Raw genomic sequence first — 57,671 nt, 5'->3', positions numbered from 1 at the left:
ATCAAGCTTGTAAATCCAGTCACCGTTATATTTTGTTTTTAGCGTTAACTGTGTTGGAGTAGCTATAACAGAAAAACTTGTAAAAGCACTATCCTGAGTACTTATGATATTTTTAATATTATTCTTTTCATCATAATTTACAACTGCCGATCCTCTATAATATGCTACATCTGCTTTTTTACCGGGATTAAAAACCATATTGGCAGAAACGATTTTACATTTTTTATTCGGAGTCTCTGTTTCCTGGAGATTTTCTTTATTACAAGATGATAATACTAAACACGCAAATAATAGAGTATAGATAAGTTTCATTTTAGAGCATTAAGATTTAAATTGATGGCTAAAATATTATTTTATTTAAAATTTACTACCATATAGATTCATTATTTTAGATTAAAGTGCTAATAGTATTAAATCCTCGAGCTACAAATTGCGACCTCAAAAACCGACTTAGAAAATCGGCTATTAACCATCAATAGTACTATACTACCTTCGTTTAATAAACGGGATTGCAGCGATATCCTTTTTTGTTTTTTGCTTTGACAAATTAATAGCACTCTAGCAAGAAATTTGTCAAAGCAAAAAACAAAAAAGATTTAGCGTAAAGCCCGACTGAACCAACCGAAGAACTGCAGGTTCTGCTTTACAAAAAATCATGAAGCAGGTTACCACATCGCTGCGCACTAAGCAATGACAATAATTTTATATCAAAAATTTTCTATTCAACTATTTGATAATAAAAGTTTTCTATCTATCTTTGCAGTCCCAAATTTAATGGGAATAATAAATTGTTTAATAAATTAAATACAAGCAAGTGAATACGTTAAGTTACAAAACTGTCTCGGCCAATGCGAAAACTGTTAACAAACAGTGGATTGTTGTTGATGCGCAAGGCGAGATTTTGGGGCGCTTGTCATCGAAGATCGCTATGATCATCCGTGGTAAAAACAAGCCTGAGTACACCCCACACGTAGACTGCGGTGATAATGTAATTGTTATCAATGCAGACAAGGTTAAATTGACAGGAAACAAATTCAGCGAAAAGCAATATGTTTCTTATACTGGTTATCCAGGTGGTCAGCGTTTTATTTCTCCTAAGGAGTTAATGGCGAAACACCCTCAACGTGTAATCGAGAAAGCGGTACGTGGTATGTTACCGAAAACTAAATTGGGTAAAAAACTTTACACCAATCTTTTTGTGTATGCAGGTGAAAACCACCCTCATGCAGCTCAATCTCCAAAAACCATTAAACTTTAAGAAATGTCAGTTACTAACACTTCAGGAAGAAGAAAAACAGCTGTTGCACGTATCTACTTAAAAGATGGTGCTGGCGCAATTACCGTTAACGGTAAAGATCACAAAGTATATTTCCCAACTTTACCTTTGCAATATATCGTAAACCAAAGTTTAGAAGTTTCTGAACTTACCGGCCGTTACGATATCACTGTAAATGTACAAGGTGGCGGAGTAAAAGGACAAGCAGAAGCTGTTCGTTTAGCTATTGCTAAGGCGATTGTTGAACTAGATGCGGAGAAAAAACCTGCTTTACGTGCTAAAGGTTTAATGACACGTGATAACCGTATGGTTGAGCGTAAAAAACCAGGACGTGCTAAAGCCCGTAAGAAATTCCAATTCAGTAAACGTTAATCACAGGAGGCAAACACAATGGCAAGAACAACTTATCAAGACTTATTGGATGCAGGTGTACACTTTGGTCACCTTACCCGTAAATGGAATCCAAAAATGGCTCCTTACATTTTCATGGAGCGTAATGGAATTCACATTATAGATTTAAATAAAACTTTAACTAAAACTGAAGAAGCTGCGGCTGCGATTAAACAAATCGTAAAATCAGGACGTAAAGTATTATTCGTTTCTACAAAGAAACAAGCAAAAGGAATCGTAGCTGAACAAGCTAAAAAAGTAAACATGCCTTTCGTAACCGAGCGTTGGTTAGGTGGTATGTTAACCAACTTTGCTACTGTTCGCAAGTCAATTAAAAAGATGTCTAACATCGATAAAATGACTAAAGACGGTACTTATGCGATCTTATCTAAAAAAGAGCGTTTAATGATTCAGCGTGAGCGTATTAAATTAGAATCACTTTTAGGTGGTATTGCTGATTTAAACCGTTTACCTGCAGCTTTATTCTTAATTGATGTTAAGAAAGAGCACATCGCAGTAACTGAAGCGTTAAAATTGAACATCCCAACTTTTGCGATGGTTGATACAAACTCTGATCCTTCTAACATCGATTTCCCGATCCCGGCGAATGATGATGCTACAAAATCTATCTCTTTAATTACTGATGTAATTATCAAAGCGATTGAAGAAGGTTTAGATGAGCGTAAACGCGAAAAAGATGATGAGGCTGAAAAAGAAGCAGTAGCTGCTAAAGCTGCGGCTGATGCTCCGGAAGCAAAAGAGCCAAGACGTAAAAAAGCTGCTGAGGCAGAAGTTGAAGCGTCAGCATCAGAAGAAACTAAAACAGAAGAATAGTAATATTTTTTAATTGCAGGTTACTGGTTTCAGGTTTTAAGTTGGCTTAACATGAGTTTAACTTGGCGCTTGTAACTTGTAACCTGTAATTGTTATAACAAGATTGTAAAATTTAAAAAAGAAATAAGATGTCTACAGTACAAATTTCTGCAGCAGATGTGAACAAATTGCGTCAACAAACTGGCGCTGGTATGATGGATTGCAAAAAAGCTTTAGTTGAAGCTAACGGTGATTTCGAAGCTGCTGTTGATTTATTGCGCAAAAAAGGTCAAAAAGTATCTGCCGCCCGTTCTGGTAATGCTACTTCTGAAGGTTTGGTATCAATCAATGTTTCAGCAGATGGTACAAATGGTAAATTAGTTGCTTTAGCTTGCGAAACTGAACCAGTTTCTAAAGTTGAAGATTTCCGTAACCTGGCTCAGGCTGTTTTAGCTGCAGCAGTTGCCAACAATCCTGCTACTGCTGAAGAATTATCAGCAATTACTTTGGAAGATGGACGTACAGTTGCTGAAACCATAACTGAATTAACCGGTAAAATCGGAGAGAAAATCGTTATTCAGGAATATGCAAATATATCTGGCGAAAAAATCGTTTCTTATATCCACTCTAATGGTAAAATGGGTGTTTTAGTAGTATTTGAAGGCGCTAATGGTGCAGATATTACTGAAGCTGGTAAAGATGTTGCAATGCAAATTGCTGCAATGAACCCAATTGCTGTTGATAAAGACGGTGTTGATCCTGCTACTATTGAGCGTGAAATTGAGATTGCTAAAGACGTTATCCGTCAGGAAGGCAAACCAGAAGAAATGGTTGAGAAAATTGCTGCCGGTAAATTGAACAAGTTCTACAAAGATAGTACTTTATTAAACCAGGAGTTTGTTAAAGACAGTTCTATCGATGTTCGTAAATTTTTAGATAACACTTCTAAAGGTTTGACAGTATCTGCTTTCAAACGTGTACAATTAGGTGCATAAGCATTAAAAACATATTTAAAAAGCTCCAGGAAACTGGGGCTTTTTTTATGCGCTTTACTTCAATTATATCCATCATCTCTCCATTCCATTCACTTCAATAAAAGACGTCGTCATCTCGACTGAAGCACAGCGAAATGCCCACCTGTATCGGGCAGGGAGAGATCTAAATCAAAAACACGCTCGAAATAGATTTAGCTTCGCAGAGCATGTGGGTTCTCAGCTTCTTTGCACTCCGCTACTTATTGACAGACCTAAATAAAGCAACGTCATCTCGACCGGAGCATGGCGGAGCGGAGAGATCTTTCCTGAGACAGATTTCTCGGCTCCGCTGCACTGCGCTCGAAATGACGATATGAGGGGAACCTTGCTATCAATGGACGACCGCTTGAGGTTTTCCTACTTCCTCAAAGCAGTATATTTCCCAACTTCCTTCCCAGAATCATCGAGCATACTCACTACTACTTTATTTTTATCTGCATTTATTTTTGTAATGGTTCTTGTACCGGTTTTAGGTCCGCCACCGATAATTAAAGGATAATGATTTAAGTTTTTATCAGGCTGATGAACCATGTATTTGTGTGTATGGCCACTTAATACCAGATCAATCTTTCCCTGATTCAATAGTGGTTCGAACAATTCGGTACAGTGTTTGGGTCCATGGGCATCTCCAGAGAAACGTGGTGGAATATGCATCATTACAATCCTGAACGGCGCTTTTTTAAATTCTTTGGAGTTGATCTCCGATCTAAACCATTCTGCCTGCTGAACGCGGTAATCATCAAAATTTACAATGCCGGCATAAACCGGATGCGCATCTTCCTTATCCTCACCGGTATCTAAAATCACAAAGCGCACCGGCCCTAATGTAAAAGCAGTATGGCCAACATGCATGTAATACTGAGGAAATTGGCGGGCAAACTTACCCCGGGTTTCATGATTGCCCCGTACATAAATAAAGGGCGTGTTCTTAGCAAAATTATCTGCACAGGGTTGAAGCATGTGCTCAATAATCTGTTTTTCATCCGTCTGGTAATCGAAGATATCGCCATTGAAGAAGATAAAATCCTGTTTTTGATCGGGAACAAGGCCTAACAAATGTGGAATAGATTCAGGCCTGTCATGCGTATCGTTCAACATTAAAAATGAAACTTCCGCTTTATTCACATCAGCATTAACAAATTCGTCAACCGGACTACTCACTGTTTCCCCATAAGTTAATTTATAAGGCTGAAAATCTTTAATCTCTTTCGAAACGATTTTATAATAGTATTTAACCCCGGGTTTTAAGTGACGAAGGTTAACGGCATTAAGCTTACTATTGGCCTGCATCAGTCCCAATTCTGCTTTTCCGTAAGCCTTTTGATTCAACTGATCAGCCTGTTCGCCATATTCTACCCAACCAGCAGCATTTTTATTGGTTAACCAAAGAATGGTCATTTCGTTATTGAAATTCGTTTGGAGATAAGGACCAACTGCAATCCTGAATGCATCTTCTCTTTCAGTTGCATCAGCAATTGCCATTGTTGGCGCCACCAATGTAGCTGCACTTAAAGTTAGGCTGGCCTTTAAAAAACTTCTTCTATTGGGCTGATTTTCATTCATTTGGTTATTTTATCTTATTACCCAAATATATAGCCACAATATTTAACTTTGACCGTGTAAGATTAAATTTACTCAAACGTTTGATATGCCTAAAGTAATTTCCAATACCTCCTATTTTCAGGGCAACGATTTAAAGCACAATCAAGATCTGATTATTGATGGTGATGTCATTTCTAATATTAGTGACAGCAACAATAAAGAAAATAATCATACCCTTGTTGTTCCAGGCTTTATAGATCTACAGATATATGGCGCCGGTGACAGGCTATTTTCTGCCGATCCAAGTGTAGAATCTTTGACTATAATGGAAGAAGATCTGTTAAAAAAAGGAACTACAGGCTTTCTGGCTTGTATGGCAACAAATTCTCCGGAAGTTTTTAACGAATGTATTAAAGTTGCTAAGGAGCACCGCTCAGCCGCTAAAAATTGCCTGGGTTTACATTTAGAAGGGCCGTTTTTAAACCCTAAACGTTTGGGTGCACACGTACCTGCATTTGTACGAAAAGCCTCTTTAGATGAAATTAAAAAACTGATCGATTTTGGTGATGGCGTAATCAAAATGATGACTATTGCCCCTGAACTTCAGGATGATAACGTAATAGAATACCTGTTAAATAACGGTGTAGTTGTTTCATTAGGGCACAGTAATGCAACTTTCGAAGAAGCGACAGCTGCCTATAATAAGGGCATCCAAACCACTACGCATCTTTTTAACGCCATGAGTCCCATTCACCACCGCGAACCTGGCATACCCACTGCTGTTTTCAGCCACGATAAAGCTATAGCCAGTATTATTGCCGATGGGCAGCATGTAGATTTCGAGGTAGTTAAATTTGCGCAGAAACTGTTAAAAGAACGACTGTTCCTCATTACTGATGCAGTTACGGCATGTTCAACGGGTCCTTATCAGCACATCCAGAAAGGGAACAAATATGTAATGCCTGATGGCACACTTTCAGGCTCATCACTTACCATGTTAGAAGCTGTTAAAAATTGTGTCATGCATTGCGACATCAACTTGAATGATGCTGTTAAAATGGCTACAAGTTATCCTGCTAAATTAATTGGTATCCAAAATCTCACAGCGAATATAGCAAGCGGCGAATTAGCAAATTTAGTGGTGCTTGATGATGAATTGAATTTAAAAGAAGTCATTTTTAAAGGAAAAACGGTATAATCAAACCAATATGTTCAGAAGGATCCTTTCAGCATTTATCTTTTTATCCATTTACGCCAATTATTGCTGGTCGCAGGAAATAAATACTGCTTTTACCATTATCCCACTTGGTGTTAAAGGCGGTGATGACGAGAGCAATTTATCATCGTACATGATTGCGCCAAAAGGAAACGAAAATTACGTTTGTCTTGATGCAGGCACCATAAATGCCGGTATCCAGAAAGCAATCGACCTTAAATCCCAAAAAGGCATCAGCGAAGAAATCCAACGAAAACAGATAAAAGGGTATCTGATCTCGCATGCCCATTTAGATCATGTTGCTGGCTTAATTATCAATTCCCCGGCTGATACAGTTAAAAATATCTACGGTTTACCTGCTGTACTCAACATTTTAAGAGATAAATATTTCACCTGGGATGCCTGGGCCAATTTTGCCAATGAGGGTGAAAAACCACAATTGAAAAAATACACCTATTTTCCTTTGGTTGAAGGCAATACTTATCCGCTTGAAGGCACAGAAATGAAGGTAAAAGCCTTTGAACTCAGCCACGGTAATCCTTATAAAAGCACGGCCTTTCTGATTAGCCATCAGGACAGCTATGCACTATACCTGGGTGATACCGGAGCAGATGAAATAGAAAAATCAGATAAACTCGCAAGGCTGTGGCAAAATATATCCCCGCTTATTAATTCAGGACAGTTAAAAGCCATATTTTTAGAGGTTTCTTTTCCTAATGAACAGCCTGAAAAGCAATTATTCGGTCACCTTACACCAAAGCTTTTCTTCAGCGAACTTTCGAAACTTGAAGCTTTAACCAACGAAAAAGCTTTTAAAAAGATTTCTTTTATTGTTACCCATACAAAACCTCCGCAACAAACCGCAGAAAAAGTAAAGCAACAATTGATTTCAGGAAATAGAGAAGGCTTAAAACTAATCTTTCCGGAGCAAGGCAGGCGCTTCACAATTAACTAATTTTAGAATATCACTGGTTAGATTTGACCTTACAGTTTGATCATAAAAGCCCCTTAATTGTAGCTTTTATTGTCTGGCAATAAAATCCAATAAACAATTTACATCAATTATTAAAAAGCATAGCCCGGTATTAAAAAATTGTTGATATTTTTGAGGTCATGAAATACAAGCGCATCCTACTAAAGCTTAGCGGAGAATCGCTAATGGGCGACAAACAATACGGTATTGATAATGATCGTGTTAAGCAATATGCAGAAGATATCAAAGCAGTACACGATAAAGGCTTAGAAATCGCCATCGTAATTGGAGGAGGAAATATTTTTAGAGGCTTAAGCGCCGAAAAAAGTGGGATGGACAGGGCTCAGGCTGATTACATGGGGATGTTGGCAACGGTAATCAACTCTATGGCCTTGCAAGATGCTTTGGAGAAAGTTGGTATCAAAACCCGTTTGCTTACGGCAATTAAAATGGAGCAGATTTGCGAACCGTTTATCCGCAGAAGAGCTGTACGCCATTTAGAAAAAGGCCGTGTAGTTATTTTTGGTGCCGGCACCGGAAATCCATATTTCACCACCGATTCTGCAGCAGCTTTACGTGCCATCGAAATTAAAGCCGATGTGGTTTTAAAAGGTACACGTGTTGATGGAATTTACACCGCCGATCCGGAAAAAGATCCTTTAGCAACAAAATATGGAGAAATTTCATTCAGAGAAGTGTATGATAAAGGCCTTAATGTAATGGATATGACGGCTTTTACCCTTTGTGAAGAAAACCAACTTCCAATTATTGTGTTTGATATGAACAAACATGGTAATTTCATGAAAATCGCCAATGGCGAGCCAATTGGAACCCTGGTAAAGTAAGCATTTAAAAAAATATTATTTTTGTAGAAATACACACGATTATGAACGACCTCATACAATTACAATTAATGGATGCTCAATCTGCAATGGATAAAGCAATCGATCATTGTGAAGCTGAATTAACTAAAATTAGGGCTGGTAAGGCATCAGCCGGAATGTTGGATGGTATCTTTGTTGATTATTATGGCGCTTCTACAGCATTAGCTCAAGTGGCCAGTATCAATACTCCTGATGCCAGGACAATTGTGATCCAACCCTGGGAAAAATCACTTTTAACCACTATCGAAAAGGCTATACAGGTAGCCAATATTGGTATCAATCCTCAGAATGATGGTATTGTGATCCGTTTGGTGGTACCTCCTTTAACCGAAGAGCGCAGGAAAGACCTGGTTAAAAAAGTAAAAGAAGAAGCCGAAAGAGGCCGTGTTACTGTTCGTAATATCCGTAAAGATGCCAATACCAAAATTCAGAAATTAAAAGGCGAAGGCGTATCAGACGATGAAATTAAAACCGGTGAAGGCGAAGTACAAAAATTAACTGATGCCTATATCATTAAGGTCGATAAACACGCAGAAGCGAAAGAAAAAGATGTAATGACCGTTTAATCTGCATCAAACTCATGATAAAGGGAATGGATTTAAAATCTATTCCCTTTTTTTATGCTATTTTTTTGAGCTCGATGCCCGTACATTTAATATTGTTGGTAGCGATACCTGCGCATTTTCGACATTTCTACCTGCCTTTTTAAGCTTATTCAATAATATCTTCATGATGTTCTCTGCAATGGCTTCAAGCGGTTGCGCAATTGCCGTAACAGGCGGATCGCAGAACTCCAGGATTTCGAAATCATCGAAAGATACCACGGCCAGATCTTTATGAATGCGGATACCTTCTTTTCTGAAAGTCCTCAAACCATCTAAACAAATGTAGTTAGCCGCGAAGATTACCGCGTCCAATTGCTTTTCTTTTTTAAAAAATTTCACCATTTCCTTAATCGATTCAGCCGAATTTACATAGCTGATCTTTTTTACAATGGCTGGAAGCTTATGCTTTTCTACCGCAGTTTCGTAACCTGATAAACGATCGACCATTTGCTGCTGAACGGTGTCTATGGTAACAAAACCTATATTTTTATAACCATTGTTAATCAGGTGCTCCGTAGCTTCGAACGTGCTATTCTTATTATCAATAATTACATAATCAGTTTTTACATCCTGCACATAACGGTCGAAAAGCACCACCGGCGCATCCGTTTGAATCAGCTTTTTAACTTCTTCTTCTAAACCTTCGGGCAGGGCCATAATGTAGCCATCTACGTGCCTGTCTTTAAAAATCTGCAATAACTCTATTGCTTTTTCAGTATCATTACGGGTACTGCTAAAAAGAATTTTATAACCAAGGCTGGAGGCGATTTCATCAATGCGGCGCGCTATACCAGAGAAAAAAGGCTCTGAAATATCATCAACCAGAAAGCCGATAATCTTTGTTTTTCCCGTCCGTAGGCTCGTAGCAAGGGCATTAGGCTGGTAGTTTAATTCGGCAACAAGGTCTAAAACTTTTTTGGTAAGCGATTCGCTGATGTTTTTCTCTCTCGCTTTTCCATTAATTACGAACGATACGGTTGTAATGGAAATATTTAATTGTTTGGCGATATCTTTTATGGATATTCGTTTTTTCATTACAGGCATTACACAGTTAGAATAAATTGAACTGGTAATATAGGAATATATCTACAAAAATGTAAAAATACCCGTAAAAAGAAAAAGAGCAACCTATCCAGGATTGCTCAATTAACTAACTTATTATTCATAAAAAATGCTGTTGGGGAAGGAGTCGAACCTTCAAGGGGTAGTTAGCTACAGTTCAAAAAATTAATTTGTGGTCAACCCAATAAACTGCGTTTGTCCCATTATTCCCCACCACCGAGACAAGGAGGCGTGTCTGCCAATTTCACCACCCAACAATTTTAGTCATTAGTCCAAAGTCTGCAGTCGTGAGTCTACTAAAGACTATGGACTCTTGACTTAGGACTAAAGCCGCTGTAGGGGAAGGAATCGAACCTTCAAGGAGTGGTTAGTACTGTTGCCAGTATATTCCCATTATTCTCCGCCACCGAGACAAGGAGGTGTGTCTGCCTGTTTCACCACCCTACATTTTGTTAAACAATTTTGAAAGAACGTTTCCTTTTTGTTAATTGCTTGATACAAATGTAAAGGAACAACCATTACCTTGCAAATATTTTAAACATTTAATTTTATTTTTATAATATTGATAAATATTTGTAAATTCGCTTATCATAATTCAAAAATATGCTTAAAAAAGACAATTCCAATTTAGAAATTGACAACCTCGACATCGATATATTGAAACAATTGATGCAGGATGCCACTAAACCCTATACAGAAATCGCTAAAGATCTGATTGTTTCGGGCGGAACAATACATGTTAGGATGAAAAAACTACAGGAAATGGGCATTATAAAAGGTTCTCATTTAATTATCGATCCGCAAAAGGCTGGCTACGATATCTGTGCCTTTTTGGGTATTTATCTTGAAAAGGGGATCCAGTATAAAGATGCCGTTGCACAGCTGAGCAAAATTAAGGAAGTAGTAGAGCTTCATTACACTACAGGTGCTTACAGTATGTTTGCCAAAATTATCTGCAGGGATACCAACCATTTGCGCCATGTGTTAAACGAAGAAATACAGGCCGTGAATGGTATTCAGCGCACTGAGACATTAATTTCACTGGAAGAGAGCATTAAGCGGCAGATTGAGTTGGGATAGAGAAAGACCAAAGCTGAAAGACCAAAGCTGAAAGACCAAAGCAGAAAGACTAAAGGGAAGTGACTAAAATAAAAAATTAGGTGCCCTATTTGAAAATGAACGTTTAGTAGGGTTTCGGAAACAGCTGTCCCGTTATCCGCTAATTCCGATGCTAATTTAGTGCCGGTTCATCGGTAAAGAATCGGAACCGCTTCTACCGGGTTTATTTAACAAAGGGTTGTGCAATAAGTAGCGATTCGCCTGATAATCCTTCAACTCCGCTCAGGATGACAAACCCTAAAATTACACTACTATAGCAGTCGTCATCTCGACTACAGCGCAGCGGAATGCCTGCCCGTACAGGTGGGGAGAGATCTATCTTGAAACAGTTTTCTTACGATTTCGCTACCGGTGTAAAATTGGTGCAACCGGGCTATACTTCCAACCCTTAATAGCATCATAATATTGGCCACCTAGACCCGATTGGAGTGAGCATTCCGATTTTTCATCGGGATAAAACGGAAAGCGGGAGGAAACTAAAATAGTTTTACAGGTATTGCTCTTCAAAACCAAATGATCTACCCTTCGACTCCGCTCAGGATAACAATTTAACAAAACGGGCGTCATCTCGACCGGAGCATAGCGGAGTGGAGAAGATCTATTGTGCATGAAAGACCCTGAAACGAGTTCAGGGTGACGATATGCGGAAGAGAATTACCTAAATAGATTTCTCGACTGCGTTTCACTTCGCTCGAAATGACGTAATTTATAAAAGCAGTATCTATTTCAACAACTGATAAGCCACCAATGCGGCGATATAGGCCATAGCCGTCATGTATGCCAGTTGGATAACCGGCCATTTCCAGCCTTTGGTTTCGCGGTAAACAATGGCAACCGTACTCATGCACTGCATGGCAAAAGCATAAAAAAGCATCAGCGAAATTCCTGTAGCAAAAGTATAAACAGGCAAGCCATCGCGGCTGTTTTTAGAGGCCGACATACGCTCCCTGATCGTGCTGGTATCTTCATCACCACCATCAACACTGTAAATGGTTGCCATGGTACCCACAAAAGCTTCACGGGCGGCAAAAGAGGTAATTAAACCAATACCAATCTTCCAATCGTAACCTAGCGGACGGATGGCAGGCTCAATGGCATGACCAAGAATGCCAACATAAGAGTTTTCCAGTTTCTCTGTAGCCACCAAAGTTTTAATGTGATCGGTATTTTTAGTTGTATCAGCCAATGCCGATTTATATTTTTTATCAATGCTTTCGAAACGGTTTCCAGGTCCGAATGAGGCCATTACCCAAAGGATAATCGAAATGGCAATAATTACTTTACCGGCTTCAAAAACAAAGGTTTTTGATTTTTCGTACATGGTATAAAAAACGTTTTTCCACCTGGGCATGCGGTAAACCGGTAATTCCATAATAAAATAAGACCTTTCTTTGGTTTTGATGATGAATTTCATTACCCAGGCCACTAATACCGCAGCAACAATACCCACCAGGTACATCACCATCAATGCTAAACCCTGGAGGTTAAAAATACCTAAAACCGTTTTTGAAGGGATAATTAAAGATATAATCAAAATATACACCGGAAGCCTGGCCGAGCAGCTTATCAATGGGGTAACCATGATGGTAATCATCCTGTCTTTCCAGTTTTCGATGTTTCTGGCAGCCATAATTGAAGGAACGGCACAGGCCAACCCCCCAATCATCGGCACCACCGATTTTCCGTTAAGGCCAACTTTACTCATCACTTTATCCATCATAAAGGTAACACGGGCCATATAACCGGTATCTTCTAAAATGGATATGAAAGCAAAAAGAATGGCAATTTGCGGAATAAACACAAAAATACCCCCTAAACCTGCAATAACGCCATCTAACACAAGGTCTGTTAACATACCTGCAGGCAGGTATTCGTGACCTAAGCTGGTGAGATAACCAAATCCGCTTTCAATCAAATCCATAGGGTAAGATGACCAGGCAAAAATGGCATTAAAAATAACAAACAGGATCAGCAAAAAGATGGCGAATCCCCAAACTTTATGGGTAAGGATGCCGTCCAGTTTATCGCTGAAAGAAAATTTCTTTTCGGTGCCTTTATCTACCACTACACCTGATAATATACTACTGAGGTGTTTATAGCGGGCAATGGTTTCTGCTGCCTGTATTTTAGACGATTCGAAATGATGTGATTGCTCTATCTCCTCAATTTCTTCCTGTTCTTTTTCAGTAAAAAAAGTAAGGTACTCATGCTGATGCAAAACCTGTAATGCATAATAATCGTTATCCGAATTCAGTTTCGATTTGATGGCATTAATGGCTTCGGGTGCCAGCAAATTCACATCAACATCCTGAAACTGGGTGGCAATTTTATTGGTATTGGCAATGGCCTGTTTTAGCTTATCAATTCCGATATTGTTCCTTGCTGAAATGGAAACCACCTGGATGCCCAGTTTTTCCGCAAGTTTATCCAGATCGATTTCAATTCCCTGTTTGGCAGAAAGATCGATCATATTTAAAGCCAAAATCATCGGGATCCCTAAATCTGCCACCTGTGAATACAGCAGCATGTTCCTTTTCAGATTGGAAGCATCAGCAATTAATACAATTACATCGGGATGGCTATTGTTGTTTTTATCGGCAAGTACCTGAAAAACGATACTTTCGTCAGCACTTTTTGGATATAAGCTATAGGTTCCGGGTAAATCGATAATCTCAGCTTCCCTGCCGCCTACAAGTTTTGAAAAACCAGTTTTCTTATCAACAGTGATACCTGGAAAGTTTCCTATTTTCTGATTTAACCCTGTTAAACGGTTAAATAAAGTAGATTTACCTGTATTGGGATTACCAACTAACGCAACTTTAATATCCAAACCCAGCTTATTTATTGTATAATGATCACATCAGCTTCACTTTTACGCAAGCAAAGCTGATAACCAGCAACACGGATCGCCATCGGGTCGCCAAGTGGAGCAAAACGCTCAACTTCTACTACCTCGCCCGGCAAACAGCCCATCTCCATTAACTTTACAGACATATCTAAATCTGTAAATGCTACAATTGTTCCTTTTTCTCCAATTTTCAGGTGCGACAGCTTCATGTGCTAAATTTGGCGCAAGTTACCCTTTCTTTAGATTTATTCCAAATAAGATAGCGATTATGAAAAGAGAAATTACACAGCTTTACCCTTAAATGATTTAATTTCTTTGCCTGCCGCCGCCAAAACCGCCTCCTCCATTGCCACCACGATTTCTACCACCTTCTTCGCCTCCCCTGATCCTGTTTTTACCTCCCATTCGGTTTAGAGAATAGGTAAATGAAAACATAAAATAACGCTTCAATACATTATAACTCACATCCTGAATGGTGTTGTTATTGGCGGTACGGCTCACGCCCTGGTTTTCGTTTAGCAAATCGTTTACCGCTGCTTTAAAGGTTCCACGGTTTTTGAAAAACTGTTTGCTGATGTAAGAATTTACGAGTGTAAAATGGGTATCGAAAGCTTCACCCCTGCCGGTATTCTGGTTATAATCGGCATCAACCGACCAACGGATATCACCGGGGAATAAATAGCTCACGCTGATATTCGGACTAAAAGTATAAAAACGGGTATTCGAATTTGGCTGCACGGAATAAGTGGCGCGGTTGATCGATCCGTTTACACCTGCAGTTAAATCAAGTTTATCCAGATTGGAAACCAGGCGGTAGCCATTGGTAACAGACCAGCTGTTGGTGATATTTTTTAAGGAATTTGTAAAGTTTACATCGCGATCGTAATTTCCGCTCACATTGATGTGGAAGTTCAATTTATTCTCAGCCATAATCGGTAAACTTAATGAAGAGGAAACGGATCCTGAATATACGCCACTTACATTAACCGGTGTAACCGCTAGTTTACCCTGATCTGGACCGGTTTGAATTAAACTGGTGCTGTTTGCAATGCGGTTAGAAGTTTGTGTCAGGTTTAAATTCACGAATAACGACCTGTTTTTCCCCACGGTAAAAGTATTGTAAGCCACGCGGAGGGTGTTGTTAAATTCAGGTTTCAGATCAGGATTACCTACCGGAATACTTTGTGTATTGGTATTGTTCCGGATGGGCTGCAACTGCTGAATGGTTGGCTGATTGGTACTCCCCCTATAGTTAAACACCAGGCGTTTACTATTACTAAAATTATACCTGAACATGGCCGAAGGGGTATAATTGAACACGTTTTGTTTCAGCACATATCCACCACTAATGTTGTTATTGGTCCTATCGGTGTTTTGAATGGCAATTCCCACATTCCAGTTGTATTTTTTGGCCATTTTATTAAAACTAAGGCCTGCAGCATTGGTGATGATGGTATTTTCGTAAGCGTTGCTAAAGGTTGTATCCAGCAAATCGTATTTCAGGGTAAGCGGGTTAAAATTATAGGTAAAACGGTCGGATGTATTGTGGTTATAACCGTTCTGGTAGTTCAGCTCTAAACTTAAAGTTTTATCCAGGGGCTCGGTGTACACCAATCGCGTATTCTGACTGATTGACTCACTTTCCTGATCATTAAACTGATCGGTAGTTTTTTTGGTCTCCACTCCGTTTTCTTTACGTGTTTCGGGATTGGTATTGTAATTATCGGCGTCGTTATTGTTGATATTGGTATTGAAGTTTAAAGATAATGTTCTGCCACGGCGCATAAATTTTTTCCGCAACAAAATATTATTGCTGATTGATGGCGCCGTATTGTGATTTCTGAGCGACTGCGTACCATTAATCATATAAGTTTTATAATCGCGGGTATAAATACTGCTGTTTAAACTCTCGTTATCGGTATAACTTAAATTGGGTTGTACTTTAAGCGAAGTCAGGGAATCGATTTTAGTATCGATCATAAAGTTTAAACGGTGGTTCAAACGGTCTGAATTATTGGTCTGGTCATTATTAAAAACCGTGGTTACGTCGCCGAGCAAATTTTGGGTTACGCTGTTCCTGAGAATCAGGTTATCTGATTTATTCACGAAATAACTCAGGCTCACTTCTGTCTGATCGCCATAAACATCCGAGAAATTAAATCCGCCAGCCTTGGTATCGGTAATTCCGCCACGGCCACCATTGCTTCCCCCGTTTCCACCACCCAGACCACCACCAAAATTCTGCTTATTTACGTTATTAAACTGCGCAATTACACTTAAACGTTTATCCTGGCTAAAATGGTTAATATTTGCATTTACATCGTAACGGTTATCAGAACCATAACCTCCAGTACTGTTGCCAAAATAACCGTTTTTCTTATCTTTTCGCGTGGTAATGTTAATGATCTTGGTGCGCGAGCCATCATCAATGCCGGTAAACTGCGCCTGATCGGAAAGCTCATCAATAATCTGGATTTTATCGATCATATCTGCCGGAAGGTTTTTGGTGGCCAGTAAGGGATCGTTACCAAAAAATTCTTTACCATCAACTTTTACTTTGGTAATGGTTTCGCCCTGCGCTTTTACCGTTCCTGCTTTATCTACTTCAACGCCTGGCAGTTTCTTTAACAAATCTTCTACCACGGCGTTTTCTACCACTTTAAAAGAGCTGGCATTAAATTCGAGTGTATCTTTTTTCACCACAATCGGCGGAACTTCGGCTTTGATATCAACGGTTTGCAGATCGATTGCGCCACCTTCCAGAATAATATCGCCCAAAGCCACATCTGTTTTATCAGCGGTAATGGTAAAATCTTTTGTGGTGTTTTTTAAACCTAAAAATGCAGCATACAGCCTGTAACTACCGGGTTTTAAGTTTTTGAACACAAATTTTCCATCTTCTGTTGTACTAACTGCACCAACCATACTCGAATCGCTCAGGTTTTTTACAGCAAGTGAGGCATAATCAATCGGTTTTTTATCTTTCGACTGGATTACCCTGCCACTTACCGAACCGGTTTTCTGGGCATAAACATAAAATGATGATAAAATAAGAAGCAGCGTAAAAATTTGTTTCATTCGGTTAGTTTGATTGGTTGAGATAAAGACTACCGACTTTGGTAAAGGTTTATTTTGAGAAGGTAACATTTGAAATACATACAAATTATCGTCACTTAGAAGAATAATTTATTGTGTAAAAAGTAATATTAATAACAGAAGTGCTAAATTAAGCTACCCCCCGATACGTCATCTCGAGCGAAGTGCAACGCAGCCGAGAGATCTATCTCGAGTTAGATCTCTCCATTCCGCGTTGCTTTTTATAAAGTTTGTTATGGTAAGGCATCGAATTGAGAATCCAATTCTTAAAGAACTAAGAATATCATATTTAAAAATTAAACGCCGTTTGGATTAAATAACACAAAGTCCCGGTTAAAAACCGGGACTTTTTATTATTGTATTAATTATGGCAGATGGAGAACCGACCATTTAAAAATCATACTTCAGATTTCTCCACTAATGTCGAAATGACGAAACGGTACGCTGGAGATTACATTCTCTGACGACCACCACCGCCGCCGCCATTACCACGCTGACCCGGCATCTGCATATCGCCACTCATATTTCTTCCGCCAATACGGGTTAAAGAATAAGTAAACGAGAGCATGTAATAGCGTTTTAATACATTATAGTTTAAATCGGTAATGGAAGTACCTGTAGCCGTTCTGCTAACCCCTGTGTTCTGGTTTAATGCATCATTTACAGAGAATTTAAAGGTACCTCTGTTTTTAAAGAACTGACGGCTGATGTAAGGATTAAGAATGGTGTATTCCTGGTTATATAAATCGCCTCCACCAAAATTTCTGAAATAATCAATATCCATCGCTAACCTGATATTTCCCGGCAGCACGTAACTCACATCAAAACTTGGGTTAATGGTATAGAACTGGGTATTTGCTGATTGTTGAGCTGAGAACGTTGAATTGGTGTAACTACCGGTAATACCACCTGTTAAATCGAATTTATCAACATTGGTAACCAGTTTATAACCATTTGAAATGGTATAACTATTTGTAACATTTTTTACAGATGTGGTACCTCCCTGAGGAATGATGTAATTCACGTTTCTGTTATAAGCACCATTTCCTGAAATATTTAGGGTTAATTTACGCTCTGCCATTAATGGTAAGGACCATGTTGCGTTGGCATTACCTGCGTAAACACCATCAACATTGATATAACTTACCTGCTGGATACCGCTAGGCAACTGAGCTACACTGTTACCAATGCTATTAAATGTTTGGGTCAGGTTTAAACCTGCAAAGAAGAACCGGCCATTTTCAATATTGAAGTTGTTAAAATTGATCCTCAACTGGTTATTAAATGAAGGTTTTAACGCCGGGTTTCCCACATAAATGGTTTGTGAATTGGTATTATCAGGAATCGGCTGGATCTGATCGATGCTTGGTTGTGTGGTAGAACCGCGGTAGTTAATAAATAAACGTTTGCGGTTGCTAAAATTATACCTAAACTGTGCTGAAGGTGTGATATTAATAAAGTTCTGCGTACGTCTTAAACCAGTAGTTAAATTGGTATTTACCCTGTTGGTTTGCTGCGCGGCTACACCAATATTCCAGTTATATTTTTTTTCAGTAGTGGTTAAACTGGCACCTACCGCATTGGTTAAGGTACGGTTGTTATAGATATTCGAAAAGGTATCATCAACAATATCAAACTGCAGGGTTGAAGGATTGTAATTGAATACATCCCTTTGCGAATCGCTGTTTGAATAACCATTCTGGTAGTTAAACTCTACGCTTAAGGTTTTGTTTAATGGCTCTGTATAAACAACACGCGTGGTGTTATTTAATGAGTGACTGGTTGTATTGTTTAACTGATTTGTTAACGAATCCCTTGATACACCATCCATGGTAATGGTTTCCTTACGGTAATTAAGGTTGGTACCATCGTTATCGTTAATGCTGGTATTAACATTTAAGGAAAGGGTACGGCCTCTGCGTTTAAAACTCTTACGGATCAGTAAATTATTGCTGATGGTAGGTGTAGCAGCAGTTGTGGTATTGCGTTGCGTACCAACAGTTGAGGCATCAGTAAGGGTTCTCGTATATTCATTCAAATTATTCCCATCTGTTTCGGTATAGGCCAGATTTGGTTGTATTTTAATAGATAACGACGGATCTATCTTGGTATCAACCATAAAGTTAAACCGGTGGTTAATACGATCGGTAGTATTGGTTATTGCCTCAGCAATGTTATTGGTACCGCCAGTAAGGTTTTGTGTATTAGAATTCTGGATTCTTTCTGAGTTTGCCTTATTAAAGAAATAACTGGCCTGAAACTGGGTACCATCTTTATAGGTATCGGCAAAGTTTAAACCCGCTGCATTGGTATTGGTAATGCCGCTGTTACTATTGCCAGAATTACCGCCACTGGTATTGCCACCACGGCCACCGCCGCCCCCACCGCCAAAGCCGTTACCTACGCCACCACCCTGACCAAAGTTCTGTTTGTTTACGTTGTTAAACTGGCCGATAAAACTGATCTGCCTGTCATCATCAAATTTGTTTACGTTTAAGCTGGCATCATAACGGTCGTTAGAACCATAACCTGCGGTACTGTTTCCGAAATAGCCATGTTTCATTCCGTTTTTAGTGGTGATGTTCAGGATTTTATTTCTTGTTCCATCATCTATACCGGTAAACTGTGCCTGTTCAGAAAGCTCATCAATTACCTGGATTTTATCTACCATATCGGCAGGAAGGTTTTTGGTTGCCAGTAACGGATCATTACCAAAAAACTCTTTACCATCTACTTTTACTTTGGTAATGGTTTCACCCTGGGCTTTTACGCTACCATCTTTCGCTACTTCTACACCAGGTACTTTTTTCAAAAGGTCTTCTACCACGGCATTTTCGCGTACTTTGATTGATTTTGCATCAAATTCCAAAGTATCTTTCTTTACCACAATCGGGATGGTTGCTGTAACGTTAACGGTATTTAAATCTACACCATCGTCGCTCATGGCAATATCGCCGGCATTTACAGCTGCTTTAGCTACTTCAACATCTTTTGTTGCAGTTTTTAAACCTAAAAAAGCCGAATAAATACGGTACTTACCTGGGGCAATGGCTTTAAAGCTGAAAGTTCCGTCAGGATTAGTCTGTCCGGAAGCCACCACGCTTGAATCTTTTAAACTTTTAACTGCTACAGTAGCAAAATCAACCGGCTTTTTATCTTTAGCATTAATTACTTTACCGCTGATAGAACCAGTATTTTGGGCCTGAGCGATATAACCACAAAATAGGAGCACCACAAATATTGCCCTCTGAACGTTTCTTTTCATCAAAAAAAATTAGATATTATTGTATAAAACTAAGCTATCAGACTATAGAAAAGCCCAAAGGTTTGTTAAGGTGTGTTAAAAGCTTGGTAACATTTTAAATACAGCCCACCGGCAGGTTACCAAATCGAAAAAAGGAAGGTGAAATGAAGTTATTATTTCCGTTGAGAAGGATAACTTTTGTAGTACACTTTTGGACAGTGACAATCTTTCTTGAAGATGCTGCACCCACTTAAACTAATGGCCACAACTACACAGATGATGCTAAATCTTGTTTTCATAGGAGTCTGTTTTATTTTCAGCGGAGGTTTTATCGAAATTTAATTTATGGAGCAACACATAGCTAAAAACAGCCATACATGCACCTAACATGTCGCATCCAAAATCCCACCATTCTGCAGAGCGATAGGTAAAAACTTTCCATTGTAGTAACTCAATTCCGCCACCGATTATTGCATTGATGAGCAAAATTTTAAAAATGGTTAGTGTTCTGAAAGCGTAGGTATGCTGATATTTTATCTTACCAAAAAAGAGCAGGACTGATAGCACAAAGAAAAAACCCATATGGGTCATTTTATCAAAGCCTTCAAAGAAAAAGCCGCTTTTCCCGACAGAATCGGAAATGTGCATATTACAAAACACTAAAACAATGATGGTCCAGAGAATGGCCCATTTTTGATGTTTTAGTGCTTTGTACAAAATATAAAGATTAAGCTCCTACCAGTTCCTGGTAAGCTTCTGCTGTTAATAAACCTTCTACTTCAGCTAAATCAGCTAAAGATACTTTTACCATCCAGCCTTGTCCGTAAGGATCAGAGTTAACCAATTCCGGGTTATCGTTTAATTCAGCGTTAACTTCCAATACGGTTCCGGTAACTGGCATGTATAAATCAGAAACGGTTTTAACGGCTTCTACAGTACCAAAAACTTCTTCTTTTGCCACTTCGCTACCTACAGTGTTAATGTCAACATAAACAATATCACCTAATTCGCGCTGAGCGAAATCGGTAACACCGATAAAAGCTTCGTTACCTTCAACTCTAACCCACTCGTGGTCTTTAGTGTATTTTAATTCTGATGGAAAATTCATTTGTTTATAAGTATTTGAATATAAGTTATTATGTTTTATCTCAGGATGTTAGCAAATTCTACTGCAAAATAATAAAGCTTTTTTGTAGTTTAAGCCTCAAAAATACAATTTAGTTTGGCTAATCGCAATGCCTGTTTAATTAACTTGATCTAAACTATATGCATTATCGTTTAGAAGATTTCTTTTTAATAATTTCATTTCCAGTTTTTACCTCTTTAATTTTAGCTTTTCCGAAATCCTTTAATGGGCTCTGTATTTTATCAATAGTATATATTGATTTGCGAAGAGATTCAAGTTGTGAAATTGCGCTTTTTCTTAATTCAACTAATCTTTGTGATTGAGTCATACCTTTACTAATAAGATAAGCATTCTGATTTTCTAAATTACTTAAAACGATCAATTGGTGAATATCTGCATGATCTCTCATATTGAAACCATCTAGAGCAGCTTCCGCATTAGCTTCCTTCCATTGTTTTGCTGTAGCTCCAAATAATGCCACATTAAGCATATCAGCTTCATTAGCATATACAAACTTCTTTTGTGCTTCAGTTATTTCAGGAATAATATGTGCCTTTATTGCATCGGTATGAATTATATAATTTGTTTTTGAAAGCAATCTCCTGATGTCCCATCCAGATTCCGTTCTCTCAGCTTCAGCTTGCTTTAATTGCTGATATTCTGTGATCAACAGCAGTTTAAATTCTGCGCTTATCCACATGCCAAACTCGAAAGCTATATCCTTATGTGCATACGTTCCACCATATCTGCCAGTAGTTGCATATATTCCTATAGCACCAGTCTTTTCAATCCAGTCTTTTACGCTAAGCTTGTAATTATTTAACCCGGCTTTTGATGATATTATGGCAAATTCGCCATAATTAAAATTTTGGTTATTGATTCGTTCCCAAACAGATAGAAATTCTAATGTGTTACGATTTCTCAACCAATCACTTACAAAAAATTCTCCATCCTTCGCCTTAATCATGTCTGTTAAACAAACATAATCCTGTCCGTCTTTAGAAACTATATTTACTTCTGTATTATTAACATTGATTTTACTCATAACTGAATAGATTGCAAATTTAAACCCGTTTTGAGCGTGCTAAATACTGAAAACAAAAGGATATATTAAACTTATTATATTATGCTAAAGAATCAAATTTCTAATTAGCGTATTAATTCAGTGTAAACCTTAAACTAAAACCGAAATTACTGAACGAAGTATTAAATGTTTGCGAAGTATAAGGTTTTGTAATGTTCGAATCGTAAAATAACTTAATATTAAACTTCTGGTTTAACACGTAATCTACACTTGGTCTTAAGCTAATGTTTTTCGCACCTGAGGAAACTTCTGCTTCGGTAATATCTGCGCGGTAAATAACAGTTTTGTTATCGCGGATGGCCACATCCAGTTTAAAATCCATGTTGTTATCCATTTTCAGGCTTTTAAACCAGCCAAAAGGAAAACGGAATTTATTGGTGCGGTAGCCCAAACCTAAAACCATATTGTTCTCCGATAACTGCGCCAATTGACTGTTTGATAAGCTCAAACCCAATAGCCTCGAACGGTTTAGTTCGAAAGAGGCAGTCAGGTTATTTTTAAACCTGGTATCTACTCCAACCAACGGAGCAAAATACTCTGAAACAGTTACCTGAGCAAACTGATACTCGGGCAGGAAGTTATTGTTTACATCCCTGCTGCTCGAAGCACCGTTGGTCTCCTGATAACGTAACAATGAATTAAAGCCATTGATGTTATAGGCAGAGCGGTAACCATGCCTGATATCAACAGAGGTAAATTTATCGGCTATAAAAGGAATACTTGTTAAGCCGCTATAGGTTAAATTCCAGTTTGGAAGCGGTATTTTAGGGAAAGCATTCATTTTTGATTTGCTTGCATCTTTCCCTGAATAAGCAGCCATAAAGGCAGAAATAATTACATCCTGACTTTCTTTGCTGTAACCATCTGCATAGCCTCCGTTAATACCTGATGAATTGGGATTTTGAGCGCCCAATCTTCTCGAAACAATAATCCTATTGGCCATAAACTGGTTAAACAGGCTAGAAACAGTATTTGAGTTTTTCTCTTTAAAAGCAGTACCAATCGCGATATACGAAATGCTATAATCACCAGTGGTAATGGCACTTAAATTCTCGAATGATGATACACTTGCCACATACCTGAAATTGGTAGAGAAATTTCTCGTTTGCGCTTTATTGGCCTTTAAAGTAATCCGTAAATCTTTAAACGGCTCTATCTGCCCGGTAAGCTGAAAATCTTCCCTTAATGTATTTACATACAATTGGTTCTGCAGGGTATCAGTAGTTAACCAGCCATTGTTAAGCGCCATTTCGCGGATATCACGCTGACTACCGAAAGCAAAGCCTAGTCCCGGGGCTCCTGTTGCATTATCAATACCAAAATATTTGGTGGTTGGCAGGTAACCCGGCAAGAAAATACCTTTTGTTTGTACATAACTGGCATTAACGTTTTTCAAACTCGTTAATATGTTAATGAAGAACTTTTTCGCTTTACTACCATCCTGGTCGTTGCCAGTATTCCGGATAAAACCAAATTTATTGTATAAAGTTGTTAAATTCAATGTTGGGTTTACCTGTATTGTTCTGCTGTTCTGCACAGTATTACCCAGGTTAATATTCGGATCGCGCAGGGTAGAAAGTGGTTCAGTTTGCCAGTTAAAGGTTGTACCGTAACGGGTTTTAACACTTACCCAGTTTAAACCCGGAATTTTATCAATTGGCAGGTTATAAGTAACATTTAAATTGTGATTATAATCAGTTGTACGGCCCAAACGTTTTAAATTCTGCCAAACAGTATCGCGTTTTAAACCTTCAATTCTACCATCCGGTTCATCAATAATTGAATAGTTGGTGGCATTAAAATCTAACTGCAACGAGCGGGTAAGGTTCCAGGCGATACCATACACGCGGCTCATGGTAAAGTTTTTATTAAACGTAGTACCATAACCATTTTGGTACAAACCTATGGTATTATTCGGGTCGTTATTTCTTAACGTATTTTCTGAATACAAACGATCTACATCAATCCTGAAGTTAATGGCGCTTGGAAAAATACTAAAGTTGAAATCCCTCAGTAAAGCAAGCATATTCGATTTGATGATCTTCTCGAAAGGTGCTATGGTTTTGGCTTCTTTAGAATAACTGTACTGTAAAGATGCCCTGTAAGTATTCTGGATACTGCTTTGATTAATAAAATCGCGGTGATTATACTGGGTATAAGCATAACTCGCTGCAAAGTTTTCAATATCCCAGAGATGAACCGGTTTGCTCGTGTTTACGCGGTCTTTACGCACATTGGTAAAGTTGATCCCCCTTCTAACCGTATAATCCTGCGCAAAATTTAAGATCGAATCTTTTTGTGCCTTGGTTGATTGCTCCAAAGCATTTTTCAGTTCGATATCCGGCGTCCTTGGATTGTACTGCGGGGTAGAAACCTGTTTCGAATAACTCACAAACATCGGGATTTTTACCCCTGATTTCTGCGGCAGGAATTTACCCAATTCCATGGCTGAAGAAACATCCAGTAATACATTATCAGCCCGGTTTCTTTCGCTTACTTTCGAATCGATAGAACCAAAACCCACGGTAGATTTACTACCCGAAATATTTACATCGGCAAAATCTGCCAGTTTTAAATTCAACCTTCCTGTTGCAGCCCAGCCACCTTTTTCATCAAATTCGGTTAACCTTAATTCGTTAAACCAAACCAAAGCACTTTTATCCTGACCGTCATCGCGGATACCATCATCATTGGCCGCACGTAACGGGTTTTTAATACCCACCATATAAACCCTCACCTTACTCATATCGGGCTGTCCTTTTACCACAATGGTTCTTGCACCATCGGTATAGGTAAATGGAACATTGGTTGGCCAGGGTTGTCCATTAGCCAGTTTAGCCACATTACGGGCCAGTTTGGCATTCTGGAAAAGCGTTAAATCGATGTCCATTCTATTCGCCTCCGGCCAGATGGCATCAGGATCGCTGGTTCCCGGATTGGTAACCTTTAAAGGCATTACATATTCGTAATAGTTATCCTGGTTATCGGTACCGATCCTTAAAAAGGCTGAAACATCATTATCATTTAGAAGCTGGTTATTAACCGCCTCAGCATGCACAAACATTTCTAAATGCTTGTAAGACCTGAAATCGCTGTAGGCCGTTTTAAAGGCCGCCCTGCCATAACCATCTCTTAAAGATTTAACGGTAACCGATAAAGATTGCTCGTTCAGCCTGGTATCGCCGCGGTAATTACTGTAATCGCGCTCACGCAAAATGCCGGGAGGGGTAACATAAGGAATTGGAGAGCGTTTACCGTTTTCTTCGATATTTACAGTTGAAACTTCGATGGTAGAATTATCTGGCGTTAAGGCAGGTAAAGATGGATCAACAATTACCTGAGCGGCAACATTTGATGCATTGTATTCTCTCCATTCGCCACGGATCAGTTGAAGTTTTGCAAAACGCAATACTGCAGTATCGGCGAAGTTGGTCATGAACATCCTGAAAAAGCGGATCGATTTAAAATCCTGGATGCCACCCACACGGTCCTGATACTGACCAATCGGAATCCTGAACTGATACCAGGTAACAGCCTGTGTATTTCCGTTGGCCAGTTTTACCTCTGAAGTTACTTTATCGGTAATGAAATTCTGTCCAACATTTAAATCGCCGGGGCGGATAGAAACTTTATATTGAAAGTATTCATCGCTTTGAGTCATGTTGTTGTCGCGATTAATATCTTCCCCGTCAGGCAATGAAGTAGAAGCCGAATTTTCGAGGCCTAATTCTGCCTGCGATTGTTGCGAAGTTTTAGAGTTACCCTCTGTTCCGTTATATTTTTCGTAACGTTTAAGGATACCTGCATTAATCTGATCTAAAGCCGGCCCCCTGAAATAGGAATAGTTATCTGATGATGGATCGGCATCAATTGCAGCAGCAGCAGTAGCATTTAATTGCGATTTAATCTGTGTGATGGCCGCAGCAAATTTTGTTTTTTCGTCTGCATCCGATAGTCCATCTAAACCCACATCCTGCGCACGGCGCGAATCGGGATTATTATCAAAAGCCTGCACAACGGGTTGTAATTTTGGTACACGACCCCACGCCGTTTCATCATATTTACTCGGATCGTTGGTTGCTGGCAAACCGTTTTCCAGTGATTTTCTGCCATCTTTAAGGATATCTTCGGAGATATTTCCTAAGTTGAAATACATATCACCACCGGCAGAATTTGGTTTATAAATAAAGGGATCCATTACCCAAAGCTCAATAAAGCCAACATTTAAAGCTTCGAAATCGTTGGTTTCGATTTTCCTCTGAAAACCACCCCAGTTATTTTTAGGTTGCAGTAAAGATCCGTCAGGCCTAAAATCGGTAGTACGGAAGTTATATGGTCCCCTCACGGTTGGATAGTAGGCCACATCAAGCGTGGTAATATTTAAAGCCTGTCCGGTTGCTGTTTCTTTAAAAGGGAATACCTCCTGCTCAATAACTTCCCTTACATAGTGGTTAGAAAGCTCATTCCGGTTGTTCCGGATGTTGGCAGGAGTGGTAGATGCCGCTGAGTTATAAAAAGTAGGGTCGATATTATAGAAGGCAATCCTTGCACGGTTATAGCCATAAGATAAATCGTTGGATTTGTTGGACTCGGCGAAAAGTTGCGGTGTGCCCGACAGTTGCCAGGCGATAGCGCTTTTTAAATCGATCACCGATCTTGACGCTTCGAAATCATCTAAATAACTTACACCATTTTTACTTCCGGCAAAATTCAATGCCCTTGGGTGACCAGGAATCAACTGTGCAAACTCACCATAAAAGGTTACGCTTGATGGTGCTTTGGTTGAAATGAACGGAAGTTTATCAACCAGTTTTGTTAGAAATCTTGATGGCGAGCTATAATTAATATCGGCTCCCCAGATGGTATTCGAAATGGGTTCTTCGCCGATGTTCACTTTTTGGGTGAGAGGTTTTTCGGTGAGGTTCATAATCGTTCCACCGAGGTTTAGCTTATTGTTTACACGATAATCTAAACGGGTACCAAAAAGTGACCGCTGCTGCAGTCCGAAAAGTTCGTTGTTTTCTGTCGTAATCCTGATTGGCTGACCAGAAATTAATAGGGCCTGGTTAATGATACTTACCCGGCCACCCTGATAATCAACGGTAAAATCTACCCCTTCTGTTAGTGGCATCGTTCCGGCGAAAACCTTTACCGATCCTTCGGGAACGTTAATGGCATTTAAGCTAAATTCTGAAGAAATATCCGATTGATAGTTTACCTTAATCACATACCTGTTCTGGTTCTGGAACAATTGTTTGGCGATGGTTTGGGTAGAATCGTAAAGTGCGGTAAAAGTATATTTATTGATCAGGGCCTGCTCGCTGGGCAAAAACCTTGCGGCTAAATCTTTACCAAAAGGTTCAATCACCGGAAAAATGATCCTTCCATTAGCAGGATCAATGGTGATGTAACCCGAATTTGTATTGGTAATTAATGAAGTTTGCCCGTTACTTCCGGTACCAAACAAACTGGCCTGGTTGGCGTTGCTTGCTGTAGAATAAGAACCAAAAGCATTGTTTGCCGCCACGAAATCGAAAACACCATCTGGTCTACGCTCATTTTGCTGGTTTAAACGGTCAAACTCGGTCAGGGCAATCCATTGTTTGTTTGCCGTATTCTGCCCTTCCGTCATTACCGGATTATCTACACCGGTTTCGTTATCAATGCGGTAAATATCGAGTTTAAAATTCTGACTGCTGATCTGATACCCACCGATAGAGTAGATATTTTTCATCATCAGATCCCAGGTTGGCAACTGGATTTTGGTGGTTTCGTTTTTTAATAATTTGGCGTAAAGTACCTTTGGGTTTGCCGCATCAAAAGGGATATCAGTAGAAAACTCACCCACCTGGTACTCCACACCATTATAGGTATAGCGATAAGCCACAGCCAAAACCTCATCCGCGTTTAAGGGATTGTTTAATGATAAATATCCCAGTTGTGGCTGAAAGGTAAACTCACGCTCAGTTAATTTTCTGGCGTAGATTAGTTTGGCAAAGTTATCGGTATTGCTGGTGTTAACAGGGGTTGTTTGGAAGAAAGAAAGAACAGCATTAGAATTGGTTTGCCTTACAGCACCTCCCTGGTAAGCGTTTAACTGTGCAATTAAATTATTAGATTGTTGTGCAAAGCCTGTTGCAGTAGTTCCGGCAGGCAGGCCCGAAGTTCCGCCTGTTAGCAAAAGGTTGTTAAAAGGAACGTTTTCGCCCAAATCCATCAAACCCAATACATCTCTTGAATCAGTAGTGTTGCCTGCCTTGTTCGTAATCCATACCTCTATTTTCGTAATCTGGATGGGAGATGTAATAATTGGTGCGTTAGCCAGGTTTTTATTGTAGTTATTCCTGAAATATTGTGATAAGAAATAGTGTTTATTTGCCTCGTAACTATCAATACTTACGGTTGTGGTATTTTGCTGTGCGCCATTGGTAATCTTAATTTCCCTCGATTGTGATTTTTGCTGGGTATAAACACTGGTTACATTTAATTTACCAAATTTTAACTGCGTTTTAATACCGAATAGTGCCTGTGTTCCGGTAATTAAAGAAGTATTTAAAGGTAAACTTACGTTACCGGCCTCAATTTTCTGGATGATATCATCTGCTCCACCAGTATAATCGAGTTTAATCTGATTTTCAAAATCGAACTGCGCCTCAGTGTTGTAATTGCTTTTGATTTTTAATTTCGTACCAATATTTCCAACAAGGTCCATCTGGATCCTTTGATTAAAATCAAAATTGGTTTGTACCCTTTGCCTTTCGTTAAAAAGGGGATTTTCATTTTTATTGATCCGGCCTAAAAAAGTAAGCTCTGCTTCTCCACGTGGCTGAATATCAATGGTGGTACCGCCGAATAGTTTTTCGAAGGCCTTGCTGTTTACCTGAATCTGAGGGATAATACCGGTACTGCGGTAATCGCTTACCTCAGCATTAGAAATGCTGCGCCAGTTGCCACGTTTTATCTCGCTGTTTACCAGCCTTTGGTATTCATCAATGGTTAAATATTGTGTATTTAAAACAAACCGGTCGCCTATAATTTCTTTAACCACATAACGTTTGTTTTTGGCATCGTATTCTACCACGCGCCTTAAGTTATTCGGTGCCGGATAAAAGGGATTAACAGCCGGACTAAGCCCCAGGCGCTCTTTTTCTTTGAGGCCGAAGTTATTTTTTGGCGTAATGGTATCCGCTTTGCTTGGAACAACTTGGGAAAAAGTGTTTTGAGAAGCAATTAAGAAAAGTGGGATGAGAAACAGAAATGTAGATATTCTCTTCAAAGGCAGTTTGGTCTATAAGGTTTTTAAAGCTTGTTTAATTAGTTGCTCTACCGAAAGTGTTCCCTCTGTCACTTTTAATATCTGGTCTATAGTTTTTTCGGCGGTTTGTTTGGCGAATCCGAGCATTACCAATGCAGATAACGCTTCATCTTTAACAGTATTGTGCTGAGGCATAGAAATTAATGAATCTGCCCCTTCTTTTTTCAGTTTATCCTGTAATTCTAAAACCAGGCGTTGTGCGGTTTTCGCACCAAGCCCCTTAATTCTTTGAATAAGAGGCAAATCTGCTTTAACAATTGCAGTCTGGATTTCTATAGGTGTAATGGATGATAAAATCATCCTGCCGGTATTTGGTCCGATTCCTGATACCGAAATCAAATGTAAAAATAAACGGCGTTCGCCCTCATCAGCGAAGCCGTATAATGTATGTGCGTCTTCTTTTACATGCAGCCAGGTGTAGAGTTTACACCTTTCTGCATCGCCCAAAGCGCTGTAAGTATTTAAAGAAATGTTAATATGATAGCCTATACCTCCGGCTTCAACCACAACATAAGCTGGGTTTTTGAATGTCAATTTACCATCAATATAGGCGTACATGCAATTCTACTTTTTGTTTGTTTTCCCAAATATACCTTTTCGTTTCGAAGTTTCAATTTCTTCTTTTGCCTGAACATCTACAACAGCAATGGTAACCATATTTACAATTTCGCGTACCGAACTGCCTAACTGAACAATATGAACAGGTTTATTCAATCCTAAAAGGATCGGACCAACCGCTTCTGCACCACCAAGCTCTTGTAACAATTTGTATGCAATGTTGCCTGACTCAAGATTTGGGAACACCAAAGTATTGGCCGGAGCATCAGCTAATGTACTAAAAGGAAAGTTATCTTTTAGCAACTCGTTGTTAATGGCAAAATTTCCCTGCATCTCCCCATCTACTACAATTTCCGGGTGATTTTTATGAAGCAGATTAACAGTTTCCCTTACTTTATTTGGGGTTACGCCATCGTTTGAGCCAAAATTTGAATACGATAAAAGTGCAATACGTGGCTTAATATTGAACTGTTTTACCGATTTATCAATCAATAATGTAATGTCAACAAGTTCTTCTGCAGTTGGATCAACATTTACCGTGGTATCGCCAAAGAAAACCGGACCTTTTTTGGTCATCATCATGTACATGCCGGCAACGCGTTTTACCCCCGGCTTTACACCAATTACCTGTAAGGCTGGTTTAATGGTAGCACCATAGTTTTTTGTTAAGCCCGAAATCATTGCATCAGCCTCGCCAAACTCAACCATTGATGCACCATAATAGTTACGGTCTCTCAACAATTTCGTTGCATCGCGCATAGAAGAAACCCCTTTACGCTGACGCTTTTTGAAAAGTGCCTCGGCATATTGTTTGGTTTTCTCAGGATTCTGCATCTGATCGATAATCTCTACACCTTCCAGTTCCAGCGCATGTTCATCAATAATGGCCTGGATTTTATCCCTGTTACCTAAAAGAATCGGAATAGCAATATTCTCATCTTTTACAATCTGGGCTGCTTTTAAGATTTTATAATTATCAGCCTCGGCAAACACCACACGCTTGGGATCCATTTTGGCTTTGGTGGTTACCGCCCTCATGATGGCATCATCCAAACCTAAACGTTTTCTCAGTTCTTCATTATAAGCATCCCAATCGGTAATAATTTTTCTGGCCACACCACTTTCTATGGCAGCTTTTGCTACAGCAGTAGAAACCTCGGTAATTAACCTGAAATCTACAGGTTTTGGAATGATATAATCTTTGCCAAATTTAAGGTTACGGGCATTGTAAGCCAGGTTAACCGCCTCCGGAACAGATTTCTTCGCGAGTTCTGCAATGGCTTTCACCGCAGCAATTTTCATGGCTTCGTTAATGCTGGTTGCCCTAACATCCAACGCTCCTCGGAAAATATAAGGGAAGCCCAATACATTATTTACCTGGTTGGGATAATCAGAACGGCCGGTAGCCATAATGAGATCTTTACGGGTTTTAATGGCCAGTTCGTATGCAATTTCAGGATTTGGATTGGCCATGGCAAAAACAATCGGATTTTTGGCCATACCCATTAACATTTCAGGTGAAATTACGTTCGCAGCCGAAAGTCCGATAAAAACATCAGCACCTTTCATGGCTTCTCCAATGTTCGAAATATCCTTTCTGATGGTTGCAAAGCTCATGCGGATATCGTCGAGATCGGTACGGTGGATATCAATTAAACCATTGATATCAAACATCACCAAATTCTCTTTTTTAACCCCTAAACTCAGGTACATTTTAGAGCAGGAAACCGCGGCAGCACCTGCGCCGCTTACTACAACCTGAATTTTATCGATTTTCTTTTTCTGGATTTCGCAGGCATTTAATAAAGCTGCGCCAGAGATAATGGCTGTTCCATGCTGATCATCGTGCATTACAGGGATATTCATCTCCTGTTTTAAACGGCGTTCGATTTCGAAACACTCCGGGGCCTTGATATCTTCGAGGTTGATCCCCCCGAAAGTTGGCTCCAATGCTTTAACGATTTTTACAAAATCATCAACATTTTCGGTATCCAGTTCTAAATCGAATACATCGATATCAGAGAAAATTTTAAATAAAAGGCCTTTACCTTCCATTACGGGTTTACCAGCTTCGGGGCCGATATTGCCCAGACCTAAAACGGCCGTTCCATTACTGATTACTGCAACTAAATTACCTTTAGCGGTATATTTATAAACATCTTCTTTATTATTTGCTATTTTTAAGCAGGGCTCTGCAACTCCCGGAGAGTAAGCTAAAGTTAAATCCCTTTGTGATGTTGTAGGTTTCGTGGGTACTACTTGTATCTTTCCCGGACGGCCTTGCGAGTGGTAATCCAACGCATCTTGCTTTCTATTCGTATTACTCATTAAGTAACTTATTAGTGACCGTGCAAAGGTACAATTCTTTTTATGAGGCTTAAAATAAAATGCCTTTCAAAAAAAGTTAAATGGGATGTGGGGCGTTTGCTTTGTTTTGTTTGTTAGGGGTGGGTGAAAGGCTTTGCAAACATGAACACAAAACCACTGCGTTTCAGGTTTGATAGTACCACTTATACTGATGTGCAACTGTTTTTTGATTTTTCTGGCCCTTGGGATTGACAGTCGTACTTCGGTAAGGGTTGTGTTATTCCAAAGCAAGCCGGTATAATGCCTAAACTTTTCATAAAAGAGATGTATCTAAACGGTAGGGGCATTAATTCAGGAAATAAATCTTTGAATAATTTTCATAGATCTCTCCTCTAGGGTCGGGATGAGGCACAAATGTTACTTTCGAAGAAAAAAAGTTTTCGACAAGCTCAGACTGACAATATGATATGGAGTAAACTACCCCTTATTAATCTTAAGGATCATCCCTACCTGTAAACCTGCTTTTGATAAGCGGTTATCCCTTCTGATACTCTGAACGGTTGCGCCATCAAATTTCTCGGCAATGTCTGATAAGGTATCGCCGGTTTTTACTTTATAACTTAAAAATGAGGATGGAGCCTTTAAAGGGGTGCGGTTTTTAGCATAGATTTTTAGCTTCTGTCCAGGCACAAGGGTTTTACTTTTCAAGCCATTCCAAACCCGCAGATCCTGAACCTCGACACCATATTTATCGGCAACCGCATTTAAATTTTGCCCGGCGGTAACTTTATGGTAAACTACAGAAGATGCAGCAATGGTTTTTACTTTTTTCTTTCTTAGATCCCTTACATCATCGGTGCTGGCCTCTATTACTTTCATGCTTACATCAACTTCCTGATTATTAAGTACATCATAAATACCTGCATAGTCGATATCCCTTAATTTAGGCATTATGATCCGCTTGGGTTCATCATCGGTACCATTTACAATCTTCTTTTTATAAGATGGATTTAAGGCCATCATGGCTTCTTCCTCAATATTTAGTGCTTTGGCCAAAGTAGCTAATGATACAAAACGGGTGGTTTGAACGGTATCGGTTTTCAGGAACATGTTCGAAGCCTGTGCGGTAATCTGGTGTTTGCCAGAGTAATTCATCACATAAACAGCTGCAATAAATGCCGGCACATAATTCCGGGTTTCTTTAGGTAAAAACTGTCTGATTACCCAAAAGTCCCTCGATCCTGCTTTGTCTATTGCCCGTTTTACATTGCCTTTTCCGCAATTATAAGCTGCAATGGCCAGCAACCAGTCGCCAAGCTCTTCAAAAGCATCCCTAAAATAAGCCGCGGCAGCATAACTGGCCTGGATCGGATCTTTACGTTCATCAACAAAATTGTCCATCTTTAAGCCATAAGCCTTACCGGTTCCGAACATAAACTGCCAGATACCCGTTGCACCCACACGCGAAATGGCATGGGGGTTCATCTGCGACTCTACAATGGTTAAGTATTTTATTTCCTGCGGAATATTATAATCTTTTAAGGCTTTATCAAAAATCGGAAAGTAGTAACTTGATAAGCCGATCATTTTCCCGAACATATCCTTACGCTTGGAGTAGATATCGATATACTGCTGAACATACTCATTATAAGGAAGTGGAACGGCTTTAGCAATGGAATCGAGCCTGAGTTTATAGATAAAGTTCTGCCCCATGGTGAGGGGATTTTCAGAAACTGCAGGTACGGCAACGGTATCAGTATTGATAAAGATGTTGTTGTGTATCTTCGGAAGACTATCGAGTTTAAGGGTTTGTTGCGCAGAAGCGGAAGAAATGTATCCTAAGCAAGCACAAATTGAAGCAAAAAGTAATTTTTTAATCATGGGCTATTGGTTAAATTTTCATAAGCCGCGGTAAAAAACCTTAATCATCCTATCCATAAACGGAGCAGGATAAATAATTCCATGATTACCTCAGGGAAACGACTCATGAAATGCCATTGCCATACTTCAGTTTAATGCAATAATGCGCTAAAATGTTCCGTATTTCGCAACGACGATAAAACTATGATAAAAATGCCTGAGAAAAAGCTAAAAGCTTATCTTCCTCAAAATGTTTGGCTGTAAATTGAATACTTAACGGCAAACCAGCTTCATTATTGCCCAAAGGCAAAGCAATAGCCGGATTTCCGCTCAATGATGGTAACACGGTAAAAATATCGGCCATGTACATGACCAGTGCATCCTGTAAATTATCGCCGATTTTAAAGGCTGCTGTTGGTGCCACAGGAGACAGGATTAAATCGTAATCCTGAAATAAATCATCCATTTTTTCCCTGATCAGGCGACGAACCTGTTGTGCTTTTTGGTAGTAAGCATCGTAATATCCGGCGCTTAAAACAAATGTACCTAAAAGGATACGGCGTTTTACTTCTTCACCAAAACCTTCGGCACGGGATAATTTATATAATTCGTTTAACGATTTTGCTTCGGTATTGCGGTGGCCATAGTGCACACCATCGTAACGCGAAAGGTTTGAAGAGGCTTCGGCCGTTGTTAAAATATAATAAGCCGGAACCAGGTAATCCAGCAGATCGAATGAAACATATTCAACGGTATGTCCATCTGCTTTTAGCTTTTCTATCGAAGCTAAAATGGCCGATTTAATCTCCGGATCAAGGGCATCGCTCTCAATCGTTTCTTTTAAAACCGCTATTTTTTGTTTTTGGTGTTCTTTTAAATGCGCAGGATAATCCGGAACGGCCAAAGGAGAAACAGTCGAATCGTGCTCATCGGCACCAGCCAGAACCTGCAAAAGTAAAGCTGCATCTTCTACCGATGAAGTAATCGGCCCCACCTGATCAAATGAAGAGGCATAAGCGATAACGCCATACCTCGAAATGCGGCCATAGGTTGGCTTTAAGCCAATCTGTCCGCAAAAAGCAGCTGGTTGCCTTACTGAGCCTCCTGTATCGGTACCGAGGGCCGCCAGACACATATCTGCCTGAACAGCTACTGCCGAGCCGCCGGAAGATCCACCGGGAACCAGCTCAGGATTTGCTGCATTTTTTACCGCTCCATAGTAAGAAGTTTCGTTAGAGCCGCCCATAGCAAACTCATCACAGTTTAAACGGCCGATAATGATGGCATCTTCCTGTAACAAACGTTCAACAACGGTTGATGAATATGGAGATACAAAACCTTCGAGCATTTTTGAAGAGGCGGTAACAATATGGTCTTTATAACAGATATTATCTTTAATGCCAATTACCATCCCTGCCAGTTTACCTGCAGTGCCTGCTTCTATTTTTTGCTGTATCGCTTTTGCCTGAACTTCGGCCGAATAAAAAAACACCTCGTTAAATGCATTGAGGTGTTCTTTATCTTTAATCTGCTTAAAATAATAAGCCAGTAAATCGGGTAAAGTTAATTGCTTTTGCGAAATGAGTGCCTGTATCTCTTTTAGAGCGCTGTATTTCTTCAAAACTAAAATTATTGCAATTAAACGGTTTTATCACGGTTAGATGGATCTACCTGATCTCCATCAACACCATCTTTTCCATCTTTAAATTCTTTAACACCTTTACCTAAACCTCTCATTAGTTCAGGGATTTTTTTACCACCAAATAATAACAAAACCACAACCGCGATAATGATAATTTCTGGTGTTCCAAGCATTGCTGCTATTGTTGTATTTAACATAACTTTTTTGTTTAAACTTTATGATTGTCTGCTACAATTTTTTCGTCAACCGGCGTGCCTGCTTCTGTATGAGCTGTACTTGCCGCTACCTTTTCATCAACAGGTGTTTCTTCTGCCGGGTGGTGACGCTGACTATGGTTTACCGCTGTTTCTTCCGCTTCTTCTTTATCTAAATCCATAGCATTAATATTCCTGTGGATTTCACGCTTTACTCCCTCAGATGCATCTTTAAACTCTCTGATCCCTTTTCCAAGTCCTCTTGCCAGCTCAGGCAGTTTTTTACCACCGAACAATAATAAGACTACCACTAAAATGAGCACGATCTCCGATCCACCCATGTTTAAAAACTCTAATAACGTGCCTTGATACATCACTAATATAATTTATACAAATATAAACATTTTAAAAACTATTCTATTTACTAATCCAGGCTTCAGGGTTTAAAGCCGACTGACCTCTCCTGATCTGGAATTTAAGGATAGCATCATCCCCGGTATTGGCCACTACGCCAATGGCCTGTTTGGTATCTACATCATTACCTACACTCACACTCACCGATCTTAAATTCTGGTAAACCGTAAAGTATTCACCATGGTTGATCAACACCACTGTTCTGCCCATAAACACCTGTACAGCAGCAACTTTACCAGCAAATACCGCCCTTACTGTTGCACCATCGCTGGTGGTAATATCTACCCCATCGTTGGTATATGTGGCCTGGTCTACCTTGTGCATGCCAAAACGTTCGGTGATGGTACCTGTAGCAACCGGCCAAGGTAACCTTCCCCTGTTGTTTTCGAAGCCGGCCGATAACCTTGCAGCTTCTGGTGTTGCGGTTAGCAACTCACCGGTCGATTTTGCTTTCGCCGTTGGCGCTGCTGGAGCTGCAGGAGCCGGTTTATTTTCTGCTTTGGCTTTTGCGGCAGCAATCCTCGCTTCTTCTGCTGCTTTTCTCCTGGCCTCTTCGGCAGCTTTTCTTCTGGCTTCTTCAATCGCCCTCTGGATAGCCGCACTAATGGCCCTATCTATCTGCGCCTGTTGTTTCTTTCGGGTATTGATATCCTGCTTAAACTGCTTTTCATCTTTACTCAACTTACTTAATACAACAGACTGCTCACTTTTATCTTTACCTAAACGCTCACGCTCACGCTCCTGCTCTTTTAACAGGTCGCTTTTTTCGCGAAGTGTTTTATCCAGCACTTTGATCTTCCCATTCAGGTCTTGCTGTGTGTTTTCGATGTAACCAGCCTGTTTTTTCCTGTACTGGCTAAACTGTTGTAAGTATTTGATCCTTTTATAGGCCTGATTAAAATCTTTCGAGGCGAAAATAAACATCATTTTATCGTACGAGTTCCTGTTCCGCTGTGCAAAACGAATCATGCCTGCATACTCTTTTTTAAGATCGCCCAGCTGACCTTGCAACGTATGTACGGTATTTGTGTTCTGAGAGATTTGGTTATCCAGATTTTTAATTTCAGAGTTGATTGTACCAATTTTATCCTGGCGCAACCTGATCTGGGCATTTATGGTGTTAATCTGCTGTAAGGTAAGCTTTTTACCACTGGCAGTTTTATTCAAATTCTTTTGAAGCTGTTCGATTTCACGTTGTATAGCTTCTTTTTTCCTTCTGAGCTGACTTTCAGTTTGTGCAACCGCCGAAAGGGTGAGCACGCTTAAAAAAAGGATAAATAGGAGTTTTTGTAGCTTCATTAAGCCAAAAGTATAAAAATTTTATAGTAAAAAGTATTAAAATCGAGATACTAAAGTCATAATTACTTATTACAGAACCGTCTTCACCTAATCTTCACATAAAACAAAGTTTGCCAAAGGTAAGCTGCTTAAGGAGCAGTTAACCCTGGCAAACCATTAATGATCATGATTAAATGTAACTCTGAAGCTAGTTTACAACCTTAAACCTCTTTGGTACAGTAAACGGAAAATCAACCGGAACATTGCCATCAATTTTTACATACTGTAAATCGATATTTATTTTTTTCGCTTTAGAGAGCGTGTTGATTTGTAAAGCACCTGGGAATAAAGATTCGTTTAGTTTTTGATAATCGGCATAAGTAACTTTTAATGCCTGACCGTTTTTACTATCGTTCAGATTGGTTTCAGCAACTTTAAAAAGCTTATTGAAAAGCAGTTTGTAATCCAGTTCGGCTTTGCTGCCCGAAACTACCCAAACACCATTTTCCTGTTTAACATCTGATTGCTGGGTTAAAAATTCGCCCATGGCATTACCTGTTAAAATAGACTGTAAAGTATTAAAATTAACCTGTTTATTGGTGAAATTATAAACATAACTGAAAGGCTTTTTCAGATATTCACTTTTCAGGCGGTTCATAATCTTGATGCTATCGGGTGTAATCAGGGCACGGGCAACTTCTGCCATTCCGCCCAATGCAGTAATGCTTACCCAAATGGTTTCCTTGTCTTTCATTTTGAAATTCATGGTTACATCATTGGCATTGCCGCTGATATCCAAAGTTGCCTTGGCTTTTAAAGATAAGGTATTAAATTTAAGCTGTTTACTATTTAACAGCGTTAAGGTTTCTGCTTTAGAATTATCGGTTCTGGTTTCCGTTTTAGTAGGCGGAGCCACCACAATTTCTTTTTTAGGCTTACAGGCCGAAACAAAAACTACCGCTCCCAACAGGAACACGCTATTTAAAATACTTCTTTTCATTTATCTTTTTAATTAATACTTCTGATCCGTTTCCGGCCTCTTTTGCTTTTTGCCACTGGATAACTGCCTGATCCTTTTCACCTTTCATAAAAAGAATATCTCCATAGCGTTCCAGATAAACACCATTTTTATCGCTATTGTTTTGCAGCGCTTTTTCGATCCATGTTTTTGCCAGATCGTATTTTTGCTGTTTAAACAGGATAAAGGCATAAGTATCAATCACAGAGGGATTATTTAGCATTCCATTGGCCGCAGTTTCTGCATATTTTGCCGCTTTTGTTAAATCATCATTCTTTAACGCTAAATAATAGGCATAATTATTCATGATGAGGTAATTATCGGGCTCTATTGAAATGGCTTTTTCGAAAGCGGTTTTTGCTGCCGAAAAATTATTCTGATTAATAAAAATGTCACCCTGTAAGGCATAAATCTGCGCCTGCAAACTCTTGTTTTCTACATCCAGCTGCAGCGAAGTTTTTAAATTGCCAAGCGCAGGCTCATATTTACCTGTTTTATATAAAGCATAGGCCATATAATAATATAAACTGGCCTGGTTGGGATAAATGGTTAAAGCTTCATCACCCACTTTTACTGCATCATCGTAATGACCCAATAAGGTTTGAATATTGATAACCTGCTCCCAAACCACATAAACCTGTTCGTTGAGTTTTAAAGCAGCCTGATATTGAGCCAATGCCTCTTTCAGGTTGTTTTGCTGATATAGCACATCGCCATAGAGCGCTAAGGCCTTTGCATCATTTGGATTTTTTTCTGCAACCAGTTTGCTCAGCTCGGTTACGTTTTTAGCCACAATGGGCTGGCTCAGTTTCGGGAATAAGGCTACTATGATTTTAACTTTTTCTGTTAAAGGCATTTCAGCACTTTCAAAAGCCAGTTTTAGCGAAGCAAAAGCAGCTTCATCGTTTTTCTGCCTGCGGTAAATATCGGCCAGGGCAAGGTTGACTTCAAAATTATCGGGTTCTAATTTTTGCGCTTTAACCAGTACTTTTAATGCTTCGGGATCATTTCCTTTTTGTAAAAGCAGACCAGCAGCATATAAATAATTTTTTACATCGGCCTGGTTGCCCTCCAGTAATTTAACAATATCACTTTCGGTGGCGCTTCCATTTGCCTGAAACCGTTTTCTGGCATTTGTTAAATCTCTTGAATCGCCAAATTTAACCTGTATCTCATCATAGGTTTTTTTAGCGGCATCTAACTGGTTGGCTAAAAACTGTGCATTGGCCTTATCGAAATAATAGGCATCATTTTCAGGGTCAATGCGGATCAGCTGATTAAAAACTTCAATCAGCTCGGGCATTTTGTTATTGCGTTTGTACACTTCGCCAAGCAAGCGCCAATACCATAAATTATCGGCATTTAATTTAATGGCCTGTTTTATATTCTGCTCTGCTTCGGTGAGTTTATCTAAACGGAGATTGGCATTGGCCAGCTCGAAATACGCAGCGTGATTATTGGGATCTAAACCAACAATTTTATTGAAATTGGTAGAGGCAACCACATAATTTTCGGACATTTTCTCTCGCAGGCCGGCAAAAAACAATTGTTTTACCACATTGCTGTCGCGATTGGTAGCTGGCATAACCGTTCCCTGCCCAAATGTTTGGGTACATATAAAACCTAACACAAGAAAAATAGTCCCTCTAGCCATAATTATAATTTTGAATGAGTGAATTTTGAATGAATGAATTTTGAATGAGTGAATTGGCAAAGTGCAAAATCAAGTCTAAATAATTCAATTATGTATATCTAATCACTAATTCTATCTTTCGATCCTTAAACTTTTCCCGTATGCCCGTAACCACCCTCTCCACGTGCCGTTTCTCCCAGTTCAGTAACAGGCTGCCAGCTTACGGTTTCGTGTTTGGCCACTACCATTTGGGCAATCCTGTCGCCATTAACAATTTTAAAATCTGTATCTGATAAATTTACCAATAAAACTTTTATTTCGCCACGGTAATCGGCATCAATTGTGCCTGGTGAATTTACAATACTGATGCCGTGTTTATAAGCCAGTCCGCTCCTTGGCCTGATCTGCGCTTCGTAACCAATTGGCAGTTCGATAAACAGGCCTGTTGGCACCAATAAGCGCTGCAAAGGTTTCAGTATTATTTCTTCTGTTGTGGCAGCGCGAAGATCCATCCCGGCTGCATGCGCAGTTTCGTATTGCGGAAGCGGATGTTCTGATGTATTGATAATTTTTATTTCCATTTTATAGCTGGATGTTTAGGTTGATGGATCATAGTTTATTTAGTCCATAGTTTAAAGGCCGTGGACTATAAATTTTAACCCTTTTTCAGCATTTTCATCACATTATTCTTCTCAAAATAGAAAATACCTAGCAGAAATAACACTAAAATACCGTTTCCGATGTAAATATTGCGTTTAAAAACCCAAAATGATAAGTACACCATTACTATTGAGACCACTATGTATAAACTCATGGCTTTAAGCTTATAAGGTATAGGGTAATGTTTTTGTCCCAATAAATAAGAAATCACCATAATGATAAAATACGCAAACATTGATACCCATGCCGAACCCATATAGCTGAATTTAGGAATGAGCAGAATGTTCATAATAATGGTAAAAACTGCTCCTACCAACGAAATGTACAGACCATACCTGGTTTGATCGGATAAACGGTACCAAACGGATAAATTCATGTAAATACCTAAACAAACGTACCCGAATAATAAAAAAGGCACGGCATTTAACCCCACCCAATACCTCGAATTAATAAAATATTTAATGATCTCTATATTAGCTGTTAAACCCACAAAAAGGATGGATAAAGCGAGTACAAAATAATATAAGATGTTGGCATAGGTTTGCTTTGCATTTGCATTTTTAGCATGACTAAAGAAAAATGGTTCGGCGCCTAATCTAAAAGCCGTATTAAAAATACTAATAAAAATGGCCAGTTTGCACACGGCCCCATAAATACCTACGTCGTGATTGGCGATACTTTCTGGCAGGTATTTTCCCAATAAAATTTTGTCTAAATTTTCGTTGATAATAAAAGATAAATTAGCAACTAAAACCGGCCAGCTGTAGCCCAGCATATTATTGAACAAGTTTTTATTGAATTTAAACTGGATTTCTAAAAACTGGGGGATAAGCATCAGCAGGGTAACTATACTGGCAATTAAATTGGCTACAAACACATAACCCACCCAACGGCCTTTATACCAGGAAGTAAACCATCCGCTTAATATATCATGTTTGATGAGGAATGGAATAACGTAAATAAAAACCAGATTTAAACCTACAAAAGTGCCAATATTGAGAAATTTGATCAGGCTGTATTTAAATGGCTTTCCATCGGCCCGTAATTTGGCGAATGGGATTACACTAATGGCATCTACAAATAAAATCCACGCAAAATAATGTACATAAGATTTTTGGTCGGCCAATTCTGCAATGTTACCATCTAAGGTGTACCTGGCCAGGTAATCTGAAAAAATTAATGCGGTGATTAAAAACAGGGTTGATATAAAAGCAATTACCAAAAAGCTGTTATTGTACACTTCCTGCTTCCGATCTTCATGTTTATTTAAGTACCTGAAAAAAGTGGTTTCCATCCCAAAAGCCAAAATTGGATTGATGATGGATACATAACTGAACATTTTGGTAAAAACACCATAAACACCAGGAGCAAAAACACCCGTGTAAACCGGCGTTAAAATAAAGTTGAACAACCGCGAAAAAATGGTACTGATACCATAAATCATGGTTTGCCCAAGAAATTTTTTATATACAGACATTTAGTATTGAGATTTGAGCATTGCGTATTGAGATAAGCTCCCTGGGGGAACAGTATAGCAATCCAACAATTCAGCAATTTATTTTCTTAAAACTTCAAAATTACGATAGTTTTTTACTTCGCCATCGCTTACTGTTACATTTTCTACACGCGAGCGGTCGGGACCTTCGTGGCACCAGTTCACAAATTCTTCGAGGAAAATTTCTTCGCCTTCTGCTTCGATGTAAACCGACCCGTCTTTTTCGTTCCTTACAAAACCGTTTACCATCATCTGGTTGGCAATAATTTTGGTAGTTTCCCTAAAACCAACGCCCTGCACTTTGCCAGTTATAATTATATTAAGATGTTTCATTTATTGTGATAAGGTTGAAATGTTTTAATGTTGCAAAGTTAATAATCCAATCGTTTACCGATTTGTTTATAAGTTTAATTCGTGGAATAAACTGTTAAATCTTTGTAATCCGGATTTATATTCAAGCCAGATTTCATCTAGAATGGCTTTTGCAGGTTTAATTTCTTTGAGTAATGCCGAAACCTGTCCGATTTCGAGCTCACCGTTTTCCATATCTCCCTCAAACATCCCTAATTTTGCCCTTGCCCTGCCTAAAAGTTCCATTAAGCGGTTTCGATCTGCTCCTTCAGCTTCAGCTATTGAAACAGCGTCAGCAAATTCATTTTTCAATAACCTTACCGGAACGAGCTTTTTCATGGCCAGTTTGGTATCTCCTTCTACTGCAGAAATAATTTTATTCTTAAAAGCCGAATGGGCTGATGATTCTTCGGCAACTGCAAAGGCAGAACCGATCTGAACGGCATCGGCACCTAAAGCAAAAGCAGCTAACATGGCTTTACCACTGCCAATACCTCCGGCAGCAATCACGGGAATTTGCACTGTTTCTTTAATCATCGGGATTAAACATAGGGTAGTGGTTTCCTCCCTACCGTTATGTCCGCCGGCTTCGAAACCTTCTGCAACAATGGCATCTACGCCCGCTTCTTGTGCCTTTAATGCAAATTTTGTATTCGCTATCACATGAACAACGGTAATTCCTTTTTCTTTTAAGGTGCCGGTCCAGGTAGCGGGATTACCAGCTGAAGAAAAAACAATCTTTACGCCTTCTTCAATCACTACCTCAATGATTTCCTGAATATTTGGATAAAGTAACGGAATGTTTACTCCAAAAGGTTGATCAGTAGCTGATTTACACTTTTGGATGTGCGTTCTTAAAACTTCGGGATACATAGAGCCTGCACCGATAATCCCCAAACCACCGGCATTAGAAACTGCCGAGGCCAACTTCCAGCCGCTACACCAAACCATTCCGGCCTGGATAATGGGATATTGAATATTTAAGAGTTTACAGATTGGGTTCATAAAAATTTTTTAGTGATGGTACGTGGTGACATGTACCATTGCGGTTTAAAGTATTATGGGGTTGGCAATATTTGTTGGTTTTCCGTTGATATAATTGATGATGTTTTCGAATGCTTTACTAAAATACAATTCATAACTGTTCTTTTCTACATAGCCAAGATGCGGTGTGCAAACCACGTTCGGCATATTGAGCAGTTCGAAACCGGTATCGTAAACGGGCTCATTTTCATAAACATCTATGCCGGCAAAACCCGGCCGGCCTGCTTTTAAAGCTTTAATCAGGCCTCCTTCTTCTATTAGTTCTGCACGGGAAGTATTAATCAAAACCGAAGAGGTTTTCATTACATTTAAATCTTCCTGCTTTACAATACCAGTGGTATCTTTGTTTAAGCGTAGGTGAAGGGAAACCACATCGGCAGTTTTAAAAAAATCTGTTTTACTTTGTGCCGCTTCAAATCCATCATTTACCGCATTTAATCTGGATTGCTCACTGCCCCACACCAAAACCTTTGCCCCGAAAGCTTTTGCATAACCGGCAATTAGTTTCCCGATTTTTCCATAACCCCAAATCCCGATTGTTTTTCCGCTCACACTTTCACCGATATTCGTTTGCCACTTACCTTTTTTCATTCCTTCAATTGCATTCGGTACCTGTCTTAAAACATTCATTAACAAAATCCAGGTTAATTCTGCCGGAGCGATTGGAGAGCCTACCCCTTCGGCAACCGCCACTTTATATTTCGTGCAGGCATTTAAATCAAGGTGATTTGAAATTTTCCCTGTTTGACTGATCAGCTTTAGGTTAGGCAATTTAGAAAGCAGATCATCAGTAATCGCTGTCCGCTCCCTGATCAAAACCAGGGCTTCTGCATCTTTTATTTTTTCGGCCAAAAGATTCGGATCTTTCTCAGTTTCATTAAAAATGATAACCTGGTGATTCTTTAATAAACTATAACATGCTAGTTTTTTCACTGCATCCTGGTAATCATCTAATATGGCTATTTTCATCTTTTTGGGGTGTTAGATTAACTTTTTAACCAGATCACTTTCAATTATAAAATCAGCCGATAGCTGGATCAGATTTAATCCTGGTTTTTTACCAGTTTCTATTGTTCCCAAATGATCGTCGAGTGCTAAAAATTCGGCACCGTTTATAGTTGCCCAACTCAAAAGCGCTTCGAAGTCTACTTGTTTATGTTTTTGCAAGGTGATCATTTCCGACAGGATATTAAGCTGATGGTTACTCGCCAAACTATCGGTACCCAAGGTGATTTTCACTTTTTCACCTATCAGGAGATCAACGTCGGGCAAAGTGTTTTCAATATAAAGATTAGCCTGTGGACAAAGGCACCAATATAAATTCTGATTGTGTGCTTTTGCAAATTCGACATCAGTTTTGTTTGAAACGGTATTGTGCACCAATAAAGTTTTTTGCTCCTTAATATAAGGTAACCAGCTTTGTAATGATGTTTTTCGTGTAGGCTCGAAAAAAGAGATATCCAGTCCTAAAAATTTGTATAAGTCTAAAAATCCTCCTGTTTTATTTTCGAAAAAAGCATTTTCATTGTCCGTTTCCTGATTATGCACACTGATAAAAGCATTATCTTTTCCAGCTTGAGCCCTGATTAATTCAAATAATTCGGGAGATACAGTATAGGGTGCGTGTGGAACGATAGATGCCGGCAGCGGTTCAAAATCCTGTTTAATGCCTTTAACATGATCCATTATTGCGCCAGCTCTTTCAGGGTTAAAACCCAATGCCTCTATAAAGGTATGGTAATGGATTTTACTTTTTTGTTTAACTGCTTTGGAAGAAACCTGGTTTGAAATATCGCCAACAGCCACAATGCCGCTTTCTAACATCTTTTGATCCGCATTGTACATGGCTCCCAAAATCTGCTCTCCGTCGGCCTGCCTGTTTGTAATAATGCTGCGCACAAATTCGACCAATCCGGTGCGTTCGGGAATTTGCCCCTGCATGTGCGAAAGTTCCAAATGGCAATGGGTATTAATAAAGCCAGGAACGATAGCGCCTTTGTATTTTATGATGTCAAGACTATGGTTTGCAATCTCTTCTTCAGTTAAGATTCCTGCAATTTCACCATCCGGACGTACAGACACCGCCCCATTTTTAACCGGAGCCGAAACAACAGGAAAAATCCAATCGGCTGAAAAGTATTTTAGCATGTTGCAAATTAGCGGAATAAGAGGAGCTAAAAAAATATTTTTCTAAGCCTGGGTTGTTTTTGAAAATGAAATGATTTTAGGATTTTTTCTAAATAAACTAGAAAAGCGGGAGAGAAAAAGAGCCTCCTATCGGAATCGAACCAATGACCTACTGATTACAAGTCAGTTGCTCTACCAGCTGAGCTAAGGAGGCTTTTAATCGGGCTGCAATGATAGAAAAAAATCTTCTTTTTTCAAAAATTGAAATTTATTTTTTTTGCATTATCTGATGTTTCTATCTGATAGTTATGTAATCTCAGAATGCAGCTATTTCATCTTTACCTGAAAATTGCCCTCCCGGTCGTATGGTAACATCCAACTGCATGCTACAGATTAAGAAACTTCTGTTAGAAATAACTGCAAAACTTGTAGTCATTCACCACAAAGTGTGGAGAAATTCCACAACTTTAAAACTTTGGCACAACAATAAATTACTGAAAATCAATTATTTAAATAAAAATATTCGTTTGGCACCATTATGAAACATTAGCAAGTATTGTTACACAAATAAATTTTAAAATATATACCATGAAAAAATTCGTTTTAGCAGCTACAGTATTAGCATTCGCAGGATTCTCAGCAGTACAGGCAAGTGAAGTAAAAGATTTTAAAACTACTGCAATTGTTGCAGTTCAAGATAGTGCAGTGAAAACTCCGGTTAAACTGGAAGAATTACCTGAGCCAGTAACTACCGCATTAAAATCTGATGCATATAAAGGCTGGACCGCTACAGAAGCGTGGTCGGTTAAAGAAGGTACTAAAGAGTATTATTTAATCAACGTAAAAAAAGAAGCTGAAACCGGTTCAGTAAAAATCGATAAAGACGGTAAACCCGTTCAATAATCAACATAAAAAATTAGCGCTCCTTAATTAACAAGTATTTAAACAGTAACGAAAGTTACCAATCATATTAAAACAGAATATCATGAAAAAGATCATTTTAGCCGCTACATTAGCATTCGCAGGATTTACAGCAGTACAAGCAAGTGAAGTAAATACAATCAAAAACGCAGCAATTATCGCAGTTCAGGATAGTGCAGTAAAAACTCCGGTTAAACTAGAAGAGCTTCCTGCTCCGGTAACCACCGCATTAAAATCTGATGCATATAAAGGATGGACCGCTACTGAAGCCTGGTCGGTTAAAGAAGGTACCAAAGAGTATTATTTAATCAACGTTAAAAAAGAAGCTGAAACCGGTTCGGTGAAAATCGACAAAGACGGTAAACCAGTTCAATAATCTCAAATAAATACGCCATAAAGGCATAATCAACATAAGCGCGGCCTTCGGGCTGCGCATAAACTAAAAAAGAAACAAGATGAAAAAATTAATTTTATCAGCTGCGTTCTTAGCTTTTGCAGGATTCTCAGCAGTACAGGCAAGTGAAGTAAATACAATTAAAAACGCTGCAATTGTTACAGTTCAGGATAGTGCAGTGAAAACTCCGGTTAAACTCGAAGAATTACCTGAGCCGGTAACAACAGCATTAAAATCTGATGCTTATAAAGGCTGGACCGCTACTGAAGCATGGTCTGTTAAAGAAAGAACAAAGGAATACTACTTAATCAATGTTAAAAAAGAAGCAGAAACTGGTTCGGTTAAAATTGATAAAGACGGTAAACCCGTACAATAAAAACCCAAATATTACATCTACCTATTACAAAAGAAAGCCGGATTATGTCCGGCTTTTCTTATTTTTGTTACATGGCGAGAATCCTGATTCTAGAAGACGATACAACATTTGCTCAATTACTTGAAGGTTTTTTAACAAAAAACGGTCATGAGGTTACCCTTGTAACCCATGTAAAGCAATCTTTTAAACAAGTGGAGAGCAGCGAATTCGACTTACTGTTAATCGATTACCGGCTGCCTGATGGAACTGGTTTCGAAGTGCTTACTCACCTCCGCGATTTGGGCCTTTCTATCCCGGTTATCATCATGACAAGTTTTAATGATGTACGCACGGCTGTTAAATCAATCCAGTTAGGTGCTTTCGATTACATTACCAAACCGGTTAACCCTGACGAATTACTGATGGTAATTAAAAATTCTTTGGCTAAAAAGGATTTAAAAAGCATTACTCCAAAAGAAACAAACAGCGATTTTATTAAAGGCAAAAGTGCAATTGCCGATAAGTTATATGGACACATCAACCTGGTTGCACCTACCGATATGTCGGTAATTATACAGGGAGAAAGTGGAACGGGGAAAGAATTTGCCGCCAGAACTTTGCATCAGCAGAGCAAACGTGCAGATAAACCTTTTGTAGCCATTGATTGTGGCGCTTTATCAAAAGATTTAGCCGCCAGCGAACTATTCGGCCATGTTAAGGGTGCTTTTACCGGTGCTTTGAATGATAAAAAAGGTCAGTTTGAAGCAGCCAACGGTGGAACACTGTTTCTGGATGAAGTGGGTAACCTGAGTTACGAAGTACAGATTAAACTCCTCAGGGCTTTGCAGGAAAGGGTAATACAGCCTTTGGGCAGTACTAAACAGATTCCTGTAAATGTTCGCATTATCACGGCTACAAATGATGACCTGGCCAATAGCATGCAACAAGGCGAATTTAGGGAAGATTTATACCACCGCTTAAATGAATTTAAAATCCAGCTTCCACCATTGCGCGATAGAGGTGGAGATTTGGAGCTATTTATTAACCATTTTATCCAGTTATCAAACCGCGATCTGGAACGGAATGTTAAAAGTGTATCTGCAGAAGCAAAAGCATTACTGTTAAGTTACGATTGGCCTGGCAATTTGCGCGAACTGAGTAATGTGATTAAACGTATGGTGTTATTGAGCCCTGGTGATGTTGCCCAGATTGAAGCGTTGCCAGATGAAATGATGATTTCTGTTCAGCACCAATCGGCCCCGGGAAATTCTTCCGACCTGAAAGCGGTAAACGAACAGAACGAAAAAACATTGATTACCGAAACTTTGATCAAAGTAAGGCACAATAAATCAAAAGCTGCTAAAATTTTAAATATCGACCGCAAAACGCTTTATGCAAAAATGGAGCGCTATGGGATTGAATAATTATTCTGCATTTGCATAATCCATTTGCTCAATAAAAGCAATCAGGCTATCCAATTTTTTAATTTGTTCCAAAACCTCAGCCTTAGTTTTATCCGTTAAACCTTTTTCAGCAATTTCTATTTCCAAAGTGCGGAATGCATTTGCCAGGGTTTTAGAACCCATCTGTGCGGTACGTCCGGCTAAGCGATGAACCAATAACCTGCTTTTTTCCTGATCATTTTCTACTAAATATTTTTTCAGTTCTGCAGCATCATCAATAGAATCCTGTTTAAAACGGTTCAGGATTTTTTCAAGCATCTGCTGATCCCCAAAAGTCATTTTTTCGATAGATGAAAAATCAAATTCGGGCTGTTCGGCTAATATTTCTGTTTTATCAAAAATCGAAAGGATATCCACTGCCCTGAACGGTTTCATAATCAGCCCGTCAAAACCCTCACTCAAAACCATTTCACGTTCTTCTGGCAAAACCTGTGCGGTAATAGCATAGAATTTTACATGCTGCGGCAGTTTCTTTTTTAATAAATGGCAAAGTTCGAAACCGGTCATTTCAGGCATCCGCATATCAACCAGAACGTATTTTAAATCTGTATCGGGTTCGGTGTGTAGAATGTCGGCAACCTGGGTAAAACTTCTGAAAGGAATCTTGTTCTTCTGAAAAATCATTCCACATAAGTCCAGAATCAGTTTATCATCGTCAATTACCCATACGGTACCAGGATTAATAATGGCATAATGTTCCAAATCCAATGCATCATTTACCCTTTCAGTTGTATTTTCATATTTCATGTAAATATTAAAAGTGGTTCCGATGCCAGGCTTACTTTTCACGTAAATCCGGCCACCTTGTGTTTCGATCAATGATTTAACAATAGGTAAGCCTAAACCTGTACCGGTCTGATTGATGATATATTTTTCAGGAGATTCGATCTGTTCAAATTCATTAAATATTTTAGGAATATCTTTTTCTTCGAAACCAATCCCTGTATCTTTTATCGTAAAATGAAAATGCAGATCATCTCCCTGCCTTTTGTAAGAAACAGATAAACCGATTTCGCCTTTCAGCGTAAATTTAACGGCGTTACCCAATAAATTAAATAAGATCTGCCTGAGTCTAAAAGCATCGCCCTTTACAAATTCGAGGTTAGCCAGATCGAGGGCTACATTTAACTGAAGGGATTTTTGTTCAGCCAAAGGCCTCATAACCGAAACCACTTCATCTAAAGCTTTTCTGATGTTAAACACCTGGTTATTGAAACTAAATTCACCCGAGATAATCCGGTTGTAATCCAATACTTCGTTTACAATTTGTAATAAATGGATGGAAGATTGATAAATGGCATCCACATCCTTTTTATTGGGCACATCCTGCTGGGTAATCAATTCGGCATAACCTAAAATAGATTGCAATGGTGTTCTGATTTCGTGACTCATGTTAGAAAGGAAACGCTGTTTTGCTTTGCCATGATATTCAGCTTCATCTTTAGCCAGCTCCAAGGCCTTTCTGTATCTATTGCTTTTGGTGATATCTGCCAGGATCAGGTAAAGCAGGATTACCGTCAACAAAAAGAAAATGATAATAATGGTGGTGATCTGCGTAATTCCATCGTTAACCACTTCTTTCGCCTGGATGCCATTTAAATCTACCTGTGCTACGGCTTCGCCTTCTACCTCACGCAAAATTTGCAGCATTTTAGCCGTTAAAGCATTACTGGCGCTTGATAAATCGGCTTCGCGTTTTAAAAACTTCTGGCTTTTCTGACGTTGTTCGAGTTCTATATTTTTTAATGAACCCGTCATGCTTTTCATGATGCTGTCTTCAGCTTTTGCATTTAAGGTATCGCGTTTAACTTTAAACTCTTCGTTAATGATTTTGTAAACGTCAGATTTTTTCTTTCCAAAAAGTTTACTCAGAAAACCACGCGATTTTTGTTCTTCCTCTGGTGCTACCGTGGTGGTTGAGGTGGTGGTTTCGGTAGTTAACACAGCGCTATCGGTTTGCCTTGCCCTTGTAGCCACCAGCTCATTTAGTTTTTGAACTTCATCAGAGAACGATTTGGTATTTACCAGTGTTTCGCGCACTTTAAGGTAATTTACAAACTGTTTATCGCGGTCTGAGAGTAAATTTTTAATTGATTTGATCCTGGCCAACTGGGCAGAATCGCCACGGTATAGTTTCCGTAAAGTATCCAGGCTGGATCTTAATTTACGCGATTCTTTAAGAAAACTATAGGTACCCTGTTTATTAAAGGCTTCATCGCGCTGCAATTGGTCTAGCCTTGCAATTTTATGCGAAAGATCATTAACGATCCTTAAACGGTCGTTCGGTGCTGAAATTTCTTCAACGGTATTGAGCATCCGTGTAAAAGCAAACTTGCTGATGCCCCATGCCAATAGCAGCGCAAAACAGGCAAATAAGAAACCTATAATTACTTTACTTTTTATTGCCCGGAAGAAACGCTTTTGAATAACAGCCGCCATTTAATTCAGATTATATCTTAAACCATTATAATAACGGCTTATCGTTTAGAAATGATATCTGTTTATCGTTTACAAATAACGTACCACAAGAAAATTGGTTAAAAAGCTTTAATTTTATCAAGCCTAAAAAAACCAGACATGAACCGTATCGACCGACTTTTCGGAATTTTAACTTTACTCCAATCCAAAAAGTATATTACTGCAGAAAAAATTGCAGAAAGGTTTAATATGAGTGTACGTACGGTTTACCGCGATGTTAAAGCGCTTTGCGAGCAGGGCATACCGGTAAGTTTTGAGCAACATAAAGGCTATTATCTTGTTCAGGGCTATTTTTTGCCGCCGGTTTCTTTTAATATGGATGAAGCCAATGCATTGTTACTGGTAGAAAGTTTGGTAAATGGTTTTGCCGATAACTCCATCCGAACGCATTACTCCTCTGCACTAACCAAGGTAAAAGCAGTATTAAAAACAAGCCAGAAAGAAAAACTGGAGACTTTAAACCAGCATATTAAATTACAGATTCCTGAAAGATTAAGTTTTAACTTCGAATACCTGTCGCTTATTCAGCACGCCATTGCCGAAAAACACCTCATCGAACTCGATTATAAAAATAATAAGGGAGAGGCAAGTAAGAGAGAGGTTGAGCCTATCGGTTTAATTTTCTACGCTTTTAGCTGGCATTTAATTGCCTGGTGCCATTACCGGAACCAGTACCGTGATTTTAACCTCACGCGGATTGTTTGTCTAAAAAATCTGGGCGTCCCTTTCAGGAAAACGCAACATATGCCATTAAGCGATTACATGCATCTGCTGCCGGTAAATTATTAATTCCTCATTTCGATTGACTATTTTTCTTTAATAAACTACCGTCATCTCGACTGGAACGCAGTGGAATGGAGAGATCTACCTCGAGATAGATTTCTCGGCTGCGTTGCACTCCGCTCGAAATGACGACCTATTACCAATTATTTTTTTACACTGCCATAGGGTTGTCAGTAGCCTGTATTTTCTTTGTGTAAACCAACATCAAAAATCATGAGCATAGCTGATTTATTACTTATGGAATTACACACAGTAGAAAAAACAAAACAGAAAAATATGGACATTATTAAATTATTATTGAAAGAGTATGAAGCCGAATTTAATACTACAAAAAAATTCCTGGCACTGGTACCCGCTGATAAATTCGACTGGGCACCACATGAAAAAAGCATGAAAATGAAATCGCTTACTGTCCACATTGCTGATTTGCCCCGCTGGGTTACATTGGCTTTAACTACCGATGGACTGGATTTTGAAACGGCTCCTTACACAGAACCTTCAGTAGAAAGTGCTGATGACCTGGTTAAAATTTTAGAGGAAAATTACGTACAAGGCAAGGCAGATTTAGAAAAAGCCACCGAAGAAAATTTAAACGGTCGCTGGGTACTGAGCATGGGTAAACAAGTGCTTGCCGATTATTCTAAATATGAAACCATCCGCCACTCGCTTAGCCAAACCAGCCACCACCGTGCGCAATTGGGTGTATATTTAAGGTTATTGGATATTCCAATCCCGGGAAGTTATGGCCCAAGTGCTGATGATCAGAGTTTTTAGCTTGTTATTTTTTTTAAAATGAACCATTGAAAACCTGGTACGTTTCAATGGTTCATTCGAAATGACGGTCGGATTACAAGCTCCTTTCATAATTTATCTGCTCTTTGCTACTTTTAGCGATGAAAAAAATATTCGCGATTTCTGGCAGCACAAAAGCTTCATCAACCAACGGACTTTACCTTTCGGCAATTAGCCAGCTTTTAGGGGCAGCTTATGAGGTAACAATTTTTCCGTCTATTGCAGATATTCCACATTTCAATCCTGATTTAGATATGGAAAATCCACCACAAAGCATTCAGGATCTTCGCTTAAATATCCTGCAGGCTGATGGCGTTATCATTTCTACACCAGAATATGCGATGGGTTTACCAGGCTCGCTAAAAAACCTGCTTGATTGGACCGTGAGTTCAGCATCTTTTTCTGGTAAGCCCGTATTAGCCATCGTGGCTTCAACACAAGGAGAAAAAGCCTGTCAATCTATTATCGATATTTTAACCGTTCTTGAGGCCAGGGTATCTCCTCAGCTCATTCCGTTCGCAAAAGCCCGGATTAATAATGACGCTATTGTAACAGATCACGAAACTTTAGCCAGCCTTAAAAATACCATTGATGCATTTGTTGCCGGCATAGAGAATGGATAACACAATTTATTTCCGTAAAATTGCAGGATGAACAATAACTCTGCAACCCGTTTAAATAAATTCATCAGCGAAAGTGGATTATGTTCACGCCGTGAAGCAGACCGTTATATCGAAAAGGGCACAGTTTTCATCAATGGAAAAAGAGCAAAGGTAGGCGATCAGGTTTTTGCAGGCGATAAAGTGATGGTAAATGGTCACAACATCGAGCCGAAAGAAGAAAGCAATTTTATTCTCCTGGCGTTTAATAAACCCGTTGGCATTACGAGTACAACTGAGGCCAGTGTGCGCGATAATATTGTTGATTATGTGAACCATAGTGAGAGAATATTCCCAATCGGCCGTCTGGACAAAGATTCGTCAGGCCTTATTTTCCTCACCAATAACGGTGATATTGTAAACAAAATTTTAAGGGCAGGGAATAAACACGAAAAAGAATATGTGGTTACCGTTAATAAACCCATTACCGAAGATTTCATTTTCGAAATGAGTAATGGCGTGCCAATTTTGGGTGTAAATACACGAAAATGCAAGGTTCGCCAGATCAGCACATTTGTTTTCAATATTATTTTAATTCAGGGTTTAAACAGGCAGATCCGTAGAATGTGCGAATATTTTGATTATGAAGTAACCAAACTCGAGCGTACGCGGATTATGAATATAAACCTTAAAGGTATCCCTACGGGAGAATTCAGGGAGCTTACCGAAGACGAGATGAAAGCCATTACCAAAAGTGTCGAAAACTCATCATCTGAGGCTAAACCCAAAACTAAAAGCGCTGCCAGGAAAAAAACAAATGCCTGGGAGGAAATCCCAGAACTGAGAGAAGAACAGCCTAAAAAAGCATTCAAACCAAAACCATCAGGTCAAAAATCTCCGGGTAAAAAATCAGGTGGTCATTCAGGTCCAAAATCTGCTGCTAAAAGTAATTCTGGCAACAGAAATTCGAAACCAGCAAAAGGTAAGTCAAACACAAGAGGCAGAGGAAGATAAGCCAACCAATTGTAAAATTACATGCTGATTAGTAGCCTTTTAGCTTTAGTCTTTCAGCTTAACGGCTTTTTAAGTACCTTTGCAACAAATGGCAACAGCAAAGAAAACCGATATCCGTGCACTAGATCTTCCCCAATTGCAACAACACCTTGTAGCGATGCAACAGCCTGCATTTAGGGCCAAGCAGATTTACCAGTGGCTTTGGGAAAAATCGGCTACGAGTTTCGAGCAAATGAGTAATCTATCTAAAGATCTTCGTAAAGCTTTGGATGAATCGTTTGCCATTAATGCGGTTCAGGTGAACAATTCACAGTTCAGTAACGACCATACCATCAAAAATACTTTCCGGTTAGCCGATGGCAACATTGTTGAAGGGGTTTTAATCCCTCTTGAAGACCGAATGACGGCTTGTGTGAGTTCTCAGGTAGGCTGTAGTTTAACCTGTAAATTCTGTGCAACGGGATACATGGACCGCAAGCGTAATTTAAACGCTGATGAGATTTACGACCAGGTTGTACTGATCGATAAACAGGCGAAACTGAATTACAATAATCCACTTACCAATATCGTGTATATGGGTATGGGAGAGCCGTTATTGAATTATGCCAACGTATTAAAGTCTATCGAGCGTATCACTGCTCCTGATGGCTTAAATATGAGCTATAAACGTATTACCGTATCTACCGCAGGCATAGCGAAAATGATCAAAAAACTGGGCGATGATGGTGCTAAATTTAATCTTGCCCTATCGCTTCATGCTGCCAACGATGAAAAGCGTAATGAGATCATGCCTATTAATGAGGCCAACTCATTAAAAGCACTGGCAGATGCGCTTAAATACTATTTCGCCAAAACCAAAAATCCGGTAACCTACGAATACATTGTTTTCAACCATTTTAACGATGAGATTTCGGATGCAATGGATTTAGCCAAATTCTGTAAACATATTCCTTGTAAAGTAAACCTGATCGAATATAATCCAATTTCTTTTGCTGATTTTACTAATGCTGAAGGAGATAAGATTGATGCTTTTTCAAATTACCTAAAAAGTCAGGGAATTAATACCAACATCCGCCGTAGCCGTGGTAAAGATATCGATGCCGCCTGTGGGCAGTTAGCTGTTAAAGAAGAGGCGAACGCTTAAATATTCTCCTGTTTTTATTCTTAACCGTATTTCTTCAAATATTTTTTTGGAGCGCAGGTTTCTGTGCATATAGTTTAGGTTCCGTCCTGCTGTACGCTTAATCCTTTTGGGAAATATTTCTAACATAAGCAATCATCTTTGCCCAAAAGGGATACCGCTCCCATCAGGGCTATATAACCAGGGATAGAGGTATGATGAAAGATGTAAAATGGATGACGGAAGATGGAAAAGGGTCGATGGAAAATTGCCTCTACAGAAATCAACGCTATCTGCGGGAACAACCTTTAACCTATCTCAACTCCTTAATGGTGAGAAATACTTTAGGTTCCTTTTATCATTAAGAAGTTAAGGCCATTAAGAAAAGGGAGCTTAACTTATCTCAACGCTTCAATTGGAACATGTAAAATGGATAACTGAATTGCCTCCGCGGAAATCAGCATCACCTCCGGGAACAAATAATATGATGGAAGATGGGAAATGTAAGATGGATGATGTGGAACTGAAGCCTAAACCCTATACCCTAAAAACTATAATTAAATTGCCATAGACCCGGAAAACTTTTAAGATTTAGCACAATCGGATTTATCCAGGTAGCTATCGGGAGAGAAGTCAATTACAAACCCCTTTAAAACAAGAAAACCCTTTAACATTTCTGTTAAAGGGTTTCTCTTAAGATTTGGCACCGGCCGGGTGCTCCCATCCCGGAGTTCCGGGACAGTACCATCGGTTCTGGTGGGCTTAACTTCTCTCAACTCCTTAATGGAGAGAAGTCAATTACAAACCCCTGTAAACGAAGAAAACCCTTTAACGTTTCTGTTAAAGGGTTTCTTTTAAGATTTGGCACCGACTGGGGCTCCCATCCCGGAGTTCCGGGACAGTACCATCGGCCCTGGTGGGCTTAACTTCTCTCAACTCTTTAATGGTGAGAAATCAATTACAAACCCCTTTAAACGAAGAAAACCCTTTAACGTTTCTGTTAAAGGGTTTCTTTTAAGATTTGGCACCGACTGGGGCTCCCATCCCGGAGTTCCGGGACAGTACCATCGGTTCTGGTGGGCTTAACTTCTCTCAACTCCTTAATGGTGAGAAGTCTATTACAAACCCCTGTAAACGAAGAAAACCCTTTAACGTTTCTGTTAAAGGGTTTCTTTTAAGATTTGGCACCGACCTACTCTCCCACGTGTTACCGCAGTACCATCGGCTCTGGTGGGCTTAACTTCTCTGTTCGGAATGGGAAGAGGTGGACACCACCGATATAGGCACCTAAATGTTTTTAATTAAGGTTTAGGGTTTAAAGGTGTGGGGTATAAGGTATTCACCTTACGCCTTAAGCCTTTTATCTTAAGCCTTAAATGACATATTATTGAAAGAAGTTAGTTTGAAGAACAAACAACAGTCTGTTTGCTTTGAAAGCTTCGGATGATTAGTACTACTCGACTGTGCTGTCACCAGCTTTACATCTGTAGCCTATCAACGTAGTAGTCTGCTACGGTCCTATATGGAATTCTCATCTCGTGGCT

At 39.3% G+C, this 57,671-nt stretch carries 45 protein-coding genes, 2 tRNA genes and 2 rRNA genes (1 of these 49 running past the window's edge); 18 read left to right on the top strand and 31 right to left on the bottom strand.

Features of this window, described 5'->3' with window-relative positions:
* On the bottom strand, nt 1–312 hold the 5' portion of the coding sequence (locus ACTJKC_RS16575; protein ID WP_440793620.1) for a hypothetical protein. The gene continues 528 nt to the left of window position 1, outside the view; only the first 312 of its 840 coding nucleotides appear in the window; the start codon lies at nt 310–312; its stop codon lies beyond the left edge, outside the window.
* A gap of 502 nt (nt 313–814) precedes the next feature.
* On the opposite strand from ACTJKC_RS16575, the gene rplM reads away from it, so the two are divergent.
* From rplM to tsf, 4 genes are all read left to right on the top strand, one after another.
* Nucleotides 815–1,258: a 50S ribosomal protein L13 gene (gene rplM / locus ACTJKC_RS16570; protein WP_047799009.1), complete on the top strand. Its 444-nt coding sequence runs from the start codon at nt 815–817 to the stop codon at nt 1,256–1,258.
* A gap of 3 nt (nt 1,259–1,261) precedes the next feature.
* On the top strand, nt 1,262–1,648 hold the full coding sequence (gene rpsI / locus ACTJKC_RS16565; protein ID WP_025145383.1) for a 30S ribosomal protein S9: 387 nt from the start codon (nt 1,262–1,264) through the stop codon (nt 1,646–1,648).
* 18 nt (nt 1,649–1,666) lie between these two features.
* The gene (gene rpsB, locus ACTJKC_RS16560; protein ID WP_025145384.1) at nt 1,667–2,500 is read left to right on the top strand and encodes a 30S ribosomal protein S2; all 834 of its coding nucleotides are present in this window, start codon (nt 1,667–1,669) and stop codon (nt 2,498–2,500) included.
* Nucleotides 2,501–2,628: 128 nt separating this feature from the next.
* Nucleotides 2,629–3,474: a translation elongation factor Ts gene (gene tsf / locus ACTJKC_RS16555; RefSeq protein WP_440793617.1), complete on the top strand. Its 846-nt coding sequence runs from the start codon at nt 2,629–2,631 to the stop codon at nt 3,472–3,474.
* A 396-nt stretch (nt 3,475–3,870) separates the two neighbouring features.
* Here the strand turns inward: tsf and ACTJKC_RS16550 are convergent, their stop codons facing one another.
* Nucleotides 3,871–5,076 carry a metallophosphoesterase gene (locus ACTJKC_RS16550; RefSeq protein WP_440793615.1) on the bottom strand — a complete coding sequence of 402 codons (1,206 nt, stop codon included), beginning with the start codon at nt 5,074–5,076 and terminating at the stop codon, nt 3,871–3,873.
* 85 nt (nt 5,077–5,161) lie between these two features.
* Here ACTJKC_RS16550 and nagA point away from each other — a divergent pair, with 85 nt between their 5' ends.
* From nagA to frr, 4 genes are all read left to right on the top strand, one after another.
* Nucleotides 5,162–6,253 carry an N-acetylglucosamine-6-phosphate deacetylase gene (gene nagA, locus ACTJKC_RS16545; RefSeq protein ID WP_440793613.1) on the top strand — a complete coding sequence of 364 codons (1,092 nt, stop codon included), beginning with the start codon at nt 5,162–5,164 and terminating at the stop codon, nt 6,251–6,253.
* Nucleotides 6,254–6,263: 10 nt separating this feature from the next.
* On the top strand, nt 6,264–7,226 hold the full coding sequence (locus ACTJKC_RS16540; protein WP_440793611.1) for an MBL fold metallo-hydrolase: 963 nt from the start codon (nt 6,264–6,266) through the stop codon (nt 7,224–7,226).
* A gap of 158 nt (nt 7,227–7,384) precedes the next feature.
* Nucleotides 7,385–8,089 (top strand): UMP kinase, encoded by a 705-nt coding sequence (pyrH, locus tag ACTJKC_RS16535; RefSeq protein WP_344853934.1) that lies wholly within the window; start codon nt 7,385–7,387, stop codon nt 8,087–8,089.
* Nucleotides 8,090–8,130: 41 nt separating this feature from the next.
* Complete coding sequence (gene frr, locus ACTJKC_RS16530; protein WP_344853935.1) at nt 8,131–8,694, top strand: ribosome recycling factor; 564 nt, start codon at nt 8,131–8,133, stop codon at nt 8,692–8,694.
* Between the two features lie 57 nt (nt 8,695–8,751).
* Here the strand turns inward: frr and ACTJKC_RS16525 are convergent, their stop codons facing one another.
* Nucleotides 8,752–9,768, bottom strand: a complete 1,017-nt coding sequence (locus ACTJKC_RS16525; RefSeq protein WP_344853936.1) for a LacI family DNA-binding transcriptional regulator — start codon at nt 9,766–9,768, stop codon at nt 8,752–8,754.
* Between the two features lie 139 nt (nt 9,769–9,907).
* Nucleotides 9,908–10,052, bottom strand: a tRNA-Asp gene (locus ACTJKC_RS16520).
* A gap of 346 nt (nt 10,053–10,398) precedes the next feature.
* Here ACTJKC_RS16520 and ACTJKC_RS16515 point away from each other — a divergent pair.
* Nucleotides 10,399–10,875: an Lrp/AsnC ligand binding domain-containing protein gene (locus ACTJKC_RS16515; RefSeq protein ID WP_025145395.1), complete on the top strand. Its 477-nt coding sequence runs from the start codon at nt 10,399–10,401 to the stop codon at nt 10,873–10,875.
* Between the two features lie 760 nt (nt 10,876–11,635).
* Here ACTJKC_RS16515 and feoB read toward each other — a convergent pair.
* The 24 genes from feoB to ACTJKC_RS16395 all read right to left on the bottom strand — a co-directional run bounded on the left by feoB (nt 11,636) and on the right by ACTJKC_RS16395 (nt 46,422).
* Nucleotides 11,636–13,750: a ferrous iron transport protein B gene (feoB, locus tag ACTJKC_RS16510; protein WP_440794055.1), complete on the bottom strand. Its 2,115-nt coding sequence runs from the start codon at nt 13,748–13,750 to the stop codon at nt 11,636–11,638.
* Nucleotides 13,751–13,755: 5 nt separating this feature from the next.
* On the bottom strand, nt 13,756–13,971 hold the full coding sequence (locus ACTJKC_RS16505) for a FeoA family protein (protein ID WP_025145397.1): 216 nt from the start codon (nt 13,969–13,971) through the stop codon (nt 13,756–13,758).
* 97 nt (nt 13,972–14,068) lie between these two features.
* Nucleotides 14,069–16,840, bottom strand: coding sequence for an outer membrane beta-barrel protein (locus ACTJKC_RS16500; protein WP_440793608.1), 2,772 nt, complete (start codon nt 16,838–16,840; stop codon nt 14,069–14,071).
* 469 nt (nt 16,841–17,309) lie between these two features.
* The gene (locus tag ACTJKC_RS16495; RefSeq protein ID WP_440793606.1) at nt 17,310–20,123 is read right to left on the bottom strand and encodes an outer membrane beta-barrel protein; all 2,814 of its coding nucleotides are present in this window, start codon (nt 20,121–20,123) and stop codon (nt 17,310–17,312) included.
* Between the two features lie 261 nt (nt 20,124–20,384).
* Entirely contained in the window at nt 20,385–20,819 is a 435-nt protein-coding gene (locus ACTJKC_RS16490; RefSeq protein WP_440793604.1) for a VanZ family protein, read from the bottom strand.
* Between the two features lie 10 nt (nt 20,820–20,829).
* The gene (gcvH, locus tag ACTJKC_RS16485; protein WP_025145401.1) at nt 20,830–21,210 is read right to left on the bottom strand and encodes a glycine cleavage system protein GcvH; all 381 of its coding nucleotides are present in this window, start codon (nt 21,208–21,210) and stop codon (nt 20,830–20,832) included.
* A 163-nt stretch (nt 21,211–21,373) separates the two neighbouring features.
* Nucleotides 21,374–22,273 carry a KilA-N domain-containing protein gene (locus tag ACTJKC_RS16480; protein WP_440793601.1) on the bottom strand — a complete coding sequence of 300 codons (900 nt, stop codon included), beginning with the start codon at nt 22,271–22,273 and terminating at the stop codon, nt 21,374–21,376.
* Between the two features lie 112 nt (nt 22,274–22,385).
* Complete coding sequence (gene sprA / locus ACTJKC_RS16475) at nt 22,386–29,588, bottom strand: cell surface protein SprA (protein WP_440793599.1); 7,203 nt, start codon at nt 29,586–29,588, stop codon at nt 22,386–22,388.
* Between the two features lie 12 nt (nt 29,589–29,600).
* Entirely contained in the window at nt 29,601–30,185 is a 585-nt protein-coding gene (gene ruvA, locus ACTJKC_RS16470; protein WP_086548088.1) for a Holliday junction branch migration protein RuvA, read from the bottom strand.
* Between the two features lie 6 nt (nt 30,186–30,191).
* Entirely contained in the window at nt 30,192–32,513 is a 2,322-nt protein-coding gene (locus ACTJKC_RS16465) for an NADP-dependent malic enzyme (RefSeq protein WP_344853942.1), read from the bottom strand.
* A 456-nt stretch (nt 32,514–32,969) separates the two neighbouring features.
* Nucleotides 32,970–34,373 carry a lytic transglycosylase domain-containing protein gene (locus ACTJKC_RS16460; RefSeq protein WP_344853945.1) on the bottom strand — a complete coding sequence of 468 codons (1,404 nt, stop codon included), beginning with the start codon at nt 34,371–34,373 and terminating at the stop codon, nt 32,970–32,972.
* 181 nt (nt 34,374–34,554) lie between these two features.
* A complete protein-coding gene (gene gatA, locus ACTJKC_RS16455; protein ID WP_440793596.1) occupies nt 34,555–35,973 on the bottom strand; it encodes an Asp-tRNA(Asn)/Glu-tRNA(Gln) amidotransferase subunit GatA in 1,419 nt (472 codons plus the stop codon).
* Nucleotides 35,974–35,990: 17 nt separating this feature from the next.
* Nucleotides 35,991–36,191, bottom strand: a complete 201-nt coding sequence (locus ACTJKC_RS16450) for a Sec-independent protein translocase subunit TatA/TatB (RefSeq protein WP_029986031.1) — start codon at nt 36,189–36,191, stop codon at nt 35,991–35,993.
* A gap of 11 nt (nt 36,192–36,202) precedes the next feature.
* Nucleotides 36,203–36,562, bottom strand: coding sequence for a Sec-independent protein translocase subunit TatA/TatB (locus ACTJKC_RS16445; protein WP_440793593.1), 360 nt, complete (start codon nt 36,560–36,562; stop codon nt 36,203–36,205).
* Between the two features lie 43 nt (nt 36,563–36,605).
* Nucleotides 36,606–37,901, bottom strand: coding sequence for a murein hydrolase activator EnvC family protein (locus tag ACTJKC_RS16440; protein WP_440793591.1), 1,296 nt, complete (start codon nt 37,899–37,901; stop codon nt 36,606–36,608).
* 187 nt (nt 37,902–38,088) lie between these two features.
* Nucleotides 38,089–38,880 (bottom strand): DUF4292 domain-containing protein, encoded by a 792-nt coding sequence (locus ACTJKC_RS16435; protein WP_440793589.1) that lies wholly within the window; start codon nt 38,878–38,880, stop codon nt 38,089–38,091.
* The gene (locus tag ACTJKC_RS16430) at nt 38,858–40,552 is read right to left on the bottom strand and encodes a tetratricopeptide repeat protein (RefSeq protein ID WP_440793587.1); all 1,695 of its coding nucleotides are present in this window, start codon (nt 40,550–40,552) and stop codon (nt 38,858–38,860) included. Before ACTJKC_RS16430 ends, ACTJKC_RS16435 begins: the two co-directional genes overlap by 23 nt.
* Before the next feature lie 125 nt (nt 40,553–40,677).
* The gene (gene dut, locus ACTJKC_RS16425) at nt 40,678–41,112 is read right to left on the bottom strand and encodes a dUTP diphosphatase (RefSeq protein WP_344853951.1); all 435 of its coding nucleotides are present in this window, start codon (nt 41,110–41,112) and stop codon (nt 40,678–40,680) included.
* Nucleotides 41,113–41,186: 74 nt separating this feature from the next.
* Nucleotides 41,187–42,668, bottom strand: coding sequence for a lipopolysaccharide biosynthesis protein (locus ACTJKC_RS16420; RefSeq protein WP_440793584.1), 1,482 nt, complete (start codon nt 42,666–42,668; stop codon nt 41,187–41,189).
* Between the two features lie 78 nt (nt 42,669–42,746).
* Nucleotides 42,747–43,019 (bottom strand): acylphosphatase, encoded by a 273-nt coding sequence (locus ACTJKC_RS16415; RefSeq protein WP_344853953.1) that lies wholly within the window; start codon nt 43,017–43,019, stop codon nt 42,747–42,749.
* A gap of 66 nt (nt 43,020–43,085) precedes the next feature.
* The gene (locus tag ACTJKC_RS16410) at nt 43,086–44,042 is read right to left on the bottom strand and encodes an NAD(P)H-dependent flavin oxidoreductase (protein ID WP_440793582.1); all 957 of its coding nucleotides are present in this window, start codon (nt 44,040–44,042) and stop codon (nt 43,086–43,088) included.
* Nucleotides 44,043–44,087: 45 nt separating this feature from the next.
* The gene (locus ACTJKC_RS16405) at nt 44,088–45,050 is read right to left on the bottom strand and encodes a D-2-hydroxyacid dehydrogenase family protein (protein ID WP_440793580.1); all 963 of its coding nucleotides are present in this window, start codon (nt 45,048–45,050) and stop codon (nt 44,088–44,090) included.
* Nucleotides 45,051–45,062: 12 nt separating this feature from the next.
* On the bottom strand, nt 45,063–46,229 hold the full coding sequence (locus ACTJKC_RS16400; RefSeq protein ID WP_440793578.1) for an amidohydrolase family protein: 1,167 nt from the start codon (nt 46,227–46,229) through the stop codon (nt 45,063–45,065).
* Nucleotides 46,230–46,349: 120 nt separating this feature from the next.
* Nucleotides 46,350–46,422: transfer RNA gene (locus ACTJKC_RS16395), tRNA-Thr, on the bottom strand.
* 374 nt (nt 46,423–46,796) lie between these two features.
* Here ACTJKC_RS16395 and ACTJKC_RS16390 point away from each other — a divergent pair.
* The 4 genes from ACTJKC_RS16390 (at nt 46,797) to ACTJKC_RS16375 (ending at nt 49,302) form a co-directional block, all read left to right on the top strand.
* The gene (locus ACTJKC_RS16390; RefSeq protein WP_147224473.1) at nt 46,797–47,111 is read left to right on the top strand and encodes a GDYXXLXY domain-containing protein; all 315 of its coding nucleotides are present in this window, start codon (nt 46,797–46,799) and stop codon (nt 47,109–47,111) included.
* Nucleotides 47,112–47,193: 82 nt separating this feature from the next.
* Nucleotides 47,194–47,505, top strand: coding sequence for a hypothetical protein (locus tag ACTJKC_RS16385; protein WP_344853958.1), 312 nt, complete (start codon nt 47,194–47,196; stop codon nt 47,503–47,505).
* Nucleotides 47,506–47,584: 79 nt separating this feature from the next.
* A complete protein-coding gene (locus ACTJKC_RS16380) occupies nt 47,585–47,899 on the top strand; it encodes a hypothetical protein (RefSeq protein WP_440793575.1) in 315 nt (104 codons plus the stop codon).
* A gap of 71 nt (nt 47,900–47,970) precedes the next feature.
* A complete protein-coding gene (locus ACTJKC_RS16375; RefSeq protein WP_440793573.1) occupies nt 47,971–49,302 on the top strand; it encodes a sigma-54-dependent transcriptional regulator in 1,332 nt (443 codons plus the stop codon).
* On the opposite strand, the gene ACTJKC_RS16370 is transcribed toward ACTJKC_RS16375, so the two are convergent.
* Entirely contained in the window at nt 49,303–51,780 is a 2,478-nt protein-coding gene (locus ACTJKC_RS16370; RefSeq protein ID WP_440793571.1) for an ATP-binding protein, read from the bottom strand. It abuts the gene before it with no gap.
* Nucleotides 51,781–51,918: 138 nt separating this feature from the next.
* Between ACTJKC_RS16370 and ACTJKC_RS16365 the strand changes: the two genes are divergently transcribed.
* The 5 genes from ACTJKC_RS16365 to rlmN all read left to right on the top strand — a co-directional run bounded on the left by ACTJKC_RS16365 (nt 51,919) and on the right by rlmN (nt 56,151).
* Nucleotides 51,919–52,608, top strand: a complete 690-nt coding sequence (locus ACTJKC_RS16365; protein WP_344853961.1) for a helix-turn-helix transcriptional regulator — start codon at nt 51,919–51,921, stop codon at nt 52,606–52,608.
* 231 nt (nt 52,609–52,839) lie between these two features.
* Entirely contained in the window at nt 52,840–53,376 is a 537-nt protein-coding gene (locus ACTJKC_RS16360) for a DinB family protein (RefSeq protein ID WP_440793569.1), read from the top strand.
* 119 nt (nt 53,377–53,495) lie between these two features.
* Nucleotides 53,496–54,017: an NADPH-dependent FMN reductase gene (locus tag ACTJKC_RS16355; RefSeq protein WP_440793567.1), complete on the top strand. Its 522-nt coding sequence runs from the start codon at nt 53,496–53,498 to the stop codon at nt 54,015–54,017.
* Nucleotides 54,018–54,044: 27 nt separating this feature from the next.
* Nucleotides 54,045–55,007, top strand: a complete 963-nt coding sequence (gene rluF, locus ACTJKC_RS16350; RefSeq protein ID WP_440793566.1) for a 23S rRNA pseudouridine(2604) synthase RluF — start codon at nt 54,045–54,047, stop codon at nt 55,005–55,007.
* Between the two features lie 88 nt (nt 55,008–55,095).
* The gene (gene rlmN, locus ACTJKC_RS16345) at nt 55,096–56,151 is read left to right on the top strand and encodes a 23S rRNA (adenine(2503)-C(2))-methyltransferase RlmN (protein WP_344853967.1); all 1,056 of its coding nucleotides are present in this window, start codon (nt 55,096–55,098) and stop codon (nt 56,149–56,151) included.
* 1,155 nt (nt 56,152–57,306) lie between these two features.
* Here the strand turns inward: rlmN and rrf are convergent.
* Together rrf and ACTJKC_RS16335 are read right to left on the bottom strand one after the other, a co-directional pair.
* A 5S ribosomal RNA gene (rrf, locus tag ACTJKC_RS16340) occupies nt 57,307–57,418 on the bottom strand.
* Between the two features lie 136 nt (nt 57,419–57,554).
* Nucleotides 57,555–57,671: ribosomal RNA gene (locus tag ACTJKC_RS16335) — 23S ribosomal RNA — on the bottom strand; the annotation flags it as partial.

This window comes from Pedobacter sp. 22226 (assembly GCF_052045455.1).
GTDB lineage: Bacteria > Bacteroidota > Bacteroidia > Sphingobacteriales > Sphingobacteriaceae > Pedobacter > Pedobacter jeongneungensis.
The sequence above is the reverse complement of the archived record's forward strand: the minus strand, read 5'-3'. Positions and strand labels throughout refer to the sequence as shown.

What these genes read in the sequence shown, in the direction of transcription:
- ACTJKC_RS16440 (WP_440793591.1), bottom strand. Translation starts at nt 37,901, where the DNA reads ATGAAGCTACAAAAACTCCTATTTATCCTTTTTTTAAGCGTGCTCACC.
- ACTJKC_RS16400 (WP_440793578.1), bottom strand. Translation starts at nt 46,229, where the DNA reads ATGCTAAAATACTTTTCAGCCGATTGGATTTTTCCTGTTGTTTCGGCT.
- ACTJKC_RS16450 (WP_029986031.1), bottom strand. Translation starts at nt 36,191, where the DNA reads ATGTTAAATACAACAATAGCAGCAATGCTTGGAACACCAGAAATTATC.
- ACTJKC_RS16385 (WP_344853958.1), top strand. Translation starts at nt 47,194, where the DNA reads ATGAAAAAGATCATTTTAGCCGCTACATTAGCATTCGCAGGATTTACA.
- ACTJKC_RS16430 (WP_440793587.1), bottom strand. Translation starts at nt 40,552, where the DNA reads ATGGCTAGAGGGACTATTTTTCTTGTGTTAGGTTTTATATGTACCCAA.
- ACTJKC_RS16405 (WP_440793580.1), bottom strand. Translation starts at nt 45,050, where the DNA reads ATGAAAATAGCCATATTAGATGATTACCAGGATGCAGTGAAAAAACTA.
- ACTJKC_RS16500 (WP_440793608.1), bottom strand. Translation starts at nt 16,840, where the DNA reads ATGAAACAAATTTTTACGCTGCTTCTTATTTTATCATCATTTTATGTT.
- ACTJKC_RS16515 (WP_025145395.1), top strand. Translation starts at nt 10,399, where the DNA reads ATGCTTAAAAAAGACAATTCCAATTTAGAAATTGACAACCTCGACATC.
- ACTJKC_RS16525 (WP_344853936.1), bottom strand. Translation starts at nt 9,768, where the DNA reads ATGAAAAAACGAATATCCATAAAAGATATCGCCAAACAATTAAATATT.
- ACTJKC_RS16435 (WP_440793589.1), bottom strand. Translation starts at nt 38,880, where the DNA reads ATGAAAAGAAGTATTTTAAATAGCGTGTTCCTGTTGGGAGCGGTAGTT.
- ACTJKC_RS16375 (WP_440793573.1), top strand. Translation starts at nt 47,971, where the DNA reads ATGGCGAGAATCCTGATTCTAGAAGACGATACAACATTTGCTCAATTA.
- ACTJKC_RS16410 (WP_440793582.1), bottom strand. Translation starts at nt 44,042, where the DNA reads ATGAACCCAATCTGTAAACTCTTAAATATTCAATATCCCATTATCCAG.
- rpsI (WP_025145383.1), top strand. Translation starts at nt 1,262, where the DNA reads ATGTCAGTTACTAACACTTCAGGAAGAAGAAAAACAGCTGTTGCACGT.
- ACTJKC_RS16505 (WP_025145397.1), bottom strand. Translation starts at nt 13,971, where the DNA reads ATGAAGCTGTCGCACCTGAAAATTGGAGAAAAAGGAACAATTGTAGCA.
- ACTJKC_RS16460 (WP_344853945.1), bottom strand. Translation starts at nt 34,373, where the DNA reads ATGATTAAAAAATTACTTTTTGCTTCAATTTGTGCTTGCTTAGGATAC.
- rluF (WP_440793566.1), top strand. Translation starts at nt 54,045, where the DNA reads ATGAACAATAACTCTGCAACCCGTTTAAATAAATTCATCAGCGAAAGT.
- ACTJKC_RS16390 (WP_147224473.1), top strand. Translation starts at nt 46,797, where the DNA reads ATGAAAAAATTCGTTTTAGCAGCTACAGTATTAGCATTCGCAGGATTC.
- ACTJKC_RS16415 (WP_344853953.1), bottom strand. Translation starts at nt 43,019, where the DNA reads ATGAAACATCTTAATATAATTATAACTGGCAAAGTGCAGGGCGTTGGT.
- ruvA (WP_086548088.1), bottom strand. Translation starts at nt 30,185, where the DNA reads ATGTACGCCTATATTGATGGTAAATTGACATTCAAAAACCCAGCTTAT.
- ACTJKC_RS16550 (WP_440793615.1), bottom strand. Translation starts at nt 5,076, where the DNA reads ATGAATGAAAATCAGCCCAATAGAAGAAGTTTTTTAAAGGCCAGCCTA.
- ACTJKC_RS16445 (WP_440793593.1), bottom strand. Translation starts at nt 36,562, where the DNA reads ATGTATCAAGGCACGTTATTAGAGTTTTTAAACATGGGTGGATCGGAG.
- ACTJKC_RS16480 (WP_440793601.1), bottom strand. Translation starts at nt 22,273, where the DNA reads ATGAGTAAAATCAATGTTAATAATACAGAAGTAAATATAGTTTCTAAA.
- ACTJKC_RS16495 (WP_440793606.1), bottom strand. Translation starts at nt 20,123, where the DNA reads ATGAAAAGAAACGTTCAGAGGGCAATATTTGTGGTGCTCCTATTTTGT.
- pyrH (WP_344853934.1), top strand. Translation starts at nt 7,385, where the DNA reads ATGAAATACAAGCGCATCCTACTAAAGCTTAGCGGAGAATCGCTAATG.
- ACTJKC_RS16355 (WP_440793567.1), top strand. Translation starts at nt 53,496, where the DNA reads ATGAAAAAAATATTCGCGATTTCTGGCAGCACAAAAGCTTCATCAACC.
- ACTJKC_RS16540 (WP_440793611.1), top strand. Translation starts at nt 6,264, where the DNA reads ATGTTCAGAAGGATCCTTTCAGCATTTATCTTTTTATCCATTTACGCC.
- ACTJKC_RS16360 (WP_440793569.1), top strand. Translation starts at nt 52,840, where the DNA reads ATGGAATTACACACAGTAGAAAAAACAAAACAGAAAAATATGGACATT.
- ACTJKC_RS16365 (WP_344853961.1), top strand. Translation starts at nt 51,919, where the DNA reads ATGAACCGTATCGACCGACTTTTCGGAATTTTAACTTTACTCCAATCC.
- ACTJKC_RS16380 (WP_440793575.1), top strand. Translation starts at nt 47,585, where the DNA reads ATGAAAAAATTAATTTTATCAGCTGCGTTCTTAGCTTTTGCAGGATTC.
- dut (WP_344853951.1), bottom strand. Translation starts at nt 41,112, where the DNA reads ATGGAAATAAAAATTATCAATACATCAGAACATCCGCTTCCGCAATAC.
- frr (WP_344853935.1), top strand. Translation starts at nt 8,131, where the DNA reads ATGAACGACCTCATACAATTACAATTAATGGATGCTCAATCTGCAATG.
- ACTJKC_RS16465 (WP_344853942.1), bottom strand. Translation starts at nt 32,513, where the DNA reads ATGAGTAATACGAATAGAAAGCAAGATGCGTTGGATTACCACTCGCAA.
- ACTJKC_RS16420 (WP_440793584.1), bottom strand. Translation starts at nt 42,668, where the DNA reads ATGTCTGTATATAAAAAATTTCTTGGGCAAACCATGATTTATGGTATC.
- nagA (WP_440793613.1), top strand. Translation starts at nt 5,162, where the DNA reads ATGCCTAAAGTAATTTCCAATACCTCCTATTTTCAGGGCAACGATTTA.
- ACTJKC_RS16370 (WP_440793571.1), bottom strand. Translation starts at nt 51,780, where the DNA reads ATGGCGGCTGTTATTCAAAAGCGTTTCTTCCGGGCAATAAAAAGTAAA.
- gcvH (WP_025145401.1), bottom strand. Translation starts at nt 21,210, where the DNA reads ATGAATTTTCCATCAGAATTAAAATACACTAAAGACCACGAGTGGGTT.
- rlmN (WP_344853967.1), top strand. Translation starts at nt 55,096, where the DNA reads ATGGCAACAGCAAAGAAAACCGATATCCGTGCACTAGATCTTCCCCAA.
- tsf (WP_440793617.1), top strand. Translation starts at nt 2,629, where the DNA reads ATGTCTACAGTACAAATTTCTGCAGCAGATGTGAACAAATTGCGTCAA.
- rpsB (WP_025145384.1), top strand. Translation starts at nt 1,667, where the DNA reads ATGGCAAGAACAACTTATCAAGACTTATTGGATGCAGGTGTACACTTT.